The organism is Novilysobacter longmucuonensis, from assembly GCF_046600735.1.
In the GTDB taxonomy this organism is placed as follows: Bacteria; Pseudomonadota; Gammaproteobacteria; order Xanthomonadales; family Xanthomonadaceae; genus Novilysobacter_A; species Novilysobacter_A longmucuonensis.
Map to the genome: position 1 here is coordinate 1 of NZ_JBJMAW010000001.1, position 57,262 is coordinate 57,262.

General features: G+C 68.8%; 46 protein-coding genes, 1 tRNA gene and 1 pseudogene. 27 read left to right on the forward strand and 21 right to left on the reverse strand.

The features are described from left to right. Positions 1-200: 200 nt before the first annotated feature. Positions 201-425, reverse strand: a pseudogene (locus ACJQWM_RS00005) (hypothetical protein); the annotation flags it as partial. A 524-nt stretch (positions 426-949) separates the two neighbouring features. Between ACJQWM_RS00005 and ACJQWM_RS00010 the strand changes: the two are divergent. Continuing rightward, complete coding sequence (locus ACJQWM_RS00010) at positions 950-3,283, forward strand: primosomal protein N' (protein WP_502361719.1); 2,334 nt, start codon at positions 950-952, stop codon at positions 3,281-3,283. Between the two features lie 81 nt (positions 3,284-3,364). Here the strand turns inward: ACJQWM_RS00010 and ACJQWM_RS00020 are convergent, their stop codons facing one another. The 9 genes from ACJQWM_RS00020 to ACJQWM_RS00060 all read right to left on the reverse strand — a co-directional run bounded on the left by ACJQWM_RS00020 (position 3,365) and on the right by ACJQWM_RS00060 (position 13,765). Then, entirely contained in the window at positions 3,365-4,144 is a 780-nt protein-coding gene (locus ACJQWM_RS00020; protein ID WP_332707753.1) for an NYN domain-containing protein, read from the reverse strand. Positions 4,145-4,391: 247 nt separating this feature from the next. After that, positions 4,392-5,279: an RNA polymerase sigma factor RpoH gene (rpoH, locus tag ACJQWM_RS00025; protein WP_411306586.1), complete on the reverse strand. Its 888-nt coding sequence runs from the start codon at positions 5,277-5,279 to the stop codon at positions 4,392-4,394. Positions 5,280-5,444: 165 nt separating this feature from the next. After that, complete coding sequence (gene tsaC / locus ACJQWM_RS00030) at positions 5,445-6,008, reverse strand: L-threonylcarbamoyladenylate synthase type 1 TsaC (protein WP_332707770.1); 564 nt, start codon at positions 6,006-6,008, stop codon at positions 5,445-5,447. Between the two features lie 236 nt (positions 6,009-6,244). Then, positions 6,245-8,713, reverse strand: coding sequence for a DNA topoisomerase I (locus ACJQWM_RS00035; RefSeq protein ID WP_332707758.1), 2,469 nt, complete (start codon positions 8,711-8,713; stop codon positions 6,245-6,247). A 175-nt stretch (positions 8,714-8,888) separates the two neighbouring features. Beyond that, positions 8,889-9,809, reverse strand: a complete 921-nt coding sequence (locus ACJQWM_RS00040; protein ID WP_332707761.1) for an RDD family protein — start codon at positions 9,807-9,809, stop codon at positions 8,889-8,891. A gap of 26 nt (positions 9,810-9,835) precedes the next feature. Beyond that, positions 9,836-10,582 carry a GYF domain-containing protein gene (locus ACJQWM_RS00045; RefSeq protein WP_411306588.1) on the reverse strand — a complete coding sequence of 249 codons (747 nt, stop codon included), beginning with the start codon at positions 10,580-10,582 and terminating at the stop codon, positions 9,836-9,838. 159 nt (positions 10,583-10,741) lie between these two features. After that, positions 10,742-11,230: a DUF494 family protein gene (locus ACJQWM_RS00050; protein WP_332708054.1), complete on the reverse strand. Its 489-nt coding sequence runs from the start codon at positions 11,228-11,230 to the stop codon at positions 10,742-10,744. 74 nt (positions 11,231-11,304) lie between these two features. Beyond that, on the reverse strand, positions 11,305-12,495 hold the full coding sequence (gene dprA / locus ACJQWM_RS00055) for a DNA-processing protein DprA (protein ID WP_411306589.1): 1,191 nt from the start codon (positions 12,493-12,495) through the stop codon (positions 11,305-11,307). 124 nt (positions 12,496-12,619) lie between these two features. Next, the gene (locus ACJQWM_RS00060; protein WP_332705359.1) at positions 12,620-13,765 is read right to left on the reverse strand and encodes a LysM peptidoglycan-binding domain-containing protein; all 1,146 of its coding nucleotides are present in this window, start codon (positions 13,763-13,765) and stop codon (positions 12,620-12,622) included. Positions 13,766-14,007: 242 nt separating this feature from the next. Here ACJQWM_RS00060 and def point away from each other — a divergent pair, with 242 nt between their 5' ends. The 3 genes from def to rsmB all read left to right on the forward strand — a co-directional run bounded on the left by def (position 14,008) and on the right by rsmB (position 17,042). Next, on the forward strand, positions 14,008-14,520 hold the full coding sequence (gene def, locus ACJQWM_RS00065; RefSeq protein WP_332705356.1) for a peptide deformylase: 513 nt from the start codon (positions 14,008-14,010) through the stop codon (positions 14,518-14,520). Between the two features lie 100 nt (positions 14,521-14,620). Then, positions 14,621-15,544 (forward strand): methionyl-tRNA formyltransferase, encoded by a 924-nt coding sequence (gene fmt, locus ACJQWM_RS00070; RefSeq protein ID WP_332705353.1) that lies wholly within the window; start codon positions 14,621-14,623, stop codon positions 15,542-15,544. Between the two features lie 190 nt (positions 15,545-15,734). Then, positions 15,735-17,042: a 16S rRNA (cytosine(967)-C(5))-methyltransferase RsmB gene (gene rsmB / locus ACJQWM_RS00075; protein WP_332705350.1), complete on the forward strand. Its 1,308-nt coding sequence runs from the start codon at positions 15,735-15,737 to the stop codon at positions 17,040-17,042. Between the two features lie 99 nt (positions 17,043-17,141). Here the strand turns inward: rsmB and ACJQWM_RS00080 are convergent, their stop codons facing one another. Next, on the reverse strand, positions 17,142-17,939 hold the full coding sequence (locus ACJQWM_RS00080) for a glycosyltransferase family 2 protein (RefSeq protein WP_332705347.1): 798 nt from the start codon (positions 17,937-17,939) through the stop codon (positions 17,142-17,144). Between the two features lie 100 nt (positions 17,940-18,039). Between ACJQWM_RS00080 and ACJQWM_RS00085 the strand changes: the two genes are divergently transcribed. Then, entirely contained in the window at positions 18,040-18,876 is an 837-nt protein-coding gene (locus ACJQWM_RS00085; protein ID WP_332705344.1) for a glycosyltransferase family 2 protein, read from the forward strand. Positions 18,877-18,944: 68 nt separating this feature from the next. Here ACJQWM_RS00085 and ACJQWM_RS00090 read toward each other — a convergent pair whose 3' ends face one another. The 3 genes from ACJQWM_RS00090 to ACJQWM_RS00100 form a co-directional block, all read right to left on the reverse strand. Beyond that, a complete protein-coding gene (locus ACJQWM_RS00090; protein ID WP_332705368.1) occupies positions 18,945-20,396 on the reverse strand; it encodes a PH domain-containing protein in 1,452 nt (483 codons plus the stop codon). A 94-nt stretch (positions 20,397-20,490) separates the two neighbouring features. Then, a complete protein-coding gene (locus ACJQWM_RS00095) occupies positions 20,491-21,045 on the reverse strand; it encodes a PH domain-containing protein (protein ID WP_332705341.1) in 555 nt (184 codons plus the stop codon). 126 nt (positions 21,046-21,171) lie between these two features. Then, positions 21,172-22,158, reverse strand: coding sequence for a lauroyl acyltransferase (locus ACJQWM_RS00100; protein WP_411306591.1), 987 nt, complete (start codon positions 22,156-22,158; stop codon positions 21,172-21,174). Between the two features lie 77 nt (positions 22,159-22,235). Between ACJQWM_RS00100 and dtd the strand changes: the two genes are divergently transcribed. The 3 genes from dtd to ACJQWM_RS00115 all read left to right on the forward strand — a co-directional run bounded on the left by dtd (position 22,236) and on the right by ACJQWM_RS00115 (position 24,964). Beyond that, a complete protein-coding gene (gene dtd, locus ACJQWM_RS00105; RefSeq protein WP_332705336.1) occupies positions 22,236-22,676 on the forward strand; it encodes a D-aminoacyl-tRNA deacylase in 441 nt (146 codons plus the stop codon). A gap of 129 nt (positions 22,677-22,805) precedes the next feature. Further along, positions 22,806-24,683 carry an RNA polymerase sigma factor RpoD gene (gene rpoD, locus ACJQWM_RS00110; protein WP_332705333.1) on the forward strand — a complete coding sequence of 626 codons (1,878 nt, stop codon included), beginning with the start codon at positions 22,806-22,808 and terminating at the stop codon, positions 24,681-24,683. A 205-nt stretch (positions 24,684-24,888) separates the two neighbouring features. Then, positions 24,889-24,964: transfer RNA gene (locus ACJQWM_RS00115), tRNA-Ile, on the forward strand. 297 nt (positions 24,965-25,261) lie between these two features. On the opposite strand, the gene ACJQWM_RS00120 is transcribed toward ACJQWM_RS00115, so the two are convergent. Then, on the reverse strand, positions 25,262-25,456 hold the full coding sequence (locus ACJQWM_RS00120; RefSeq protein WP_332705330.1) for a hypothetical protein: 195 nt from the start codon (positions 25,454-25,456) through the stop codon (positions 25,262-25,264). Positions 25,457-25,517: 61 nt separating this feature from the next. Here ACJQWM_RS00120 and ACJQWM_RS00125 point away from each other — a divergent pair, with 61 nt between their 5' ends. From ACJQWM_RS00125 to ACJQWM_RS00150, 6 genes are all read left to right on the forward strand, one after another. After that, positions 25,518-26,765, forward strand: coding sequence for a hypothetical protein (locus ACJQWM_RS00125; RefSeq protein ID WP_332705327.1), 1,248 nt, complete (start codon positions 25,518-25,520; stop codon positions 26,763-26,765). Then, positions 26,765-27,172, forward strand: coding sequence for a hypothetical protein (locus ACJQWM_RS00130; protein WP_332705324.1), 408 nt, complete (start codon positions 26,765-26,767; stop codon positions 27,170-27,172). The genes ACJQWM_RS00125 and ACJQWM_RS00130 overlap by 1 nt, the downstream gene beginning before the upstream one ends. Further along, the gene (locus tag ACJQWM_RS00135; protein ID WP_332705321.1) at positions 27,173-27,688 is read left to right on the forward strand and encodes a hypothetical protein; all 516 of its coding nucleotides are present in this window, start codon (positions 27,173-27,175) and stop codon (positions 27,686-27,688) included. After that, the gene (locus ACJQWM_RS00140; RefSeq protein ID WP_332705318.1) at positions 27,685-28,608 is read left to right on the forward strand and encodes an HNH endonuclease; all 924 of its coding nucleotides are present in this window, start codon (positions 27,685-27,687) and stop codon (positions 28,606-28,608) included. Before ACJQWM_RS00135 ends, ACJQWM_RS00140 begins: the two co-directional genes overlap by 4 nt. A gap of 8 nt (positions 28,609-28,616) precedes the next feature. After that, positions 28,617-28,967 carry a nucleotide pyrophosphohydrolase gene (locus ACJQWM_RS00145; RefSeq protein ID WP_332705315.1) on the forward strand — a complete coding sequence of 117 codons (351 nt, stop codon included), beginning with the start codon at positions 28,617-28,619 and terminating at the stop codon, positions 28,965-28,967. A 277-nt stretch (positions 28,968-29,244) separates the two neighbouring features. Beyond that, entirely contained in the window at positions 29,245-29,886 is a 642-nt protein-coding gene (locus ACJQWM_RS00150) for a trimeric intracellular cation channel family protein (protein WP_332705313.1), read from the forward strand. Positions 29,887-29,995: 109 nt separating this feature from the next. On the opposite strand, the gene ACJQWM_RS00155 is transcribed toward ACJQWM_RS00150, so the two are convergent. Then, the gene (locus tag ACJQWM_RS00155; protein WP_411306592.1) at positions 29,996-31,045 is read right to left on the reverse strand and encodes a LysR family transcriptional regulator; all 1,050 of its coding nucleotides are present in this window, start codon (positions 31,043-31,045) and stop codon (positions 29,996-29,998) included. Between the two features lie 360 nt (positions 31,046-31,405). On the opposite strand from ACJQWM_RS00155, the gene ACJQWM_RS00160 reads away from it, so the two are divergent. From ACJQWM_RS00160 to hemC, 9 genes are all read left to right on the forward strand, one after another. Further along, positions 31,406-31,663, forward strand: coding sequence for a DUF2798 domain-containing protein (locus tag ACJQWM_RS00160; protein ID WP_332705310.1), 258 nt, complete (start codon positions 31,406-31,408; stop codon positions 31,661-31,663). Continuing rightward, positions 31,660-32,610 carry an SDR family NAD(P)-dependent oxidoreductase gene (locus tag ACJQWM_RS00165; RefSeq protein WP_411306593.1) on the forward strand — a complete coding sequence of 317 codons (951 nt, stop codon included), beginning with the start codon at positions 31,660-31,662 and terminating at the stop codon, positions 32,608-32,610. Before ACJQWM_RS00160 ends, ACJQWM_RS00165 begins: the two co-directional genes overlap by 4 nt. Continuing rightward, positions 32,607-33,806: an efflux RND transporter periplasmic adaptor subunit gene (locus ACJQWM_RS00170; protein ID WP_332705304.1), complete on the forward strand. Its 1,200-nt coding sequence runs from the start codon at positions 32,607-32,609 to the stop codon at positions 33,804-33,806. Before ACJQWM_RS00165 ends, ACJQWM_RS00170 begins: the two co-directional genes overlap by 4 nt. Before the next feature lie 227 nt (positions 33,807-34,033). After that, complete coding sequence (locus tag ACJQWM_RS00175; protein ID WP_332705301.1) at positions 34,034-37,204, forward strand: efflux RND transporter permease subunit; 3,171 nt, start codon at positions 34,034-34,036, stop codon at positions 37,202-37,204. Then, positions 37,197-38,771, forward strand: coding sequence for an efflux transporter outer membrane subunit (locus ACJQWM_RS00180; RefSeq protein WP_332705299.1), 1,575 nt, complete (start codon positions 37,197-37,199; stop codon positions 38,769-38,771). Before ACJQWM_RS00175 ends, ACJQWM_RS00180 begins: the two co-directional genes overlap by 8 nt. Before the next feature lie 96 nt (positions 38,772-38,867). After that, on the forward strand, positions 38,868-41,858 hold the full coding sequence (locus tag ACJQWM_RS00185; RefSeq protein WP_332705296.1) for a bifunctional diguanylate cyclase/phosphodiesterase: 2,991 nt from the start codon (positions 38,868-38,870) through the stop codon (positions 41,856-41,858). A 160-nt stretch (positions 41,859-42,018) separates the two neighbouring features. Continuing rightward, positions 42,019-42,735 (forward strand): alpha/beta hydrolase, encoded by a 717-nt coding sequence (locus ACJQWM_RS00190; RefSeq protein ID WP_332705293.1) that lies wholly within the window; start codon positions 42,019-42,021, stop codon positions 42,733-42,735. 173 nt (positions 42,736-42,908) lie between these two features. Beyond that, entirely contained in the window at positions 42,909-43,637 is a 729-nt protein-coding gene (locus tag ACJQWM_RS00195) for a LytR/AlgR family response regulator transcription factor (protein ID WP_411306632.1), read from the forward strand. Positions 43,638-43,709: 72 nt separating this feature from the next. Next, positions 43,710-44,627 (forward strand): hydroxymethylbilane synthase, encoded by a 918-nt coding sequence (gene hemC / locus ACJQWM_RS00200; protein WP_332705287.1) that lies wholly within the window; start codon positions 43,710-43,712, stop codon positions 44,625-44,627. 256 nt (positions 44,628-44,883) lie between these two features. On the opposite strand, the gene ACJQWM_RS00205 is transcribed toward hemC, so the two are convergent. From ACJQWM_RS00205 to ACJQWM_RS00225, 5 genes are all read right to left on the reverse strand, one after another. Further along, entirely contained in the window at positions 44,884-45,837 is a 954-nt protein-coding gene (locus tag ACJQWM_RS00205; protein ID WP_332705284.1) for a dimethyl sulfoxide reductase anchor subunit family protein, read from the reverse strand. A 50-nt stretch (positions 45,838-45,887) separates the two neighbouring features. Next, on the reverse strand, positions 45,888-46,739 hold the full coding sequence (locus ACJQWM_RS00210; protein ID WP_332705281.1) for a 4Fe-4S dicluster domain-containing protein: 852 nt from the start codon (positions 46,737-46,739) through the stop codon (positions 45,888-45,890). A gap of 33 nt (positions 46,740-46,772) precedes the next feature. Further along, positions 46,773-48,623: an SLC13 family permease gene (locus ACJQWM_RS00215; RefSeq protein WP_332705278.1), complete on the reverse strand. Its 1,851-nt coding sequence runs from the start codon at positions 48,621-48,623 to the stop codon at positions 46,773-46,775. Positions 48,624-48,684: 61 nt separating this feature from the next. After that, complete coding sequence (locus tag ACJQWM_RS00220) at positions 48,685-51,633, reverse strand: molybdopterin oxidoreductase family protein (RefSeq protein WP_332705275.1); 2,949 nt, start codon at positions 51,631-51,633, stop codon at positions 48,685-48,687. Between the two features lie 387 nt (positions 51,634-52,020). Beyond that, complete coding sequence (locus tag ACJQWM_RS00225) at positions 52,021-52,611, reverse strand: LolA family protein (protein WP_332705272.1); 591 nt, start codon at positions 52,609-52,611, stop codon at positions 52,021-52,023. 112 nt (positions 52,612-52,723) lie between these two features. Between ACJQWM_RS00225 and ACJQWM_RS00230 the strand changes: the two genes are divergently transcribed. The 4 genes from ACJQWM_RS00230 to ACJQWM_RS00245 all read left to right on the forward strand — a co-directional run bounded on the left by ACJQWM_RS00230 (position 52,724) and on the right by ACJQWM_RS00245 (position 56,925). Then, positions 52,724-53,692, forward strand: a complete 969-nt coding sequence (locus tag ACJQWM_RS00230) for a helix-turn-helix transcriptional regulator (RefSeq protein WP_332705269.1) — start codon at positions 52,724-52,726, stop codon at positions 53,690-53,692. A gap of 177 nt (positions 53,693-53,869) precedes the next feature. Further along, a complete protein-coding gene (locus ACJQWM_RS00235; protein WP_411306594.1) occupies positions 53,870-54,196 on the forward strand; it encodes a hypothetical protein in 327 nt (108 codons plus the stop codon). A gap of 169 nt (positions 54,197-54,365) precedes the next feature. Continuing rightward, positions 54,366-56,465, forward strand: a complete 2,100-nt coding sequence (locus ACJQWM_RS00240; protein WP_411306633.1) for a prolyl oligopeptidase family serine peptidase — start codon at positions 54,366-54,368, stop codon at positions 56,463-56,465. Positions 56,466-56,721: 256 nt separating this feature from the next. Next, positions 56,722-56,925, forward strand: a complete 204-nt coding sequence (locus ACJQWM_RS00245; protein ID WP_332703777.1) for a hypothetical protein — start codon at positions 56,722-56,724, stop codon at positions 56,923-56,925. Positions 56,926-57,262 lie beyond the last annotated feature (337 nt).

Genomic DNA, 57,262 nt, shown 5'->3' on the forward strand with positions numbered 1-57,262 from the left:
GCGGACGATTCCGCACCCGAACCCGACTCCGAGCGCGACCCGACGGTCGCGCCGGAACCGCAAACCCAGGATGACGACGCCGTATCGGCCTCGTCGGAGCAAGAGAAATGAGTGAAGAAACCCGCAACAAGCTGTCCCTGAAGCGCAGCGGAGACGCCAGCGCCGCCCCCCGACTCGAAGAGCGGCTGCACAAGGTGCTCGCGCAGGCCGGGCTCGGCGAGCAGCAGCGTCCAGAAGCGCCGCGGCCACTCGGCCATCGGCTGGCCGGCCGCCGCCGCGCGGAAATCGCGCATGGCCGCGGCCAGTGCGGCATCGCCGGTCTCGGCGTCACCGCACTGCAACTGGGCGAGCACCGCGCCGCGGCGCTCGACGCCGCGCAGGAAGGCCGCGAGCGCGGCCGGAGAAGCCAGGGGCGGCGGGCTCATCGCATGGGCATCGGCATGGCGCCCAATCATAGTCGGGCCGGCGCTAACTCCGCCGCCGTGGGCCACGCCGCACCTGCCGACGAACGGCGCGAATTTTGACTTGACATCTTCTTGACATGGGCCATCACAAAGCGTGACGCGGGTTTCGCCATGCATCGGTTGTGCACAGCAGTAAAGAAACCGTCGTATACGCGGCCTTCACTGCGCCGAGGCGCTGCGTTGCCGCAATGTTTCACGGCCAAGCCATTGAATTTACAAGATATAAGTGCCTTGGCGCTTTTTTCACCAACCTGGCTGAAGGGCCGACCGCAGCAGGATTGCGCTCTTTTGCCGCGGTCGCGTCCACAGAGATATCCACAGACGGTGTGGATAAGGAAGAATCTTCTTTGCAGCCGGTGACTTGCGCCGCATTCGTCAGAGCAGCGGCAGCAATGCGGCGCAACTGGCCACCGCGCCCGGTGCCCGGCCCCGACATCCTGCGCCGGTAGGCCGTGACCGGCGCGCCATCGCCTAGACTTGCACCGATGCATGCTGCTTTCGACGCCCCCGACCCCGTCCGGCCGATCTGGCGCGTCGCCCTGCCGCTGCCGCTGCCGCGGCTGTTCGACTACCACCCGCCGCACGACGACCCGGCGCCCGCCACGGCGGTCGGCTGCCGGGTGCGGGTGCCGCTGGGCGCCTCGCGCGAGCTGGTCGGAGTGGTGGTCGCGGTCGGCCCGGCCACCGGCGCGGCCGTCACGCTGAAGACCGCGCGGGCCCGGCTCGATCCGGCGCCGCTGCTGTGCGGCGAGCTGCTCGAGTCGCTGCACTGGCTGGCGCGCTACACCCACGCCCCGCTCGGCGAGGTGCTGGCGACCGCCTTGCCCGGGCCGCTGCGCCACGGTGAGCCGCTCCCGGAGACCCACGCCTGGGCCTGGCGCCTGACCGAGGCCGGCCAGACCGCACGCGAGCGCCTGCGCGCCGGCAAGCCGCGCCGGCTGGCCGAACTGCTGCTGGCCGGCGCGCGCGACGAGGACGCGCTCGACGACGCGCTGGAGGGGTGGCGGAGCGCCGCCCGGGCATTGGCCAAGCGCGAGCTGGCGATGCGCATCGCGGTGCCGGCCTCGCAACTGGCGCCGGCGCCGCAGCCCGGACCCCCGCTCAATCCCGAGCAGCACGCGGCGGTCGAGGCCACGCTCGGCGCCCGCGACGGGTTCAAAGCGCTGCTGCTCGATGGCGTCACCGGCAGCGGCAAGACCGAGGTCTACCTGGGCGCGATCGCCGACTGCCTCGCCCGCGGCCGGCAGGCGCTGGTGCTGGTGCCCGAGATCGGGCTGACCCCGCAGACCCTGGCGCGGTTCCGCGCGCGGCTGGGGGTGCCGGTGCACGCGCTGCATTCGGGGCTGGCCGACGGCGAGCGCGCCCGCACCTGGGCGGCCTGCCTGCGCGGCGAGGCGCGGGTGGTGGTCGGCACGCGTTCGGCGGTGTTCCTGCCGCTGCCGGAGGCCGGACTGATCGTCATCGACGAGGAGCACGACGGCAGCTTCAAGCAGCTCGACGGCATCCGTTACCACGCCCGTGATTTTGCGCTGGTGCGGGGCAGGGCGCTCGGCGTGCCGGTGCTGCTGGGCAGCGCGACCCCGTCGCTGGAGTCGCTGCGCAACGCCGCGGCCGGCCGCTACTTCCACTTGCGCCTGCGGGCCCGCGCCGGCATGGCGCTGCCGCCGCGGGTGCGCGTGAGCGATGTGCGCAAGCGCCCGCTGGAGGCGGGCTTGTCGCGGGAGCTGTTGGATGTGATCGGCCGCGCGCTCGACGCCGGTGGCCAGGTGCTGGTGTTCAAGAACCGCCGCGGCTACGCGCCGGTGCTGCTGTGCCACGACTGCGGCTGGAGCGCGCAGTGCCAACGCTGCGGCACATCAAGCCATGGCAGCGCGATGACCGTGCACGGCGGCGGGCGGCGCCTGCAGTGCCACCACTGTGGTGCGCGCCGGCCGGTGCCCAACGCCTGCCCCGACTGCGGCGGGCTGGCGTTGCAGTCCCAAGGCGCCGGCACCGAACGCATCGAGGAAGCACTGCGCGCGCGGTTTCCCGAGGTGCCGGTGCTGCGCATCGACCGCGGCACCACGCAGCGCCGCGGCGCGCTCGAACAGCACCTGGCGCAGTTCGGCACCCAGCGCGGCATCCTGGTCGGCACCCAGATGCTGGCCAAGGGCCACGACCTGCCGAACCTGACCCTGGTCGCGGTGGTCGGCATCGACGAGGGGCTGTTCAGCGCCGACTTCCGCGCCCCGGAGAAACTCGCCCAGCTGCTGATCCAGGTCGCCGGCCGCGCCGGCCGCGCCGACAAGCCCGGCGAGGTGCTGCTGCAGACCCACCACCCCGACCACCCGCTGCTGGCGACCCTGCTGTCGGGCGGTTATGGCGCGTTCGCCGAGGCCGAACTGGAGCAGCGCGAGGCCGCCGGCTTCCCGCCGTTTGCACACATGGCGATGCTGCGCGCGGAGGCGAAACAGGTGGAGGCCGCCAACGCGTTCCTGCAGGCCGCCAAGCAAGCCCTCGCGCCCTTCGCCGTAGCTGTTCCCCCCTTTGAAAAAGAGGGGCGAGGGGGATTTGCTGCTGCTCCTGCCACAGCAAAAGTGCAAATCCCTCGTGATTCCCCTTGTTCAAAGGGGGAAGCCAACACCCTGGACCTCAGCGGCCCGCTCCCCGCCCCGATGCCGCGCCGCGCCGGCTACCAGCGCGCGCAGCTGTTGCTGTCATCGCCGGAGCGCCGCCACCTGCACGCAGCGCTCGACGCCGCCCTGCCGGCGATCCACGCCCTGCCCGAAGCCCGCAAGGTGCGCTGGTCGCTGGATGTCGACCCGATCGACCTCTATTGACCGCGCTTTTGTAGGAGCGGCTTCAGCCGCGAACTGAAGCCGTCTGCCCGCGCCCATTTCCGATCGCGGCTGAAGCCGCTCCTACGAGGTCTGGATGGCGGGGCGCTTGCGCGGCGTGCGCTTGGCCTTCGCCGTGGCATGCGCCTTCGGCTTCTCGCGCACCCAGATGATCTGCTCGTCGCGGCGCACGTCGAACAGGGAGGTCGCCTCGATCAGGTCGCTGAGCTTGCGATAGCCGTGGTTGCGCGGATCGAACGAGGCCTGGTTGCTGATCTGCTGGCCGACTGCGCCCAGCGGCGACCAACCCTCCTCGTTGCTGGTCGAGTCGACCGCGCCACGCAGCATCTGCAACAGCCGTGCGTCGCTGCGCAGTTCGGAGGCGCTGCGTGGATGTGTGGCGGTGGTCGCGCCGGCATTCTCCGGCTGGCCGAGCGCCTCGACATAGGTGAACTTCGAGCACGCGTTGACGAACGGCTCCGGCGTCTTGTTCTCGCCGAAGCCGTACACCTTGACCCCGTCGGTCAGCAGTCGCATCACCAGCGGGGTGAAGTCGGCGTCGCTCGACACGATCGCGAAGCCGTCCAGGTTGCGTGCGTACAGCAGGTCCATCGCGTCGATCACCATCGCCATGTCGGACGCGTTCTTGCCGCGGCTGTAGGCGAACTGCTGCACCGGCCGGATCGCGTACGCGTGCAGCGTCGCCTCCCAGCCCTTGATGTGCGGGTTCTTCCAGTCGCCGTAGGCGCGGCGCACGTTGGCCACGCCGTAGCGCGCGACCTCGGTCAGGATCGCGTCGATCTTGCCGGCCGGCGCGTTGTCGGCATCGATCAGCAGGGCGATGCGTTTCTCGTCTTGGGCCATGGCGGGTCGCTCGCGGGGAGATCGGGCGAGCGTAACCGATGGAAAACCGGCACGCGTGCACACACGCACCCGTACCCGTAGGAGCGGCTTCAGCCGCGATGCTTTTGTAGGAGCGACGTAAGTCGCGACCGTGACTTCCCACCGGTTTTCGCGGTCGCGACTCACGTCGCTCCTACAGGGGAGGACGGCGTGGCGGAACCGGTTGTGGTTCGCGGCTGAAGCCGCTCCTACAACGCGATGGGGTTCGCTACGCCGCGAACAGCGCGCGCATCTTCTTGAGCGCGTTGGCCTCGACCTGGCGGATGCGCTCGGCGCTGACGCCGTATTCGTCGGCCAGTTCCTGCAACGTCACCTTGCTGTCGTCGTCGAGCCAGCGGCGCGAGACGATGTCGCGCGAGCGGTCGTCGAGTTCGGACATGCCCTCGCGCAGCAGCGCCAGCTTGCTGTCCTCCTCGTCCTCACGCTCGTACATCTGCGAGGGATCCTCGTCGTGCGTGCGCAGGTAGGCCGCCGGCGAGGGCGGCGCGTGGTCGTCGTCCTCGTCGGACGGCGCATCGAAGCCGACATCGCGACCGGACAGGCGCGACTCCATCTCCAGCACTTCGCGCTCGGAGACCTTGAGGTCGCGCGCGACGGTGCGCACTTCCTCGGCGTTCATCCAGCCCAGGCGCTTCTTGCTCTTGCGCAGGTTGAAGAACAGCTTGCGCTGCGCCTTGGTCGTGGCGACCTTGACGATGCGCCAGTTCTTGAGGATGAACTCGTGCATCTCGGCACGGATCCAGTGCACCGCGAAGCTCACCAAGCGCACGCCCTGGTCGGGGTCAAAGCGCTTGACCGCCTTCATCAGGCCGATGTTGCCTTCCTGGATCAAGTCGCCGAGCGGCAGGCCGTAACCGTTGTAGCCGCGCGCGACGTGGACCACGAAGCGCAGGTGCGAATGCACCAACTCGCGGGCGGCGTCAAGATCTTCGGCCTCGTGGAAGCGGCGCGCCAGCGCCTGCTCGTCCTCGACCGTCAGCACCGGAATGCGGTGCACCGCGCCGATGTAGGCGTCCAGCGACCCCAGCGGGCTGGGCACCGGCAGGTTGTTGGTGATCAGGGCGTTGGACGCGGCGATTTGGGCAATCTGGGTCATGGCGGGCATCTTAGCAGTCGCCACCTGTGACTGCTAAAGGAACAGGAAGTTCGCAGCGTTCCGTTAATGGAACGGCCAGGCAGGTCGCGGGTGGCTTTTATCGGAGGTTGTCAGCAATACCAGAAACGGCGTTGGCGCGCGGTCACGGCCGCGATGCGAAGCCGATCAGCCCCGCAGTACCCCGCCGCTGTGCGCATCGCGAATCGCGGTGGGGGCCGACAGGCCGCCGGTTTCACCAAAGCTGACCGCGTCCAGCAGCGGCAGCAGCGCCGGGTCGAGCGCCTCGCGCCGGAATGCCGGTGGGGCGCCGGCGAGGTTGGCGCTGGTGGAGACCAGCGGCCCGCCGAAGGCGTCGCACAACTGCGCCACCAGCGGATGGGCGCTGACCCGGACCGCGACGCCGGAGTGGGTGCCGGTGATCCAGTCCGGCACTCGCGCGGTGGCCGGCACCACCCAGGTATGCGGCCCCGGCCAGCTGTCCCACACCGCCTCGCGTCGCTGCGTGGGCAGCGCCTCCCAGTCCAACAGCTCGTCGAACTGCGCGCGCCGGGCTGCGATCAGGATCAGGCCCTTGTCGACCGGGCGTTGCTTGATCGCCAGCAGCCGCATGACCGCGTCCCGGCTGAACGGATCGCAGCCCAGCCCCCAGACCGCTTCGGTGGGGTAGGCGATGACACCGCCGCGCTCGAGTGCGGCGAGGGTGGCGGTCATGTCGGGATGCGAATGCATGCGGTGCGAAACGATCTGCTTCTGTAGGAGCGGCTTCAGCCGCGAGCTCTTGATGTTGTCGTTGTAGGAGCGAGCGACGTAAGTCGCGACTGCCATGTGTCACCGGGCTTCGCGGTCGCCACCACTCACGCCGCTCCTACGGCGGAGGTGCGGCGCGATTGCGGCGGCGGGCGGCGCCGGTTGTTGATCGCGGCTGAAGCCGCTCCTACAGGCGCCGCACCGCTTGGCCTCAGGCCTCAGGCCTCAGGCTGCTTGACGACCTTCTTCGTGGTTTTCTTGGCGGTCTTCTTGGCCGCCTTTTTCGCGGTTTTCTTCGAAGTCTTCTTGGCGGCTTTTTTGGCCGGCGCCTTCTTGGCGACGGTTTTCTTGGCCGCGACCTTTTTAGCCGCCTTCTTGCCGAAGCCCTTGCGCATCGGCTTGCCGGTCTCTTCCATGAAGCGGGTGACTTCCTCCAGCGTCAGCGACGCCGGCTCGCGGTCCTTCGGGATACGACCGTTGAGCTTGCCGTCGCTGATGTAGGGGCCGTAGCGGCCGTTGAGCACCTGGATGTCGCTGCCGTCGTATTCCTTGATGATCCGGTTGCGCGCGATCTCCTCCTTCTCCTCGATCAGCTCCACCGCGCGCGCCAGTTCGACCGTGTAGGGGTCGTCTTCCTTCTTCAGCGAGGCGTACACGCTGCCGCGCTTGGCAAAGGGGCCGAAGCGGCCGATGCCGACGCTGACTTCCTCGTCCTTGTCGATGCCGAGCTTGCGCGGCAGCTTGAACAGCTCCAGCGCGTCCTCCAGCGAGATCGTGTGCATGCTCTGGCCGGGCCGCAAGGATGCGAAGGTCGGCTTGTCCTCGGCGTCCTCGGCGGTGCTGCCGATCGCGGCGTACGGCCCGTAGCGGCCCAGCCGCACGCTGACCGGCTTGCCGCTCTTGGGGTCGGTGCCGAGCTCGCGCGCGCCGGTGGCCTGGCTGCGGTCGACCGACTCCATCTTGTCGTCGACCATTTCCTTGAACGGCCCCCAGAAGCGCTCCATCAGCGGCTTCCAGTCCTCCTCGCCGCGCGAGACCGCATCGAGCTCGTCCTCGAGCTTTGCGGTGAAGTCATAGTCGACGTACCGGGTGAAATGGCCGGACAGGAACTTGCTGACCGCGCGGCCGACGTCGCTCGGGCGGAAACGACGGCTGTCCAGCTCGACGTACTTGCGGAACAGCAGGGTCGCGATGATCGAGGCGTAGGTCGAGGGCCGGCCGATGCCGTACTCCTCCAGGGTCTTGACCAGGCTGGCCTCGGAAAAGCGCGGTGGCGGCTCGGTGAAGTGCTGGTCGGTGTGGATGCGCTCGATCGGAATGCGGTCGCCGGTCTTCATCGCCGGCAGCTTGCGGCCCTCGTCGTCCTCGTCGTCCTTCTTGGTGTCCTTGCCTTCCTCGTAGACCGCCAGGAAGCCCGGGTCGATCACGGTGGTGCCGGAGACGCGGAAGCTGTGCTCGCTGCCGGCGGCGAGGTCGACGCTGACGGTGTTGAGCGTGGCCGGGACCATCTGGCTGGCGACCGCGCGTTTCCAGATCAGCTCGTACAGCCGGCGCGCGTCGTCCTCCAGGAAGCGCGAGACCTGCGCGGGGGTGCGCAGCGCGGAGGTCGGGCGGACCGCCTCGTGGGCTTCCTGCGCGTTCTTGGACTTGGTCTTGTAGACGTTGGGTTGGTCGGGCACCGCGCGGGTGCCGTAGTCGCGCGCGATCACGTCGCGGATCTCGGCCAGGGCATCGGCCGACAGGCTGACCGAGTCGGTACGCATGTAGCTGATCAGGCCCACGGTGCCTTCATCGCCGATCGCCACGCCCTCGTAGAGCTTCTGCGCGACCTGCATGGTGCGCTTGGTGGTGAAGCCGAGCTTGCGCGAGGCCTCCTGCTGCAGGGTGGAGGTGGTGAAGGGCGCCGCCGGACGGCGCCTGCGCTCCTTGCTGGTGACGTCGGTGACGCGCAGCGCGCCTTGCGCGGCGTTGACGATGCGCTGGCGCGCGGCCTCGGCGGTGTCGCCGTCGGTGATGGTGAACTGCTCGAACTTGGCGCCGTCGAGCTTGGTTAGGCGCGCAGTGAAGGCCTGGCTGGGGTGCAGGCACTCGGCCTGGATCGACCAGTACTCGCGCGCAATGAAGGCCTCGATCTCCTCCTCGCGCTCGACGATCATGCGCAGCGCCGGCGACTGCACGCGGCCGGCGGAGAGTCCGCGCTGGACCTTGCGCCACAGCACCGGCGAGAGGTTGAAGCCGACCAGGTAGTCGAGCGCGCGCCGTGCCTGCTGCGCATCGACCAGGTCGCTGGCGATGTCGCGCGGGTGGGTCATCGCCTCGCGGATCGCGCGCGGGGTGATCTCGGTGAACACCACCCGCTGCAGCGTGCGGTCCTTCAGCAGGCCGCGCTCGCGCAGGATCTCGGCGATATGCCAGCTGATCGCCTCGCCCTCCCGGTCCGGATCGGTCGCCAGAAACAGGTGGTCGGCGGCCTTGGCCGCCTTGGCGATCGCGTCGACGTGCTTCTGGTTCTTCTCGATCAGGTCGTAGCGCATCGCGAAGCCCTGGTCGGGGTCGACCGCGCCCTCCTTCGGCACCAGGTCGCGGACGTGGCCGTAGGAGGCCAGGACGGTGAAGTCCTTGCCGAGGTATTTATTGATCGTCTTGGCCTTGGCGGGCGATTCGACGATCAGGAGGTTCTTGGCCATGGTGGGGGATGTGCTCCACAGCGCCGTGGGCGCTGCTGTAATAGCGTAAGAAGGCGACTTCCGCGGCAAGACCGCCGCGGACGTGGGGGGGATTTCCTTATTTAGTGGAATCACGCCGCGACCGTGGCTGTCAAGCACCGGGCGCGGCAGCGGTCGATTGCGGGCCGGCGCTGGCTCAGGCGGCGGCCGCCACCGAGATGGCCAGCACCATGATCGCCAGGTAGCCCAGCACCGCCAGCGCGCCGAGCGCCAGGATCACCTTGGTCGCGGTCCCGAGTTCGTGGCGCTGGCGCTCGGGATGGCCGGTGTAGGCCCACTGGTCGACCACCAGCGTGCTCGCGAGCAGGTCGTGCAGCGCGCGCTTGCGGTCGGTGAACGCGGCCATCAGGTAGCCGATACCCAGGATCATCGCGCTGAGGAAGGCCGCAAAGAACCGGCCGATCCCGCGCAGGAACGAAATCCGGCCGCCGGACTCGTCCACCACTTTGATCCCGATGGCCATCTTGCCCAGGGTGGCCTGTCGGGCCGAGGAGTGCAGCGCGGCGTAGTACACCGCCTGCAGCGCGACCGGCACCACGAACATGCCGACCAGCAGCCCGGCGACGCCGGCGCCGGCCAGCAGCGCCTGCGGGTCGCCGACCTCGGCCGCGCTGATGCCGAAGAACAGGCCCAGCACCACGATCTGCGCGACCCAGGCGACCAGGGACATCACCAGCGCATCGAGCAGGTAGGCCGCCACCCGCTTCCAGAAGCCGGCGTAGACCACCTCATGCTCGTCCTGGGCGCGCCAGCCGGTGTCCAGCGCCGCGCCCGGCGGGGCGTAGGGCGAGCGTTCGGCCGGTGCGTACGGGTTGGCGGATGCATCGGCGGGCGCGCCGGCAGTGGCGGTCGCGAAGCTGGCGCTGGCCATGGGCGGGTGGGCGGCGCCGAGGATTTCGCCGATCACCTCGCGCCACGGCCGCCAGTCCGCCAGGCCCTCGCGCCACACCAGCGTGCCGGGCTGCAACTGGCCGCCGGCGTGCAGCTCGGCGAGATCGTCGGCGCGCACCGGGCCGAGGCGGTTGCGTTGCTCATCGCTGTAGTACCAGGCGGTCATGTGCGGCAGTCCATTGAAGTAAAGGCTCAGCGGCAGGCGGGGGGCAGGAAGCGGCTGGCCAGGGTGCCGCCGTGGCAGGCCCAGGTCAGCGGCGAGTGGCGCGGGTCGGCCTGGAACACCAGCGTGCGGCCGTCGGCGGCGCTGTCGAGGTCGCGGAACCGCACCTCGATCGCGCAGGCGCCGCCGGGATATTCGCCGAACCGCACCGCCGCGACCAGCGCGGTGGCGTAGTCGTTGGCCGGGCCGAACCCGGCGGTGGCGTTGCCGGGGCAGCGGCGGTGCCGGGTGATGTACTCGCCGGCGTGCTGGGTCAGCGCCTCGGCGTCGGCGGCGACCTGCGCGGCGCGGGCGCGGACGGCATAGTCCTGATAGGCCGGCAGCGCGATTGCGGCGAGCAGCGCCACGCCCAGCACCGCCAGCACGACCGCGATGATCAGCGCGATCACGCAGCCCGACGGGCCGCGGCGCTGCTGGCGGGCTGCCGGCCGCGTGCGCGCCGAGGCTGCCGGGCGAGGCCGCACGGTCGCGGCGGCCATGTCCGCGGCGGGGCGTGCAGCCGGCGGCAGGGGCGGCGGCCGCGAGTGGTCGGGCCGGACCTCGTCCAGGCCGAGTGCCTCGCTCAGCTGCTCCAGCGATTGCCAGTCGCGCAGGTCCTGGTGCCACGCCAGGGTGTCGCGCTGGATCCGGCGCTCGCGGTAGCGCGTGCGCATCTGTTCGGCCGTCAGCGGCCCGACGCGGCCCTCGGCCGGATCGTGGTAGTACCAGTCGGTCATCGTGTCCCCCGGGTACAGCCAGTCGCTCGCTGCACGAGCTGCAAGTCGGCGGCTTAGCCGCCTGCACACAATGAGCAGAACCGGCCCCGCGTCTGTCTTCCTTGCGTGTCGCGTAGCGGCCGCCCATCCCCTTGCAGCGGCAGCCGCGACTCGCCGCTGCTAGTGGACCAGCTCGGGCTCGTCCTCGAACATCTGGGTTTCCATCCACGCGTAGGCCGCTTCCGAGCCGGGCTGGTTGAACAGCACCATCAGCACGACCCACTTGAGATCGTCCAGGTCGAGGTCGTCCTGGTCCAGCGCCATCGCGCGGTCGAGTACTAGCTCGCGCTGGCCCGAATCGAGCACGCCGTGCTGCTCCAGGAACAGCAGAAAACCGCGGCAGTCGACGTCGAGTTTTTCCAGCTCGGGGCCGGCGTAGACCCGGACCGGGCCGTCGGCGCGGCGCGGGGTCGCGCTGGGCCGCTGCTGGGCCAGCGCATCGAGCCACTCGAACGCCTTGTTGATCTCCGCCGGGCTGAAGCCGGCCTGGCCGAGTTCCTCGAACAGCGGACCGCTCTGCAGCGAGTCGCGATCGCGGACCAGGTCCGCATCGTCGGTGAAATAGTGCTCGAACAAGTACAACAGGACGTCCAGGATGTTCTCTTTCATTTCCCTCGGCCTGCGCCGTCGCGGCGCGGTGAGTTCAGGAGTGGCTACGGGCCGCCGGGTGCGTATCGGTCACCTCAGCGGCTGCGGGTGTAGCGGCCGTGGTGCGCCGCTACGCGACCTTCGAGCTCCATGAGAAGCAGCATGGAGGACACCTGCGCGGTCGTCAATCGGCTGCGCTGGACCAGTTCATCCATACCGGTGGGGTCGAAACCCAGCGCGTTCCACAAGCGCTGGTAGTCGGCGTCGTCTCGTGTTGCTCCGAGACGCTGCGCTTGCGCGGCCCGCTCCGGGGCTACGCGGGCGGGCGCGCCATGCTCGCCGTCCCCAGCAATGGGGGCGGCCAGGCGGCGACGCAAGGCGCCGGCCAGCGCCTCGGCGACCGGCGCCAGGGCCTCGGTCACCTGCTGCGCGTTCTCGACCAGCGCGGCGCCGTCGCGGATCAGCCGATGGCAGCCGCGCGCGAGTGGGTTGTGGATCGAACCGGGCAGCGCGAAGACTTCGCGTCCGGACTCGGCCGCCAGCCGCGCGGTGATCAGCGCGCCGGAACGCTCGGCCGCCTCGATCACCAGCGTGCCCAGCGCAATCCCGGCGAGGATGCGGTTGCGGCTGGGGAAGTGCTCCTTGCGCGGGCCGGTGCCGGGCAGGTGCTCGCTGACCAGCGCACCGGCGGTGGCGATGCGCGCGTGCAGTTCGCGGTTGCCGCGCGGATAGGCGATGTCGGGGCCGGTGCCGAGCACCGCCACGGTATGCCCGCCGGCCGCTAGCGTCGCTGCGTGGGCGGCGGTGTCGATCCCGGCGGCCAGCCCGCTGGCCACCGCCAGCCCCGAGCCCACCAGTGCCCGGGCGAAAGCGGCGGCGTTGTCGCGCCCGCCCGGGGTCGGCGCACGGCTGCCGACCACCGCGACCGCCGGATGCCACAACAGCGCCGGATCGCCGGCGACGAACAGCGCCAGCGGCGGGGCCGGGCTGCGCCGCAGCAGCGGCGGATAATCCGGGTCGTGCCAGCCGATCAGGTGGTGGCGCGGTGCCTGCAACCAGTCACGCGCGTGCCGCAGCGTATCGGGCGCGGGGCCGCGCAGAGCGCCGAGCTGCGCGCTGCTCAGGCCGCAGTCGCGGCAAGCGGCGGCATCGGCGATGGCCGCCCGTGGGTCCGGGATGTGTTCGAGCAGGCGTCGGCGCGGCGCGGCCGGTCCGCCGCAGGCCACCAGCCGCAGCAGTGCGAGCCGGGCCTCGGCCGGGTCGGCGTCGGGAGTGTGATCGGGCATCGCTGCAGCGTGCCGCGCAAACGACAACGGCGCCCTCGGGCGCCGTTGTGTGCAGGGGTAGGAGAAATCCGGTTTCGGGGTAGCCCGTTTCCGATTCCCTATTTTCCATTCCCCATTCGTCGATTCAGTACGGCGCGTCCGGATGCTTGAGCTCGTGGCCGACCCTGACCGGACGGATGCCTTCCATGACCAGCGCGTAGCTGACCTTGTCGAAGGTGCGGAACACCATCAGGTGGCCAGCGAACTCGTCGGGCAGGCGCACGCGCGATGCGTCACTGACGGTGTATCCGCTGCGCTCGGTGCCGACCTCGACCCGGTCGACCACGTTGCTGCCCACGCGCCAGCTGGAAAACACCGTGCCGTTGTCGACACCATCGCGCGCGCCGACCGACAGCGCGACCACATCGCGCGGGCCGCCGTAGCTCATGCCATCGGTCACCGCCAGCACCTGGGCGCGGCCGTATTCGAAGGTCTGCTTCGGCGGATGCGGGAAGAACCGCAGGTCGTAGGGCTGCGCCTCCACCGGCACCAGCCGGTCGCCGACCCGGACCTCGCGGCCGGCATCGTCGATCACCAGCGTGCTGGCCTCGACCCCGCCGACTTCGCCGCGGCTGATGGTGCCGGTGGTCAGCTGGTGCAGCTCGTAGCCGAGCAGTTCGCGGCCGTTGTCGGGCACCGCCACATCGCTCCACATGGAGTCGAAGTCGAGCGAGCGGCGACCACGGAAGTCCAGGTCGCTGGCGCGCATGACATCGCAGCACTCGGTGACGTCCAGCCGGGTATAGCGCTGGGTCGGACGCACCACGGCATAGCGTTGGCCGGGCTGGGCGTCGGCCAGGCCCTCGATGTAGGCGACCTGGCCACTGGAGCCGCGCAGGCGGTTCTCTTCCAGGGCGACCACATAGGGCAGGTGTTCGAACCCGTCGACCACGCGCAGGTGCTTCAGGAAGCCTTCGATCTCCGACAGCGGCACGCCGGTGACCGGCGCTTCCTCGCGCGGGCCCGGTTCCACCGCCACGCGGTTGAGGTAGGCCAGCGAGATCACGTCGCCCGGGTAGATCAGGTGCGGGTTGGCGATCTGCGGGTTGGCCTGCCAGACCTCCGGCCACAGCCACGGCCGCTCCAGGAAGCGTGCGGCGATATCCCACAGGGTGTCGCCGCGCTGGACCACGTAGGTGTCGGGATGATCACCGCGCATCTGTGCGGCAACGGCGAAGGTCGCGATGGTCAGCAACGCGGCGGTCAAAACCGCACGGACCGGTTTAAACATGGCAGCCATCTGATTGATTCCCCTTGCAGCGCCCCGGCGAAATGCGCCCCGGCGACGGTCACAGCGGGGGCATCGGCACTATAGCCCAGAAGAAGCACGCGGTTGCAAGCCAGCCGGGCCGGCATCGGCGTTACAATAGGCCGGCCGCGTGCGGTTGTGACCGCCGCCCCATTTGCGGCACGTACGGGCACGCTGCAGCGGCCCCGACCGCACCCCTGGAACGCCCGACCCACCCGACCGCCATGGCCCTGTTACCGATCCTCGAGTTTCCCGACCCGCGCCTGCGCACCCAGGCGGTTGCGGTCGACCCTGCCGCGGTCACCGCGCCGGCGTTCCAGCAGCTGCTCGATGACATGTTGGAGACCATGTACGAGGCCCCCGGCATCGGCCTGGCCGCGAGCCAGGTCGACGTGCACCAGCGCTTCATGGTGATCGACGTGACCGAGGAGAAGACCCGTCCGCTGGTGTTCATCAACCCGCAGATCACCGCGCGCGAGGGCGAGCAGGTCTACCAGGAAGGCTGCCTGTCAGTGCCGGGCGTGTTCGCCGACGTCACCCGCGCCAGCCGGATCACGGTCCAGGCGATCGGCCGCGACGGCCAGCCGTTCGAACTCGATGCCGACGGCCTGCTGGCGGTGTGCATCCAGCACGAGATGGACCACCTGATCGGCAAGCTGTTCGTCGATTACCTCTCGCCGCTCAAGCGCGAGATGGTGCGCAAGAAGCTGGTGAAGGCGAAGCGCAACGCGGCGTGAGTCGGCGGCTGCTAAAGGGTTAACGGCGAACAGCGAACGGCCCCCGCCGTTGACGCTGCTTGTACCCTGTTCACCATTTCCTGTTTACCGTTCACCGCCTATGAAACTCGTGTTCGCCGGTACGCCGGACTTCGCCGTGCCGAGCCTGCGCGCGGCTGCGCAGCGCAACGAGGTCGTGGCGGTCTATACCCAGCCCGACCGCCCGGCGGGCCGCGGTCGTGGACTGACGCCATCGCCGGTCAAGCGCGCCGCGCTGGAGCTGGGCCTGCCGGTGCTGCAGCCGGACAACTTCAAGGGCGCCGAGGCGCGCGAGGCGCTGCAAGCGCTGCAGCCGGACCTGATGGTGGTGGTCGCCTATGGGCTGATCCTGCCGCAGGCGGTGCTCGATATCCCCACCCATGGCTGCTGGAACGTGCACGCCTCGCTGCTGCCGCGCTGGCGTGGCGCCGCGCCGGTCCAGCGTGCGATCCATGCCGGCGACCGCGAGACCGGGGTGTGCCTGATGCAGATGGAAAAGGGTCTGGACACCGGCCCGGTGCTGTTGTCGCAGGCGCTGGCGATCGGCGCCGAGGAGACCGGCGGCCAGTTGCACGACCGCCTCGCCGCGCTCGGCGCACAGACCCTGGCCGACGGCCTCGGGCTGCTGCGCGCCGGCTTGCGGCCGGTGGCGCAGCCACAGCCGACTACTGGAGTCACATACGCGCACAAGCTCGACAAGGCCGAGGCGCGGCTGGACTGGAACCGCCCGGCGGCCGAGCTGGCAAACACCGTGCGCGCGTTCAATCCGTGGCCGATGGCCGAAGCGCTGCTCGCCGGCGAGCGCGTTCGCCTGCACGACGCGGTCGCCCTGCCGCTGACGCAGCCAGCCACGCCCGGCACCGTGTTGGCGGCCGGACGCGACGGGATCGACATCGCCTGCGGCGAGGGCGCACTGCGCATCCGCGTGTTGCAGCGCGACGGCGGTCGGGCGATCACCGCCGCGGACTATTTCAATGGCCGCCGCGACCTGCAGGTGGGCGTTTAGAACCCTGTAGGAGCGCCCCATGGGCGCGAGCTCTTCGGCCCCGCAGATGCGGCAACCCTGCTTCTCGATCGCGCCCATGGGGCGCTTTTACATATTCGTCGGCGCCCGTAGGAGCGGCTTCAGCCGCGATCCCGAACCGGTGTGTGCACAGCCATCCGATCGCGGCTGAAGCCGCTCCTACACAGGCACAATGTCGCGCATGACTCCAGCTCCCGGCGCCCAAACGCGCGCAAGCGCCGCGCGCGTGCTCGATGCGGTACTGCACCAGGGCCGCTCGCTGAAGGCCGAGCTCGCCACCGCGTTGCCACAGGTCCCCGACCCGCGCGACCGCGCGCTGGTCGAGGCGATCTGCTTTGCGGTGCTGCGCCAGCCGGCGCGCTTCGAGGCCGCGCTCGCGGCCTGGATGCCGCGGCCGTTGCCGAAGAAGGACCGCGATCTCCGCGCGTTGCTGTTGGCCGGGTTCGCGCAGCTCGATCCGCTCGGGCTGCCGGCGCATGCCGCGGTCGCGGCGACGGTCGAGGCGGCGCGCGTGCTCGGCCACGTCCACCACGCCGGACTGGTCAACGCCCTGCTGCGCCGCGCCCAGCGTGAGGGCCTGCCGGCGGGCACCGCCCACGCCCACTGGCCCAAATGGCTGCGCCAGCAACTGCGGCGCGACTGGCCCGATGAAGAGGCCACGATCCTGGACGCCAGCGAGATCGCACCGCCGCTGTGGCTGCGGGTCAATCGCCGGCGCTCCACGCGCGAGCAGTACCGCGACCGGCTGCAGGCTGCGCATTTCGAGCCGGCGATCGACGAGGCCCTGCCCGATGCGCTGCGGCTGGAACACGGCGCGCCGGTGGCGAGCCTGCCCGGCTTCGCGGTCGGCGCAGTGTCGGTGCAGGACGGCGCCGCGCAGTTGGTCGCCGACGCGCTGGCCCCCGCGCCGGGCGCGCGCGTGCTCGATGCCTGCGTTGCACCGGGCGGCAAGGCCGCGCACCTGCTCGAACGCGATGCCACCCTGCAGCTGACCGCGATCGACGTCGATCCCAGGCGCCTGGCCAGCGTGCGCGCCGGCTTCACCCGTTTGGGCATCGGCCAGCACACCCGGTTCTTCGCGATGGACGCCGCCGACGTGCCGCGCTGGTGGGACGGCGTGCCGTTCGATGCGGTTTTGCTGGACGCGCCGTGTACCGCCACCGGCATCGTGCGCCGGCAGCCGGACGTGCTGCTGCGCCGGCGCGACTCCGACCTGATCGCGCTGGTCGCGGTGCAGGCAAGGCTGCTCGATGCGCTGTGGACGACGCTCGCGAGTGGCGGCGTGCTGTTGTACGCGACGTGCTCGATCCTCAAGGCCGAGAACCAAACCCAGATCGAGGCGTTCCTGGCGCGCACCCCCGATGCGGTCGCCGAACCGCTGGACGAACGCTTTGGCCGGATCAGCGGCCAGGGCCGGCAACGACTGCCCGGCGAGGACGGCATGGACGGGTTCTTCTACGCGCGGCTGCGCAAGACCTGAGCGCGACTGGCATGGCCTTGTAGGAGCGGGCCATGCCCGCGACCGACATGCGCAGGAAGGCAATCGCGGGCATGGCCCGCTCCTACCAATCGGCGCGCGCTATTCGCGGTGGTCTGCGTCTTGCCGCGCCTGCTGCTGCAGCAGCCATAGACGGATCGTCTTCTGCCGCGCGGTGTATGCGGTGACATACGCGTAGATCAGCCCCGGCCAGCCGTCGCGGAACCCGCCACGCAGCAGGTAGCCGCGCCAGAACCGCCACGCCGGTGCCAGCACCAGCTTGCCCAGCGTCGCGCGCTTCCCGCGCGCATGGGCGTGCTCGGCCATCATCTGCGAGTACTGCCGGCCCTTGGCGAGCTGGTGCTCGAACGAGCGGAACGGCAGGTGCAGCAGGTCACCGTGCAGAGTCGCGACCGCCCCATCGACGCTCGCGCTCTCGTGGATCTCGCGCTCGCCGCGCCAGCCGCCGCGGCGTCGGTCGAACAGCCGCAGCTTGCGGTCGGGATAGGCGTTGCCGTGGCGCAGGAAGCGGCCGAAGTACTGCGACAGCCGCGCGCAGCGGTAGCCGGCATGACCATCGAAGCCGCCGGCCCGCATCGACTCTATCGATGCGCGCAACTCCGGACTGACGCGCTCGTCGGCGTCCAGGCTCAGGATCCAGTCGTGCGAGGCCTGCTCGACCGCGAACTGCTTCTGGCTGCGGAAGCCGTCGAACGGCCGCACCACCACGCGCGCGCCGGCGGCTTCGGCGCGCGCGCGGGTGTCGTCGGTGGAGCCCGAATCCACCACCAGGATCTCATCGCAGAACGCCAGCGACGCCAGGCAGTCGTCGATCCGGTCGGCCTCGTTGTAGGTGATCACCGTGGCCGAGATCGGTGGACGGGCAGGGGCGTGGCTCATGCGGGCTCGGGCGGTGGCGGGCGGTCGCCGGTACACGGTTCAGCCGCGGGTGGCGTGGACACAGGGTAACCTTGCGACTGCCTCCACCGCAGCACCGCCCATGCCCCAGCCGCCTGTCGCCAGTGTCGTGTTCACCACCTACAACCAACCCGACTGGCTGGAGAAGGTGCTGATCGGATTTGGCGCGCAGGACCAGCACGATTTCGAGGTGCTGGTGGCCGACGATGGCAGCGGCGAGGACACCCGCGCGCGTGTGGAGGCCTTGCGGGCGCAACTGCCGGTGCCGGTGCGGCACCTGTGGCAGGCCGACGACGGCTTCCGCAAGTGCGAGGCGATGAACATGGCGATCGGCGCCAGCGCCTCGGACTACCTGATCTTCACCGATGGCGACTGCATCCCGCGCGCCGATTTCGTCTCCACCCACCTGCGCCTGCGCCAGCCCGGCCGGTTCCTGTCAGGCGGCTATCACAAGCTGCCGATGGACACGAGCCGCGCGATCACCGCCGAGGACATCCGCGCGCAACGCTGCTTCGACGCGCGCTGGCTGCGCGCACAAGGCCTGCGCAAGTCGCACCGCGACCTCAAGCTCACCGCGGGGCCGTTGACCAGCCGCGTGCTGGACCTGCTGAGCCCGGCGCGCGCGAGCTGGAACGGCCACAACGCCTCGGGCTGGAAACACGACATGCTCGCGATCAACGGTTTCGACGAGCGCATGCGCTACGGCGGCCAGGACCGCGAGTTCGGCGAGCGGCTGGAGAACGCCGGCATCCGCGGCAAGCGCATCCGCTACCGCGCGGTCGTGGTGCACCTGGACCACAAGCGCGGCTACGCGACGGCCGAGAGCATCGCGTTCAACCGCGCGCTGCGCGCCGACACGCGCAGCAGCGGCCGCAGCTGGACCGAGTTCGGGATCGAGAAAGCCGCCACGCCGCTGTAGAGCCGAGCTTGCTCGGCGGGCCGTTGCACCAGGACGAGCGCAGCCGAGCAAGCCCGGCTCTACGGTCATCACCAGCGCAGCGGTCGCCGCGCCAGTTCGCCTGACAAGCGCTCGTAGATCGCACGCGCCTGCTCATGCGGCACCAGGCGGATCCGCAGCGGCGGCGACATTGCGCCGGCGCCGGCCGTGTCGAGCCACAGCGTTGCGGTACCGCAGCGGCGGTCCAGCGGCGAGCGGGTGAGGTTCAGCGCCTGCAGCTTGTCGATCTCGGCAAAACGCCAGTGCCTGCGCCACCAGCCCTCGCGCACCGCGACCAGTTCCTCGCCCAGCGCATAGCCCGCGCGCCGCGCATGCTGGCGCGCTTTGTAGGCCGACCAGGGCAGCCACAGCAGAAGCAGCAGGCCCCAGGCGCCGAAGCGCCAACTCAGCGCCAGCGTGAACACCCCCAGCCACAGTGCGCCGGGTACGAACAGCCGCCAGAACGCCGCGCGCGGCAGCGGCTGCCATTCCAGCCGCGCCCAGCCGGCGTGCGGCAGCAGGTACCCGATCAACGCCTCGCATGCCGCCGGCGTGCCGATCGGCGCCAGCTCGCGCAGTGCGCGCTGCTGGTTCTGGTTTTCCGATACCGCGGTGTCGACCTCCAGGCTGCGCCGCTTGAACAGCCGGTGGATCACGCCCTCGCTCAGCGTCCAGGACTGGATCCGCCGGCGCGAGGCACTGGTGCGCCAGCGCGCGAGCAGCCCGCGTTCGACCGTCAGCCGCCGGCCGTGCTCGCTGAGCCTGAAGCCGTAATACTGCAGCAGCGCCAGCAGCACCGAGAACAGCCGCAGCGCGACCACGAACAGCGCGACCAGGCTGGTCGCGGCGATCGCGTACTCGGCCAGCTCGAACTCGCGCTGGTCGGCCCAGCCGAACATCGCGCCGCCCCATTGCTGGAACAGGTTCGGAATCAGGCGCGGGCTGAATTGCGACAGGCCGGCGAACACCGCGCCGACCACGATCAGGCCGCGGTTGGAGATCAGCCCGAGCTTCAACACCTCCAGCGGCGGCAATTCGAGCAGCGGCGCACTGTCGTCGGCGGCCGTGCTGTCGCCCATCGCCGCGGCATGCCCGCGCTGGCGCACCAGAGTTTCCAGCGCGAGCGCATCGGCCAGTTTCAGCACGCGCATCTCGGCCTCGGGCTTCTGCCCGCCGGCCGATTCCAGCCGCACCTCGGCGACGTTGAATACCCGGTGCAGCATCGACTGCTGCAGCGCGACGTTGTGGATGCGCGCGAACGGGATCACCCGCAGGCTGCGCTCCAGCAGGCCCTGCCGCACCACCAGCGCGTCGCCGACCACGCCGTAGCGGTAGGTGAAGTACTGCCACAGCGACAGCAGCACCAGCACGCCGATGCCGATCAGCGGCCACAGCTCGCTCCAGCCGTTGCCGTCGGAGCTGCCGCGGCCGAACACGAACAGCGCGACCAGCGGCACCACGAACTGCTTGAGCTGGGCGAGCAGTACGAACAGCCACGACATCGGATGCAGCCGGTGTTCGGCGTCGGCGGCGCTGACCTCCGGGGCCGCGCCCGCGCCGGTTGCGGCCGCGTCAGTCGTCGCCCCGGGGGTGGGCTCAGAACTCATCGTGGTCGATCTGGCGCGCGAGGCGGTCGCGCAGGTGCTCGGCGTCGTCGACATCCAGGTGCGGCACCGTCACCGCGCTGTGGCGAGTGCCGGCGGTGTGCACGATCAGGGTCGACAGCCGGCGCCGGCGTTGCCATGGCCCGCGCTTGATGTCGAGGTGCTGCACGCGCGTCGCCGGCACCCGGGTTTCCTGCCGCCACAGCTTGCCGCTGCGTACCGCCAGGCCGTCGCCGTCATGCGTCCACAGGGTGTAGTGGTAGCGCTTGGCGCCCCACCACAGGCCGAACGCCGCACCCAGCAGCAGCCCGAGCCCCGCGCCCAGCAGCATGCCCGAGCCGCCGATCGCAGCGTCCAGCGGCAGCGCGGGCGCCAGCAGCGGGAACACCACGCCGCCGCCGACCGCAAGCACGATGATCATCGGCGCGGCGGTACCGACCACGAACAGCGCGCGGGCACGCGCCGGCAAGGCTTGCCATTGCCGCGTTTCGGGCGCCGGTGCGTGCGGCAGCGGCTGTGGCAGTTCGGGTGGCAGGGCTTCAGTCATGGTCCGGGCCGTCCTTGTGGGAAATGGTCACGCGCTGCTGGCTGCATTGAAGCCTGGCTCCATTTGCAGCCTGGCGCCATCGAAGCGGGCCGCACACCGCGACATGCGGCGCGGGTGCGCGGCGGGTCAAGCGCGACGCCCGCGCGGATAGGGGTTGGGCTCCCCGGTCCCCGGTGGCCGCAGGGTAAAGCGTTTGTAGGTCCACTGGTATTGCGCCGGGTCGCGCCGGGCGATGCGTTCGACCGCGACGTTGAGCGCGGCCACGCGCAGCTGCGGGTCGGCCTCGGCGATCGCCGCCGGCGCCGGTTCGATATGCAGCGCGAAGCGCGGCGCCCCGCCGGCATCGTGGTGGATGCGCTCGCACCAGGCCAGCAGCACCGGTGCGCCGGTGCGCTCGGCGAGGCGGCCGAGCAGGGTCATGGTCAGCGCCTGCACGCCGAAAAATGGCGCGAACTCGCCGTCACCGGTTTTGGGCTGCTGGTCGGGCAGGATGCCGACCACGCCGCCGCCGCCGAGCTGCTTGAACAACTGGCGCACCGCCGGTCCCTCGGCACGGATCTGGGTGACGCGCGGGGCCGGCTCGGTCGCGTCGGCATCGGCGCGGACCCGCTTGAGGAACGCCTCGCCGATTGCCGACTCCGGCGGCCGATACAGGATCGCCAGCGGCGTGCGCGCGGCCAGCCACTGGTTCAGCAGCTCCCAGTTGCCGTAATGCGGCGCGGCGATGATGACGCCGCGACCGGCGCCGATCGCGGCATCCAGGTGCGCGGTGCCGTATTGCTCGACGATCAGTTGCAGGTTTTGCGCATGCGGCCGGGTCCACAGCCGCAGCGTTTCCAGCGCCTGGCGCGCGGTGGTGCGCAGGACCGCGCGATGCCACTGCTCGCGCTGGGCCGGCAGCAGCTCCGGATAGGCCAGCTCCAGGTTGCGCCGCGCGACCCGGCTCTCGCGCGCATCCACTCGCCGCCACAGCATCGCGAGGCCGTCGCCGAGCCGCATCAGCCAGCGCCACGGCAGGCGCGCCAGCAGCGCGGCAAGGACGTACAGCAGGTGGGCGGTCAGTCGGGCCATTGGCCGCAGTGTAGCGAGGCAGGTTCTGCTGCTACCGATCATCCAAGGGGCAGGCGTCGGGATGACACGGGCCGGGATTGCCCGGATGATCCTGGAGTCCCGAATCCCGAGTCGCCCAGATGCTCACTCTCATCCAGCGCGTCACCCAGGCCCAGGTCCGCGTCGATGGCGAAACCGTCGGCGCTATCGGCCCCGGCCTGCTCGGGCTGGTCGCGGTCGAGCCCAATGATGGCGAGACGCAGATCGCCCGCATGGCGCAACGCCTGCTGCGCTATCGGGTCTTCGCCGATGGTGCCGACCGCATGAACCTGGGGCTGGCCGATACCGGCGGCGGCCTGCTGCTGGTTAGCCAGTTCACCCTCGCCGCCGACACCTCCAGCGGCATGCGCCCGTCGTTCAGCACCGCGGCGCCGCCGGAGCTGGCTGAACCGGTTTTCAACCGGCTGGTGGAAAGTTGCCGGCAACAGCACGCCCCGGGGGTGGAAACCGGCCGTTTCGGTGCCCATATGGTGATCAGCCTGGTCAACGACGGCCCGGTGACGTTCCTGTTGCGGGCCTGAGGCGCCGCTCCCCCGTCGCCCGGCAATCCGAAAAAACCCTGCGATCGCAGGCGTTTCGGGCGCAGCCGGTGCAGGCTGGTATAATAAGCGGTTCCCTTATCGCCCATAACCAATTGGTGGCATAGCCCTATGGCCAACGAACGCCAGGCCCCTCAGTCCGACATCAAGCAGCTGATCAGCAAGGGCCTGGAGCAGGGCTACCTGACCTATGCCGAGGTCAACGATCACCTGCCCGATGACATCGTCGATCCCGAACAGATCGAAGACATCATCGGCATGATCAATGGCATGGGCATCGAAGTGCACGAAGTTGCGCCCGATGCCGAGACCCTGCTGCTGGCCGATGGCAGCACCGGCAATCGCGAGGTCGACGACACCGCGGCCGAGGAAGCCGCCGCCGCGCTCACCGGGCTGGACGCCGAAGGCGGCCGCACCACCGACCCGGTGCGCATGTACATGCGCGAGATGGGCACGGTCGAGCTGCTGACCCGCGAGGGCGAGATCGCCATCGCCAAGCGCATCGAGGAGGGCCTGAACCAGGTCCAGGCCTCGCTGGCGCTGTTCCCGGGCACGATCCAGCGCGTGCTGGCGGACTACGAGCTGCACAAGGCCGGCAAGAAGCGCCTGGCCGAATTGCTGGTCGGCTTCCTCGACCAGCTCGACGAGCCCGCCCCCGCGCCGGCCCCGGTGGCCGCCGCCGGCAACGGCAACGCTGCCGACGACAAGAACGGCGACGACAGCGACGACGACAGCGACGACGACAGCACCGACACCGCCGACGAAGGCCCCACCGGCCCCGATCCGGTCGAGGTCGCGGCGCGCTTCGACGCACTCGGCGCGTTCTACGCCAAGTTCGAGAAGGCCTACGCCAAGCACGGCCCCGACCACAAGTCGGTGGTCAAGCTGCGCGAGGACATGGCCGCGATCTTCGTCGACCTCAAGCTGCCGTTGCCGCTGACCGACGTGCTGGTGCGCAACCTGCGCGAAGTGGTCGCCTCGCTGAAGCGCCACGAGCGCCGCATCCTGGAGCTGTCCACGCGTGTGGCTAAGATGCCGCGCAAGGACTTCATCCGCTCCTGGGACGGCAACCAGACCAACCTGGAGTGGGTCGACGAGCTGCTCAAGCGCAAGCAGAAGTGGTCCTCCGGCCTGCGCGACGTCAAGGACAAGATCATCTCCGAGCAGGAGTCGACCATCGCCGAGGAATCGGCGATGCGCATCACCCTGGCCGATCTCAAGGAGATCAGCCGCACCATGGCCTACGGCGAGACCAAGGCGCGCAAGGCCAAGCGCGAGATGGTCGAGGCCAACCTGCGCCTGGTGATCTCCATCGCCAAGAAGTACACCAACCGCGGCCTGCAGTTCCTCGACCTGATCCAGGAGGGCAACATCGGCCTGATGAAGGCGGTCGACAAGTTTGAATACCGCCGCGGCTACAAGTTCTCGACCTACGCCACCTGGTGGATCCGCCAGGCGATCACGCGCTCGATCGCCGACCAGGCCCGCACCATCCGCATCCCGGTGCACATGATCGAGACGATCAACAAGCTCAACCGCATCAGCCGCCAGATGCTGCAGCAATACGGCCGCGAGGCGACGCCGGAAGAGTTGGCCAAAGAGATGGACATGCCCGAGGACAAGATCCGCAAGGTCATGAAAATCGCCAAGGAGCCGATCTCGATGGAAACCCCGATCGGCGACGACGAAGACTCGCACCTGGGCGACTTCATCGAGGACACCAACGTCGAATCGCCGGTCGAGGCCACCACCAACGTCAACCTGACCGAAACCGTGCGCGACGTGCTCGCCGGCCTGACCCCGCGCGAAGCCAAGGTGCTGCGCATGCGCTTTGGCATCGACATGAACACCGACCACACCCTGGAGGAGGTCGGCAAGCAGTTCGACGTGACCCGCGAGCGTATAAGGCAGATAGAGGCCAAGGCGCTGCGAAAGCTGCGTCATCCGAGCCGTTCCGAACAGCTGCGGAGCTTCCTCGAGATCGAGTAAGCCACCGCGTGATACACGCAACACTCGAAGCCCCGCCTCGCGCGGGGCTTCGTCGTATCGGTGGGCGCGTAGAGCCGAGCTTGCTCGGCTGCCTTTCTCCGCATCATCTCGCGGCGGTGCCCTTGCGTCGGTGCCCTTTCGCTTCGCTCACCACATCTGCGAACGCGCGTGGCGTGTGACGCGGCTACAATCGCACCGCTGCGACGGGCCTATAGCTCAATGGTTAGAGCGAAGGACTCATAATCCTCAGGTTCCAGGTTCGAGTCCTGGTGGGCCCACCAATGCAACGCAATCGTGCAGACGAATAGCACGAGATGATCGGCCGTAGAGGCCACAGAACTGACAACCCCTCGAAGTAGCTGCACGGTCAGTTCATCAATCCTGGCGCGCTCTATCGAAGCTTCCAAGGGTTTGCGCCCGTCCAATTTGACCCAAAGCGGTCTCTCGCTCGTGTGACCTGGACGTCAGCTGCGGGTTGTGCTGGACGGAGGCTCTGGGCTGGCATAGGTCCAAGAGCTGCGCACCTTATTGCCCACGCTGGCGGCCCAGCCTCGCATTGTCCGGGACCAGTTCGAGGCCTACTGCAAGGCAAGCCCTTTGATTCTGGCGTACATGGCGACGCCAACCACCAGCACCATGCCAATCTGGATGGCTTTGGCAATCCAGCGATTGCGCTCCCGGCGCGTCATCCGTCCGCAGGCGTCGCACTCGGTATCGCGTTTCAGTTGGGAGTAGCCGCAGTGGTCGCAGGCAACGGTTCGGCGGCTTGGCATGGCTACGGCTTTGATGAGCGAGGAACCAGTGTTGCTGCCGTTGTCTCACGGAACGAGACACATGAACTGCAATCTGCTATATCAAGCCAGCTTAAGATGGGCTGGGGGAGGCCTCAATATGACGGACGTTCCGAACCAGCAACCACGGGCAGAGATCGAGGACAACGGCGATTTCGTGCGCGTGCGCTTTGCGGGCGGGCGCTTCGATTCTCACACCATTCCCTTCGATGTGCTCCCCGACCTTGCCGCCTACCGCGATCTAGTGGTGGAAGTTGCGAAGCACCTGTTCCGAGAACGGAATAGCGATCGTCAGAGAGTACCCAAGGGCTTTGAAGAATCATTCCAACTCGGCTTGTCTCAGGTCATCCAAGGCAACAGCGCGACTGCTCTAGCGCGGAGACTGGAAACGTTAGAAGACCAGCCAACGGAAGCTGGACAAGTCGGATTCGACTTTCCTCGGCACAGCGAGTTTGATGATGCGCGTGATCTGCTTGATCGCGTGATCGCGGCTGCCAATGATGGTCAGGCGCTTCCCCAAGAGTTCCCACGTGAGTTGGTGGGGAAATTCAATCGCTTTGGACAAAGCCTTCGAGCCGGCGAGCATGCGGAACTCTCGCACGGACGCACGGCCCCTGTTCGATATGACAGCGAGACGCGCAAGCGTATCGTCCTGTCTGCGAACGCCACCTATGAGAACGCGCTAGATCAGCGCTTCACCCTCACGGGCGGCGAGATTCGCGCCTTCATCGTGCATCTTGCGGACGAGGATGGAACTCGCTTTGATCTTAGAGTCGATACGGATGAGGAGTGCGAGAAGGCTATCGCTCGGCGACGGCATCGAATTAGAGTTGTTGGCGCGGGCCTGTTCGATCGGCAGGATCGTCTTACAAAGATCGCGAAGTACAAGGAGCTCATCTATACGGATGATGAGCCCCAACAACCGTTGGATGAACGCCTAGACGAGATTGCTCGCACGCCGGCAGGATGGTACTCAACCCAGAATCCCGCGCCGGATGTGTCAGCTATCGCCAGAATGAGGGAGCTGGTGACGCTCATCACCGCTGAGGCTGGGGTGCCAACTCCCTACGTGTACCCGCTTCCGGACGGAAGCATTACGGGCGAGTGGACTCGCGGGGACTGGGAAATCAGCGCGACCGTCACACTGCCGGATCTTGCGATTGAGCTTCACGCGCTGAACGTCGAAACAGATGACGAGCTCGAAGCTGAGATCGCTGAGTTCGATGAGCGTACGTTGTCAGCATTCAGTCGTTTCTGGAGTGGAATGGATTCTGATACAGGGGGGCAGTAATGCCAGTCGGAGAAGAACATAAGCTTGGCGATCACGACGAACTTCTGCTTCGGCAGGTGATCGAGATTTGGATACAGGAAGGCCGGCCTGCGTCGCGCGCTTTCCAGCCGAACTCGAACGATGAGGGCCAGCTTTCCTCGGACCGAAACAGCATGGTCACTCCGCGCCAAGCCTTCGAGACTTACCTTGCATCGGGGCGCAACTCGGGCGGTGTGTGGGCAGTCTCAGTTGGCGAGTACGTGGCAGCATCCGTCGATGCCTACGCTGATCCGTTGCCCGAAAACTCCGCACATGCTCTCGTTGACTACTCGCCGCATACCGAAAAAGACTGGCGGAAGCTAAGCAAACAGTTCCGCGCCCATGCGGAACGGCGCGGCCGTCTGTATCCAGCTGAGGCAGCTGCTTGAGTGGCAATCACCTCAGGCGTCCACGTCGAACCCGTGCTGCAGTTCGACACGAACCGCGCGCAGATCGAGGGCCTGATCGACAACGCGCTCGCCAGCGGCGACGAGGCCGCCATGCGCGATGCGCTGCAGTCGCTCAAGCGCATGGCCGCGCCGTATCTTGACTGGGCTGGCAAGACTGAACGCACCAGCTTCGAGATCGACACCTTCTCGCTGCTTGTGCATGAGCGCATCGATCCGGCGACGATCCTGGCCGCGGTGCAGAAGCGCATGAAGCAGGGCAGTGGCGAAGGCGGCTCGCAGTCCGACATGTTCCGCGCCTGGTTCGAGGAGCCGCTGGCGTGCTGCGAGGCGATCGAGTTCTACCGGCACGATCGCGGCTGGGCCAACCGCTTGGTCGCCGGCGAATCGTTGCTGGTGATGAACTCCCTGCTGCAGAAGGAGGGCATGGCCGGGCAGGTGCAGATGATCTACATCGATCCGCCCTTTTCCTCACAAGTCCTCGGCGGCGAACGATGAAATTCTGGCTGGGGGTCACCGACAACGGGTGGTATGACTTTCTTGCCGGGCGTGGATTGGATGAAGTCAATTTCTGGCAACCCAGTGCCTCACCCCCGTTTACAAAGGCTCCCACAGGGATGCCGTTTCTATTCAAGCTTAAACGGCCTAACAACCACATTGCGGGCGGTGGCTTCTTTGTCACCTACTCCACGCTGCCAATTGCCCTTGCGTGGGAAGTATTCGGTGAAAAGAATGGAGCTGCAACGCTCGAAGATCTGAGGCGCCTCCTTGGGCCGTTAACAGGAAATCGACGTGACGGCGAGATCGGCTGCACAGTGCTCGCAAACCCCTTTTTTCTGGACAAAGCATCTTGGATTAAGGACCCGGCTGGTTGGGCCTCTAATATTGTCCGTGGAAAGATGTATGAGTCGGGCTCACGAGACGGCGAAGGAATCTGGCACGCGATCGCCAGCCGCTTCCGTCCAGATCAGTACTCTGAGCAGGTTCCGGCGGCGGCAGTTGCTGAGGCGCAAGCCAAATACGGTTTGCCAGTGCTCGTCAAACCGCGACTGGGGCAGTCATCGTTCCGGGTTTTGGTCACCGACGCTTACAAGCGAAGGTGTGCGATCACCGGTGAAAACACGCTGCTGGCGCTCGAGGCTGCGCACATAGTTCCCTACGCAAATGAAGGAAGCCACGACGTGCGCAACGGCCTGCTTCTGCGGGCCGACTTCCATCGACTCTTTGACGTCGGATTGGTGGGCGTTACGCCGGACCTTCGAATCAGGATCAGTCCCCGAATCCGCGAAGCGTATTTCAACGGAAAAGCCTATTATCGAATGAACGATCAGCAACTGTCCGTGGTGCCGGACCTGGCATATCTCAGGCCTGATCCCGATCGGTTGAACTGGCACCTGCAAAACCGATTCCAAGCATGAGGACTGCCATGACACCTGTTGGCAATGAGCTCCTGCAGGAACTTCTTAAGTTCCGCCGAGACAGAGACTGGCAGCAATTTCATACGCCACGGAACTTGTCAGCCGCGCTGGTAACAGAGGCGGCGGAATTGCTCGAGTGTTTTCAGTGGGCCAGGGATGCTGAACTTGTCGATCTCGTCGCTCGGGAGCGGCAAGCTATCGAGGACGAGATCGCAGACGTAGCGATTCTGTTGTCCTATCTGTGCAACGATTTGGACGTGGATCTTGATTCTGCGGTAAGGAAAAAGTTGCGGAAGAACGAAGCCAAGTACCCAGTGCACCTCGCCCACGGCACCGCCAAGAAATATGACAAGTTCTGACCGGCTCGACGCAGCGTGCACGATGCGCGAGGCCGGCGACCTGTTCCCGCACCCGAAGATGGCCCGGAACGGGGTCAGGTCCACTTAGTTGAATGGCCGCTATTGGCCGCGAGCAGACACTGCTCGAACAAAGGCCTACCACGGTCCGTATCTGTGTTGAGAGTACTTTCTAAATCGACTACTCATGGCTCAGGCAACAGCGCAGTAGGTGACGCACTGGCGATCGTCCTTGATGGCGTTTGCCACCGCGCTCCAAGCCCCCATACTCGTCCCCGCCATGGATGACTTCCTCTTCGCACTCGACCTGACCGGGACCTTCGTGTTCGCGATCAGTGGCGCGACCATGGGTACGCGGCACCGGCTCGATCTGTTCGGGGTGCTGGTGCTGTCGTTCGCGGCGTCCAGCGCCGGCGGGATCCTGCGCGATGTGCTGATCGGGGCGACGCCGCCGGCGGTGCTGGAGGACTGGCGTTACCTGGCGGCGGCCTGCCTGGCGGGGCTGATCACGTTCTACCGCGATGCCGACATCGAGCGGCTGCGCAATCCGGTGCAGTGGTTCGATGCGGCCGGGCTGGCGCTGTTCGCGGTGGTGGGCGCCAACAAGGCGCTGGAGTTCGGCCTGGGGCCGGTGTCGGCGGTGTTGCTGGGCATGCTGAGCGGCATCGGCGGCGGGGTGGCCCGCGATGTGCTGGTGGCGCAGGTGCCGGTGATCCTGCGCGCCGAGTTCTACGCGGTCGCGGCGCTGTTCGGCGCGGCGGCGGTGGTGGCCGGAAGCCTGCTGGGTTTTCCGCCGGCTGCGTCGATGGTGGCGGGCGCGCTGCTGTGCTTTGGCCTGCGCTTCTTCGCGATCCGCCGCGGCTGGCGCTTGCCGGTGGCGCGGCAGCGGGGCGCCTCGCCGGGGCCCGGTCCCCACCGGTAAGCAGCCTCGGCGCGGGCCATATCCGCGATCGCGCGCCGCGCGCGGGAAAGCAAGCGCACCCATGGGGCGTGCCGGGCGCATCTTTGCGCGACCGCAACCACCGTCTGCGTTACACCGGATCGGTTTCGAGCAGCGCCTCTCGGTCCCCGACCAGTCGCGCCAGCTCGTGTGCCGCGCGACCCGGTGCGGCTGCCTTGTCCGCTTTGGCGGCGCCCTCGGAACACATGCCGCGGCTGTTGGGACACAGCAGCTGCATGTAGTCGGCGTCGAAGTTCAGCCGCTCCACCAGGAAATCGACAAACGCGCGCACCTTGGGCGACTGCACCTGGCCACGCGGGAACACCGCATTGAAGTCCAGCGTCGGACCGGTCCAGCCGGCCAGCACGCGCTGCACGTCGCCGTGCTCGGCATGCGCCTTGACGGTCACGTCGCTGGCGAGCATCAAGCCTTCGCCGCACAGCAGCGCGCCCCGGAGCGGGCCCGGGTCGTTGGCGACCAGCACCGGGTCGATGCGGAAGTCCTGATCGCGTTCGCCGTCGTGCAGCGTCCACACGTAGCCGCCGTTGCGGCGCGCCTTCTGCATCGCCAGCGTGCGGTGGTGCTGCAGGTCGTCGGGATGCAGCGGCTCGCCGTGGCGTTCCAGGTAATGCGGGCTGGCGTAGATCTGGGTGCGAAACACCGCGAGCCGGCGCGCGATGAGGTTGGAGTCGGGCAGGCTGCCGATGCGCAGCGCGACGTCGATTTCCTTGGCGATCAGGTCGAGCGGCTCGTTGGTCAGCACCATCTCCACGCGCAGTTCGGGATGGCGCGCGTGGAACTCGCCGAGCAGCGGCGCGATCCAGGTGATGCCAACCGAGTACGGCGCGGTAAAGCGCAGCCAGCCGCGTGGACCGCCCTGCAGCTGGCCGACCGCGCTTTCGGCTTCGTCGAGCTCGCGCGCGATGCGTGCGCAATGTTCGAAGTAGATATTGCCCGCCTCGGTGAGGCCGAGCTTGCGCGTCGTGCGGTGCAGCAGCTGCGCGCCCAGCCGCATCTCCAGGTCCTGCACCTTGCGGCTGACCGTCGTCTTGGGAAGGCGCAGCGCGCGCGCCGCGGAGATAAAGCTGCCGTGTTCGACCACCTTGACGAAGATCAGGGTGTCGTTGAGATCGCGGGCCATCGGAACGCTCCTTGTGGGCTCGAAAAAAGCTGAAAAACATCTCCCCGCGCGGACGGGGGCGGTGACGCAAGCATCGAAAACCAAGATCGTCGGCCCCGCCTGCGCAAAGGGCCCCCGCGAAACGCCTCGAAACTTTCCTGCTTCCGTCCCAGCGAAAGCCGGGATCCTTTGTGATCTTGCGCGCACCTCGCACAGCCGCGCGGAAGCGAGGAACGACGAGAAAAAACGGAGCCTTCGCAGGTTCGATGTGTGCAGGGAGGGTATTGGACCGCGTTCGGGACAATTATTCCCTCGATTGCCGGCTAATCAAGTGCCGGTGGTGGCCCTAGATTGTGCGCCGAGCCCTTACCGGTCGCCGCCATGCTGACCTCCTCGACAACCCGGACCGCCTATCTGCTGCTGATGCTAGCGGCGATGTCGGTGCTGGTCGGTATTGCCACCCTGTTGTTCCGCCAGGGCCTGGTTGCGGGCGCTGGCGAGGCGCTCATGCTCGCGTGGGTTCTCTTGTTCGTGGTCGCATTGCCGCTGGGTCTGCTGCTGCTGCCGCTGCTCACGCTGCTGAGCGGGCGGCGCTCGCGATCGGCTGTCATCCCATTTACGGGAGAGAAAGTCCCATGAGCGGGACAGTGCAGGCGCCGGTCGTGGTGCTCGGCGGCACCGGCGTGGTCGGTCGTGGCATCGTCGCGGCGGCGGTCGCCCGCGGCCGGCCGGTGATCGCGGTCGCGCGCAATGCGTCCGCGCTCGATGCGCTGCAGCGCGAATACGCACAAGCCTGCGTGAGCACGCTGGTCGGTTCGGTCGCGAGCGATGCCGAAGGCGCACGGCTCGCGGCGGCGTTGCGCACGCTGCGGCGACCGTTCGCGGGCGTGATCGTCGCGGTCTGCGGCGCCGCCGAGCGAGGCCGGCTGCTCGACCAGCCGGCTGCGTTCCTGCAGCGCAAGCTTGACCTCGACCTGTTGCCGCATCTCGCCGCGGCGCGCTATCTGCTGCCGTTGCTGGCCGAGTCCGACCGCGGCGGCAGCTACGTGCTGATCGGCGGCCCCGGCAGCGAGCACCCGTGGGCGGGCTACGGACACCGATCGATCGGCGCGGCGGCGCTGCGTATGCTCGCGCGGGTGCTGCACGACGAAGCGCGAGCGCTGGCGGTGCGCGTGCAACTGCTCACCGTCGACACGCCGGTGTGCCGCGCGCAGGCCTGCGCGCGTAGCAGCCCGCAATGGCCGAGCGCGCTCGCTGTGGGTCAGCGCGCGCTGGCGCTGGTCGATCGCGACGCAGACGCCGCGCCTGCACAGGAGGTGGTGCGGTACGCCGGCACATCGAACGCTGCTCGCGCCTTGCCCCTCTCTCTTCCCCGCCAAAGCGGTGAAGAGGGCCGTTTGCGGGCCCCTGGCTCGAAGACGCCCGTCTCCGCCCTCTCGCAGGGACGGGCTCCAACAACGCCGCCGCCGAGCGACACCGGGACTTTGCCGCTGCCCGTGCGCTGCCTGCACGACGCGCGCGCGCTGCTCGACGCGCTGGCCTCCCCGGCACTCCCTCCGAACCCTCACCAGGAACCATCGTCATGACCCATATCGCGTTTCCGCCCCGGTCCATCGGCCACCCGCTGCTCGCGCTCGCCGCGGGCGTATCGATCGCGCTGGCCATCGCCGGCTGCGGCAGCCAGGCTGCGACCAACGAGGCGATGCCGCCGCCGCAGGTAAGCGTCGCGCCGGTGCTGAGCAAGCAGGTGCGGCAGTGGGACGACTTCACCGGCCGCGTCGCCGCGGTCGAAACCGTCGAGCTGCGCCCGCGCGTCAGCGGCTACGTCGAACGCGTGGCCTATACCGAGGGCCAGTTGGTCGGCAAGGGCGACCTGCTGTTCGTGATCGACCAGCGCCGCTACCAGGCCGAGCTCGACCGCGCGCTCGCCGAGCTAGAACGCGCGCGCAGCGAGGCTAGGCTTGCCGAAACGCAGCACGCGCGGGCGCAGGCGCTGATCGAGGCGAAGGCGATCTCGCGCGAGGAGTTCGAAACGCGCCGCGCGGCGACCGCGCAAGGCCACGCGATGGTGCGCGCGGCCGAAGCCGCGGTCGCGAGCGCGCGGCTGGACCTGCAGTTCACCCAGGTGCGCTCGCCGATCAGCGGCCGTGCCGGGCGTGCGCTGGTCACCGCCGGCAACCTCGCCCAGGCCGACGCGACGTTGCTGACCACGGTGGTCTCGCTGGATCCGGTGCACGTGTACTTCGAAACCGACGAGCAGACCTACCTGCGCTACAACGCGCTCGCGCGCGGCGGCGAGCGTGCGCGTTCGGAAAACGCGGTGCGGGTCGGGCTGGCCAACGAGGACGGCCACCCGCACGCGGGCACCATCGACTTCATCGACAACCAGGCCGACGCCGGCACCGGCACCGTGCGCGCGCGCGCGGTGCTGCCCAACCCCGATGGCGTGCTGACGCCGGGGCTGTTCGCGCGCGTGCAGCTCGAAGGCCGCCACGCCGCCGAAGCCCTGCTGGTCGACGACAAGGCGGTGCTGACCGACCAGGACCGCAAGTACGTCTACGTGCTCGGGCCCGACGACACCGCAGTGCGCAAGGACGTAGATCTGGGACGCAGCGTCGAGGGCCTGCGCGTGGTACGCGCGGGACTGAACGAGCACGATCGGGTCGTCGTGCATGGCGTGCAGAAGGTGTTTTTTCCGGGCATGCCGGTAGCGCCGACGACGATCGCGATGGGCGATCCGGCGCCGGCCCTGCAGGTGGCAAGCGCGGCGGGGGTGCAGTGATGGCCTCGCCAAGCTGATTGCCGCCGCGTCGAGGCGGCCGACCCTCCCCGGGACTTCTGCTCCCGCGTCCCCTCCCCCGCGGCGGGGAGGGTCGGCCTGGCGCCCGTTCCACCACCGGTCGTCATGCCCGCCGTCGCGGGACTGACGAGCAGATGCAAGAGCGGGAGCTCGGGACTTCCGTGCCCCTCGCAGGACCCACGCGGCGCAGAGCCGCACAAGGACATTCCATGGACTTCTCGAAATTTTTCATAGACCGACCGATCTTCGCCGCGGTGCTGTCGATCGTGATCTTCGCCGCCGGGCTGATTGCGCTGCCCGCACTGCCGGTCAGCGAGTACCCCGACGTGGTGCCGCCGAGCGTGCAGGTGCGCGCGGTGTATCCGGGCGCCAATCCCAAGGTGATCGCCGAAACGGTGGCGACGCCACTGGAGGAGGCGATCAACGGCGTGGAGGACATGATGTACGTCAAGTCGGTTGCCGGCTCCGACGGCGTGCTGATCACCACCGTGACCTTCCGCCCCGGCACCGATCCCGACCGCGCCCAGGTGCAGGTGCAGAACCGCGTCAGCCAGGCGCTCGCGCGGCTGCCCGAGGACGTGCGCCGGCAGGGCGTGACCACGCAGAAGCAGTCGCCGACGCTGACCCTGGTCGTGCACCTGGTCTCGACCGACGGCCGCTACGACTCGCTGTACATGCGCAACTACGCGACCTTGCGGATCAAGGACGAGCTCGCGCGGCTCGAGGGCGTCGGCAGCGCGCAGATGTGGGGCGCGGGCGACTACGCGATGCGGCTCTGGCTCGATCCGAACCAGGTCGCGTCGCGCGGCCTCACCGCGGGCGACGTCGTGCGCGCGGTGCGCGAGCAGAACGTGCAGGTCTCGGCCGGCCAGCTCGGCGCCGAACCAACGCCGGACGTCGGCGATTTCCTGCTGTCGATCAACGCGCAGGGCCGGCTGCGCAGCGAGGCCGAGTTCGCCGACATCGTGATCAAGAGCGGTAGCGATGGCGAAGTCGTGCGCCTGGGCGACGTCGCGCGCATCGAGCTCGGCGCCGGCGACTACACGCTGCGTTCGCAGCTCGACAACGACGACGCGGTGGCGATCGGCATCTTCGAGGCGCCGGGCGCGAACTCGATCGCGGTCTCGGACGCGGTGCGCGCGAAGATGGACGAGCTCGCTACGCGCTTTCCGGAAGGGCTCGGCTACGAGGTGGTCTACGACCCGACCGTGTTCGTGCGCGACTCGATCAAGGCGGTCGTGACCACGCTGCTAGAGGCGGTGCTGCTGGTGGTGCTGGTGGTCGTGCTGTTCCTGCAGACCTGGCGCGCATCGATCATTCCGTTGCTCGCGGTGCCGGTGTCGGTGATCGGCACGTTCGCGGTGCTGCACCTGCTTGGCTTCTCGATCAACACGCTGACCTTGTTCGGGCTCGTGCTCGCGATCGGGATAGTGGTGGACGACGCGATCGTCGTGGTCGAGAACGTCGAGCGCAACATCGAGGAAGGGCTGACGCCGCTCGCGGCCGCGCACCAGGCGATGCGCGAGGTGTCTGGTCCGATCATCGCGATCTCGCTGGTGCTGTGCGCGGTGTTCGTGCCGATGGCGTTCCTCGATGGCGTGACCGGCCAGTTCTACAAGCAGTTCGCAGTCACGATCGCGATCTCGACGGTGATCTCGGCGGTCAACTCGCTGACGCTGTCGCCGGCGCTCGCGGCCAAGCTGCTACGTGCGCACGGCGCGCCGAAGGACACACCGACGCGCGTGATCGACCGCCTGTTCGGCTGGCTGTTCCGCCGCTTCAACCGCTTCTTCGGGCGCAGCGCCGAGCGCTACCAGGCCGCGGTGTCGAGCACGTTGCGCAAGCGCGGTGCGGTGTTCGCGGTGTATGCGGCGCTGCTGGTGGCGGCCGGGCTGATGTTCCAGGCGGTGCCGGGCGGCTTCATCCCGACCCAGGACAAGCTGTACCTGATCGGCGGCGTCAAGCTGCCCGAAGGCGCCTCGCTCGCGCGCACCGACGCGGTGATCCGCAAGATGAGCCGGATCGCGCTGGAGACCGAGGGCGTCGCCAGCGCGGTCGCATTCCCGGGCCTCAACGCGCTGCAGTTCACCAACACGCCCAACACCGGCACGGTGTTCTTCGGCCTGAAGCCGTTCGGCGAGCGCGAGCGCAGCGCCGCCGAGATCAATGCCGAGCTCAACCAGAAGATCGCGGACATCCAGGAAGGATTCGCGTTCTCGATCCTGCCGCCGCCGATCCTCGGTCTCGGCACCGGCTCGGGTTATTCGCTGTTCGTGCAGGACCGCGCCGGGCTCGGTTACGGCGCGCTGCAGGATGCGGTGAACGGTTTTTCCGGCGCGATCGCGCAGACCCCGGGCATGGCCTTTCCCATCAGCACCTACCAGGCCAACGTGCCGCAGCTCGACCTGCAGGTCGATAGGGTCAAGGCCAAGGCGCAGGGCGTGCCGCTGACCGAACTGTTCGACACCTTGCAGACCTACCTCGGCTCGGCCTACGTCAACGACTTCAACCAGTTCGGCCGCACCTGGCAGGTCATCGCCCAGGCCGACGCGCCGTTCCGCGACGGCGTCGAGGACATCGCCAACCTGCGCACGCGCAATGCCTTTGGCGAGATGGTGCCGGTCGGCAGCATGGTCGCGGTCGGTCAGACCTTCGGCCCTGACCCGGTGATCCGCTACAACGGCTATCCGGCCGCCGACCTGATCGGCGAGGCCGACCCGCGCGTGCTGTCCTCGGCGCAGGCGATGGCGAAGCTTGAAGAACTCGCGCCGCAGGTGCTGCCGGCCGGCATGAACATCGAGTGGACCGACCTGAGCTTCCAGCAGGCCTCGCAGGGCAACGCGGCCCTGATCGTGTTCCCGCTCGCGGTGCTGCTCGCGTTTCTGGTGCTGGCTGCGCTGTACGAGAGCTGGACCCTGCCGCTGGCGGTAATCCTGATCGTGCCGATGACCCTGCTGTCGGCGATGGTCGGGGTGTGGCTCAGCGGCGGCGACAACAACGTGTTCGTGCAGGTCGGCCTGGTGGTGCTGATGGGGCTGGCGTGCAAGAACGCGATCCTGATCGTCGAGTTCGCGCGCGAGCTCGAGCTGCAGGGCAAGGGGATCATGGAGGCCGCGCTCGAAGCGTGCCGGCTGCGCCTGCGCCCGATCGTGATGACCTCGATCGCGTTCTGCGCCGGCGTGGTGCCGCTGATGCTCGCGACCGGTGCCGGCAGCGAGGTGCGTGCGGTCACCGGCATCACCGTGTTCGCCGGCATGCTCGGCGTGACCCTGTTCGGGCTGTTCCTGACCCCGGTGTTCTACGTCGCGCTGCGCACGCTGGTGACGCGGCGCCGCGCGGCCGTGGTGCGGGCGGAAATTATGGAGATCACGCATGCGTAACGACAAGCTCAGCGCCGCTTCCGGCACTGTCTCCCGCCTCGCGGCACAGGGTTGTGGCGAGGGCAAACGCGCTGCGACGCCGCCATCGGCGGCGGGCCCGATCCCGCGCGCGCGGATGCTCGTTTCAGTGCTCGCGCTGTCGCTCGCCGCCTGTACCGCCGGTCCCGAGTTCGTGCGGCCGACGCCTGCGGTACCCGCGCAGTTCGCACAGGCCGCGACGCTCGAAGACAGCGCGCCGGGGTTAGGCGCAGCGGCCGACGCTGTCAGCGCGCCCGACACCGAGTTCTGGCGCGGCTTCGACGATCCGCTGCTGACCCGGCTGGTCGAAGAAGCGCTGCTGTCCAACCACGACCTGCGCATGGCGCTGACCCGTATCGACCGCGCCAATGCACTGCTGCGCGGCGCGCGCCTGGAGCGGCTGCCGAGCGTCACCGCTACCGCCGGTGCGGGCGAGACCCGCGCCAGCGCCGATCAGCTGCCGGGTTTCGCGCGCGAGGCTCGCGACGGCGATAGCTTCGAGGCCGCGGTCGTCGCCGGCTGGGAACTCGACCTGTTCGGCCGGCTCCGCCGCCAGGTCGAAGCGCAGGGCGCCGACGCGCGCGCCAGCGCTGCCGACCTACACGCGCTGCAGGTCGCGATCGTCGGCGAGGTCACGCGCGGGTACGCCGAGCTGCGCGGCCTGCAGGAGCGCCTGCGTGTCGCGCGAGAGAACGCCGAGAACCAGCGCGAGACGCTGCGCCTGGTGGAGGCGCGGCTCGATGCCGGCCGCGGCGCCGAGTTCGACCGATCACGCGCCCGTGCACAACTCGAGACGACCCTGTCGCGCGTGCCGGGGCTGCAGGCGCAGGTCGCAACGACCATGCACCGCCTGGCGGTGCTGAGCGGCCGCATGCCCGGTGAGCTGGTGGCCCAGCTCGAAGCGCCGCGCCCGCTGCCGGCGCTGCCGGCGCTGTTGGATCCTGGCGCGCCAGGCGCGCTGCTGCGTCGCCGTCCGGACGTGCTCGCGGCCGAGCACCGACTGCACGCAGCCAATGCGCGGATCGGCATCGCCAGCGCCGACCTGTTCCCGCGTTTCACCCTGGGCGGGCTGATCGGCAGCCACGCGGTCGACCGCGGAGCGCTGTTCGGGCGCGACAGCGAGACCCGGCTGCTTGCGCTCGGCGTCGATTGGTCGTTCCTCGACATCGGCCGCGTGCGGGCGCGCATCGCGGCGGCAGACGCTGACGCCGAAGGCGCGCTGGCGCGCTACCAGCAGACCGTGTTGTTCGCGCTGGAGGACACCGAGAATGCGCTCGTGCGCTACGCGCGTGCGCGTGCCGAGGATGCCCACCTGCAGCGCGCCGCGAGCGACAGCGCGCGCGCCGCACAGCTGGCCCGGATCCGCTTCGAGGCCGGCGCGGCCGATCTGTTCGAAGTGCTCGAGGCCGAGCGCACCCGTCTGCAGGCGCAGGACGCGCTGGCCGCTGGTCGCACCCGCAGCCTCACCGGCGCCGTTGCGGTGTACCAGGCGCTTGCCGGCGGCTGGCCGGGAAGCGTGCCGTTGCGGGAGAGCCTCGGTGCGCGCTGACCACGCCCGGCTGGCGGGCCTGTGGGCGCGCAGTGAAAGGTTCCGCGCCGGCTGCCGTTATAGAGTGCAGACACGCGCAATAAGAGGAGGCGGCCGTTGCACGAGCCGCAAACAGACAAACAGCCGGCGCCGCCGCCCGCGGGCGAGGACGCGCGGGCACCTGCGTCCACCGCCGTCGCTCCGGCGCAGGCTGCGCTGGCGCGCGAGCTGCTGCAGGCCGTCTCAGTGGAGCAGGCCGTCCACATCCTGCTCGCCGCGCTGCACGCCCATGACGGCCGCAGCTATGCCCTGGCCTGCACCTCGGACTGGCCGCACGATGTCCGCTGCTACCCGGCCGCGTGCGACATCCAGGCGTGCCAGGCGCTGGCCGCCCAGGTAATCGAGGCCGGCCGCGCCGCCGCCGGCGCGCCGCCGCCCATGGCGCGGGTGCTGTGCGACGACCGTGACGGCATGGCGGTGGTGCTGATGCCCGCCGATCCCGGCGATGCCAGCCTGGGCCAGCCAGGCTCGGCCGACCCGCCCGCCGATCTGCTGGAACTCGGCTCGCGCCGCCTGTCGGAATTGCTCGCCACCCGGCGCATGCGCACCTCGGTCGAGCAACTGGGCCGGGCCGAGCGCCTGCAGCATGCGCTGTTCGCGATCGCCGACATGGCCGGCTCCAACCTCGACATGCCGACGATGTTGCAGGGGCTGCACGATATCGTCGCCGGGTTGATGTACGCCGAAAATTTCTACATCACGCTGTATGACGCCGAACACGACAGCGTGCGCTTCCTGTACTTCATCGACACCGTCGACACCGAGGGCCCCCGGCTCAACGAAGACATCCCCATGGCGCGGCTGATGTATGGCGGCACCTGGCACCTGGTCAAGGGCGGCAAGCCGCTGATGGGTCCGCCGGAGCGACTGCGCGAGCAGGTGCAGGGGCCGCTGCGGCTGCACGGCGCGGCCGACCTCGACTGGCTCGGCGTGCCGATGATCCGCGATGGCCAGGTCATCGGCACGGTCGTGGTGCAGAGCTATTTGCACGCGGACTGCTTTAGCGACATGGACCGCGCCCTGCTGATCTTCGTCGGTGAGCACATCCTCACCGCGCTGGAGCGCAAGCAGGGGCAGGAACAGCTGGAACGGCACGTGGCCGAGCGCACCCGGCAACTGGCCGAAGCCAACGCGATCCTGCACACCGAGGTGCGCGAGCGCGAGCGCTCCGAGAAGATCCAGTCGATCCTGTACCGGATCGCCGGACTGGCCAACCTCGACGACGACAGCGGACACTTCTACGAGCAGACCCACATGGCGGTCGGCGAGCTGATCAATGCCGAAAACTTCTACATCGCGCTGCTGTCGGAGGACCGCCGCGAGCTGCACTTCCCGTATTCGGTCGACGCGGTCGACAAGGCCCGGCCGACCCGTGAACTCGGTCGCGGGGTCAGCGAATACGTGATCCGCAGCGGCCGGCCGCTATTGGCCGACCGCGTCACCACGCAGCGCCTGATCGACCAGGGCGAACTCGACCCCGCGTTGGATCGCGGACCGCTGGCGCGACACTGGCTGGGCGTGCCGTTGCTGCTGGGCGAGCAGGTCATGGGCATGGTCGCGGTGCAGAGCCACGATGAGAGCGTGTCCTACGACGAGCGCGACGCCGAGTTGCTGACGTTCGTGTCCCACCAGATCGCCAACAGCCTGCAGCGGCGCAATGCGGCCGCGGCGCTGCTGCAGTTGAACAACGAACTGGAGCAGCGCGTGCAGGCGCGCACCCGCGAACTGCGCGAGCAGATTTCGGTGCGCGAGCAGGTCGAGGCGCAGCTCAAGCACCAGGTCATGCACGACCCGCTGACCGGGCTGCCCAACCGGCTGTACCTGCGTGACCGGCTGGAGCGCGCGATCGCCGGACTGCGGCGCAACCCGCAGCGGCGCTACGCCTTGCTGTACCTGGACATCGACCGGTTCAAGCTGTTCAACGACAGCCTCGGGCACCTCGCCGGCGATGACGTGCTGCGCGAGGTCTCGCGCCGGCTGAGCCACTGCATCCGCGAGCCGGACGTGGTTGCGAGGCTGTCCGGCGACGAGTTCGCGATCCTGCTGGAGGATGCGCCGATACCGCAGACGGCTTGCAAGGTCGCCCAGCGCGTGCAGGAGGCGCTGGAGCAACCCATGCTGGTGGCCGGCCGCGAGCTGCAGACCTCCGCCAGCATCGGCATCGCGATCGGCGATATGCGCTATCACACCACCGACGAGCTGCTGCACGACGCCGACGTCGCCCTGTACCGCGCCAAGAGTGGCGGGCGCAGCCGTTTCGTGCTGTTTGACGAGACCCTGCAACTGGCCGCGCTGGACGTGCTGGAGGTCGAGCGCGAGCTGCGCACCGCGATCGCCCACGGCGGATTCGAGCCGTACTTCCAGCCGCTGGTGCGCCTGTCGGACGGACACCCGATCGGCTACGAGGCGCTGATCCGCTGGCACCATCCCGAGCGCGGCCTGCTCGGCCCGGACCAGTTCCTGCCGGTGGCCGAGGAAAGCGGCCTGATCGAGGCGGTGGACTGGGCGATGTATCGCGCCGCCTGCGCCGCCGCGGTGCCGCTGGTGCGCGACGGCGGCTTTATCACGGTCAACCTGTCGCCGCGCCACTTCCAGAACGCCGAATTCGACCGCCAGCTGCTGCAGCTCACCACCGAGACCGGATTTGATCCCGCGCGGCTGCGCGTGGAGGTCACCGAGGGCACCCTGCTCGGCGACCCCGACGCGGTGGTGCGCATTTTGGAGCGGCTGCGTGCCGGCGGCGTCGAGGCGGCGCTGGACGACTTCGGCACCGGCTATTCCTCGCTGGGCTACGTGCACCGGTTCCCGCTGAAAATGATCAAGATCGACCGCTCGTTCGTCGAGCCGCTCGGATCCGACAGCTCGCATCGCAGCTCCGCGGTGGTCGCCGCGGTGCTGGCGCTGGCGCACTCGCTCGGGCTGGAAGTCGTGGCCGAGGGAATAGAAACCACCGCGCAGCGCGACGCGCTGATCGCGATGGGTTGCGTCTACGGACAGGGCTATCTGTTCGGGCGGCCGCAGCCGGCCGGGCACTGGACCACCCCATAGCAAAGCCTTTGGCAGGAGCGACGTGAGTCGCGACCGCGCGACTCCTGGCCTTATCGGCGACTCCTGGCCTTGTCGCGACTCACGTCGCTCCTACCAAGCGTAGCGGCGGCAATCCTGGTGAACAGGTGACGCTGGCACGCGCTGCGGCGACAATGCGGCGATGAGCCAACCTGTCGATCCCGCGCTGCTAGACACCGTCGAAACCGAAACCGCGCCGTCGCCGGAATGGACCGTGCTGTGGCTGCACGGCCTGGGCGCCGACGGCAACGACTTCGCCCCGATCGTGCCGCAGCTGGTGCGCCGCGACTGGCCGGCACTGCGCTTCGTGTTTCCGCACGCGCCGGTGCGGCCGGTCACGATCAACAACGGCGTGCCCATGCGCGCCTGGTACGACATCCGCAGCTTCGATTTCAACGCGGCCGACTTCGCCGATCGCGCCGACGACGCCGGCGTCACGCAATCGGTCGCCGAGGTCGAGGCGCTGATCGCGCGTGAGGCCGGGCGCGGCGTGCCGGCCTCGCGCGTGCTGCTGGCGGGCTTCTCGCAGGGCGGCGCGATCGCGCTGGCGGCCGGGTTGCGCCGGACCACGCCGCTGGCCGGCCTGGTTGCGCTGTCGACCTACCTGCCGCTCACCCAGGCCGCGGCCGAAGCGGCGGTGCGCGAACGCGGCGCGGCGGTGACCGCACAACCGTTGTTCATGGCACACGGCCAGTTCGACCAGGTGGTGCCGTACGCGGCCGGTGCGGCCAGCCAGGCGCGGCTGCGCGCGCTGGGCTTGAGCATCGACTGGCACCAGTACCCGATGGCGCACCAGGTCTGCGCCGAGCAGATCCGCGACCTGGGCGATTGGCTGTCGCGGCGTTTCGAGCAGGCCTGAGCGCGCGCCCGCGCGCGCCCGCGCATCGCTGCGATTGTGACCCTGGGCACATCGTCCCGGGGCGCCGTGTTGAAACCCCGGGGCGCAAGCCGGCTACTATCGGCGCAGGCGTCCATGGCGACGGTCTGGGGGGTACGGACCCGATGGCAACCGAGTCGATGAGCATTGCGCCGATGACGGTGGTCATCGCCGACGACGAACCGCTTGCGCGCGATCGCCTGCGCAGCCTGCTGCGCGAGCAGCCCGGGGTGGAGGTGGTTGCCGAGGCTGGCGATGGCCAGCACGCGCTGCACGCCTGTGCCGAGCACGAGCCGGACCTGGTGCTGCTCGACATCGCGATGCCCGGCATCGACGGGCTGGAGGCGGCGCGGCACCTGGCCGCGTTCGAGCCGCGCCCGGCGGTGGTGTTCTGCACCGCCTATGACGCCCACGCGCTGTCGGCATTCGAGGCCGAGGCGATCGACTACCTGGTCAAGCCGGTGCGCCCTGAGCGGCTGGCCGCGGCGCTGGAGCGCGTGCGCACCTTCGCCGCCGGACGCGGGCGCAACGGCCACGCGCCTGCCGGGCAACGCCGCAGCCACCTATGCGCGCGGCTGCGCGGCAGCCTGCGGCTGATCCCGATCGAGGACGTGCACTACCTGCAGGCCGAGGAAAAGTACGTGGTGGTGCACCACGCCCGCGGCGAGGACCTGATCGAGGAGTCGCTCAAGTCGCTGGAGGACGAATTCTCCGAGCGCTTCATCCGCATCCACCGCAACTGCCTGGTCGCGCGGCACGAGATCGTCGAGCTGAAGCGTTGCCCCGACGGCCACGTGCACGCGGTGCTGCGCCACGGCAAGCAGCCGCTGGAAGTCAGCCGTCGCTGCGTGGCGGGGTTGCGGGAGATGTTGAAGCACCTCTGAGCCCCGAGCCCCGAGCCCCAAGTCCCGCCACGCGCCACAGCGCCACGTTCGCCGAGCGGCGATAATGGCCCCATGACCACGCTGCGCATCGCCACCCGCAAGAGCCCGCTCGCCCTGTGGCAGAGCGAACACGTCGCTGCCGGCCTGCGCCGGGCGCATCCGGGGCTGGAGGTGGTGCTGGTGCCGATGAGCACGCGCGGCGACGAGGTGCTGGACCGCTCGCTGGCCGCGATCGGCGGCAAGGGGCTGTTCCTGAAGGAGCTCGAACTGGCGATGCAGCGCGGTGAAGCCGACTGCGCGGTGCATTCGCTCAAGGACGTGCCGATGGAGCTGGAGCCGGGGTTTGCCTTGCCGGCGATCCTGGAGCGCGCCGATGCGGCCGACGCGTTCGTCAGCCACCGCTTCGACGACATCGCCGCGTTGCCGCATGGCGCCTGCGTTGGCACCTCGTCGTTGCGTCGCCAGGCGCAGCTGCGCGCGCTGCGGCCGGACCTGCAACTGCGCGACCTGCGCGGCAACGTCAACACCCGCCTGGCCAAACTCGATACCGGCGATTACGACGCCATCGTGCTGGCCTGCGCCGGCCTGCAGCGACTCGGCTTCCAGGCCCGCATCCGCAGCCGCCTGCAGCCGCCGGACTGGTTGCCGGCGCCGGCGCAGGGCGCGATCGCGGTCGAGTGCCGTGATGATGACCCCGGCGTCCACGCCCTGTTTGCCGCGCTCGACCACATGCCCACGCGCGTCTGCGCCGAGGCCGAGCGGGCGATGAACCGCGCACTGGACGGCAGTTGCCACGTGCCGATTGCGGCGTACGCGCAGCTGGAGGGCGAGCACCTGCACCTGCAAGGCCTGGTCGGTTCGGCGATCGACGGCCGCATCGTGCGCGCGCAGGCCGACGGCCGTGCCGATGCACGCGAGGCGCTGGCCTGGGGCGTCGCGCAGTCGCTGCTCGCACAGGGCGCGGGCGAGCTCATCGGCGCTGCCAGATAAAGGCCGGTGTAGAGCCGAGCTTGCTCGGCTGCGCACCCACGATGGCTCGCGTATCCACCGCGCTGCAGCGGGGCAAGCTCCGCTCGACCATCGAACCGCCGCACTCCGGCCGCGGCCTCTCTGTAGGAGCGCCCCATGGGCGCGAACGCAAATCGGGCAGGCGCGATGGTTCGGTTTCCATCGCGGCCATGGGCCGCTCCTAAAAAAGCGCCGGTGATCCCGTGGAGCCGAGCAACTCGGCTCTACCGTTTGACGGTCAGTAGTACAGCGAGACCAGGTGCCGCGCCTCGGCGAAAAACAGCCAGCGTTCGACCGCCGCGCCGCACAGCGTACTCACCGCCGCGGCGGCGAACCACGGTGCCGCGTCCATGTGCACCAGCAACCATACCGGCAGCATCAGCAGCGCCGGCAGCACCGCAAACAGCAGCACGGCGATGGTGCGCAGCTTGCGCGAGTGCTTGCGTGCGAGCACGAACACCATCTCGCGGGTGAGGAAGTTGCCTTCGGTGTGCGGGCGCTCGAACACCTGGACCTCGCGCTCCGGCAGCCCGACCGCATCGCCGCGCGTCGCCGGCAGCGGGGTGTGGTCGATGTCGCGCCAGTAGCGGCGCTTGAGCCACCACAGCGCGGCCATCAACGTGATCGCCAGCAGCGCCGGCAGGCGGCCGAGCCGGCCATCGACCCCCTCGATCGCGGCCAGCAGCAGCCCGCCGCTCAGCAGTGCGAACACGAGATAGCCGGGCAGTACCAGCCGGTGACGCCAGGCCGGGATCGGCTTGAGCGAGGCATAGATCATCGCCGTGCAGGCCACCGTGACCAGCGCACACGCGGCCAGCAGCAGGCACAGCGCCACCGTTGCGGCATTGAGCGGAATGGAGAACACCGCATCGTGCCGGTCGATCATCTGCGCGTAGGCCAGCAGGCCGAATGCCAGCGCCGGCGGGTAGGTCAATACCGCGGCCACGCCTTCGCGCGACAGCCACGACGTGCGCCATTGCGAGAACGCGCGCCAGGCACGCATCGGCTTGCCCAGGTGCCACAGCGAGCTGACCAGGCCCACCGTGGCCAGCACCAGTGCGAGCGCGGTCGCGACCGCGAGCAGCCACGGATCGACGCGGCCGGTCAGCGCGGCGAGCGCGCTCCAGAACAGCAGCCCGTAGCCGGCGCCCGACAGTGTGCTGAAGATGATGACCGAGAACGCCGGGTGCATATGTCAGGCCGGACCAGCCGGCACGCGACGGGGCAAACGCGGTGGTGCGCTCATCGCGACAGCGCCCGGTCGAGCCAGCGCAGCACCGACGGCAATGCGGCGGCGTCCAGCGACTCGCCCGGCGCGGTGGCTGCAACCGTGCTTGCGTCGCCGCCGGCGCGGCGCGGGCGTGGCGGCAGGTACTGGTTGACCGGCTTGTAGCCGAGCTCCGGCATCAGGTCGACGCCGCCGCGCGCGGCGACCAGCTTGGACACTTTCGAGTCGGGGTCGCCAAGGTCGCCGAAGTGGCGCGCCCGGGTCGGGCAGGCCTGCACGCAGGCCGGCTGGCGTTCCTCCTCGGCCAAGTTGTCGTTGTAGATGCGGTCGATGCACAGGGTGCATTTCTTCATCACCCCCTCGACCTCGCTGTATTCGCGCGCGCCGTAGGGGCAGGCCCACGAGCACAGCTTGCAGCCGATGCACTTGTCCTCGTCGACCAGCACGATGCCGTCCTCGGCGCGCTTGTAGCTGGCGCCGGTCGGGCACACCGTGACGCAGGCCGGCTGCTCGCAGTGCAGGCACGAGCGCGGGAAATGCAGGGTCATGGCCGGCTGCGGCGCCTGCGCACCGGATCCCGAACCGCACATCGGGTCCTCATCCTGTCCGCGGCCACCCGCCGGCTCGCCCTGAGAGGGTCCGGGTTGAGCAAGGGCTTGCTCTGCAGCGATCTCGTAACTGTGCACCCGGTTGAACCACACCCCGGTGGGGTCCTTGCCGTAGGGCTGCTCGTCGGTCAGCGGCGCGGCGAAGCCGCCGGCGTTCCACTCCTTGCAGCTGACCGCGCAGGCGTGGCAGCCGACGCAGGTGTCAAGGTCGATCACCAGGCCCATCTTCTTCTTCGACGGTGGCGGCAGGTCGGTCATCGGGTCGGTCGGGTGTGGGTCACGGCACGCGCCTCAGAACGGGAAGAACCGCGGAATCAGCAGGGTCGCCATCATCCAGAAGATCAGGTTGAGCGGCAGGCCAATCTTGATGAAGTCGGCAAAGCGATAGCCGCCGGCAGCGTAGACCATGGTGTTGGTCTGGTAGCCGACTGGCGTGGCGAATGCGGTCGAGGCCGCGAACGCCACCGCGACCAGGAAAGGCTTGGCATCGACCCCGAGCGATTCGGCCGCGGCGATCGCCACCGGCACCACCAGCACCGCCGCGGCATTGTTGCTCATGATCTCGGTCAGCACCGAGGTCAGCAGGTAGATCACCGACAGCGTCACCACCGGGCCGAACTGGCTGAACAGGCCGATTGCGTTCTGCGCGACCCAGTCGGCGCCGCCGCTGCGCTCCAGCGCGATGCCCAGCGGCAGCACGCCGGCCAGCAGGATGACCACGCGCCAGTCGATCGCGGTATAGGCCTCGTCGGGCTCCAGGCAGCGCAGCACCACCAGCGCGACGCAGCCGAGGATCGCCGCGGCGACGATCGGCAGCCAGCCGGCCGCGGCCATGCCGACCACCGACAGCAGCACGCCGGTCGAGAGCAGCGCGCGGCGGCGGTCGACGCGTTGCTGGGTGCGCTCACCCAGCACCACCAGCCCCGGGTTGTCGCGCAAGGCCTCCAGCGAGCTTTCCGAGGCATCCACCAGCAGGATGTCGCCGAGCGCCAGTGGCACCTGATTGACCGGCCGGCGCAACACCACGCGGCGGCGCTGCAGCCCGTGCACGCGCACCCGATAGGTGTGGCCGAAGCGCATCTCCGAGATGGTGTGGCCGATCAGCGGCGAGCCCGGCGCGACCATCACCTCGGCATGCAGGCGCTCGGCGCCGCGGTCGCTGTCCAGGTGCGGCGCCACCCGGTCGTGGTCGAGCTTGTGGCGCCGGCGCAGCGCCTCGACCTGCTCCCACTCGCCGTGCAGCAGCAGGCGGTCGCCGGCGCGCAGGTTGGTCTGCGCGGCAGACGCGCTGGTGCCGCCCTCGCGCAGCACGTTGATCAGTTCGACCTCCAGGCTTTCGGGCCGCGGCGCGTAGTTCTCGTCCTCGTCCTTGTCCTTATCCTCATCCCCATCGTCTGCATCGTCTGCATCGTCGGGCGGGGCGACCGGCTTGGACAGGTCGCCGGCGGGGAGGTCGATCGCGGGCGACTTGGCCGGCACCACCAGCTCGATCAGGTAGCGCCCGCCGTGGCCGTCGCTGTCGGGTTCGGCGATGCCCAGGTTGGGCAGCAGGAAGCGCCGCGCCAGCATCAGGTAGACCAGACCGACCGCGACGAAGATCACCCCCAGCGGCGCGAACTCGAACAGGCCGAAGCCCTCGCGGCCGGTCTGCACTGCCAGCGAATTGACCAGCAGGTTGGTCGAACTGCCGATCAGCGTGCACACGCCGCCGAACTGCGCCGCATACGACAGCGGGATCAGGAACTTGGAGGCCGGCAGCTTGTTGGCCGCGGTCGCCGCCAGCACCAGCGGCAGGAACACCGCCAGCGCCGCGGTGTTGTTGACGAAGCCGGAGATCAGCGCTATCAGCGACATCATCACCAGCGCAAACAGCCAGCCCGACTTGATCCGCGCCAGCATCTCGCCCAGGCCCTGCAGCGCGCCGCTGCGCTGCAACCCCGCGCTGAGCACGAACATCGCCGCGACGGTGATCGTCGCCTGGCTGGAAAAACCCGACAGCGCCTCGGTCGGCGATACCAGCCCGAGCACCAGCAGGCTGGCCAGCACCAGCACCGCGACCACGTCGACCCGCAGCTTCTCGGTGACAAACAGGTAGACCGCGCCGGCGAGCACCGCCAGGGTCAGCCACAGCTCGGTCGCCATCAGCCCTGCACCTGCGCAGCGACGCGCCGTGGCGGCCCGGCGAAGCTCGCCCGTGCGTGCATCAGCCGTGCTCCTTGCGGCGCATCGCGGCGCCGTAGCGCAGCGGCAAGTTGTCGGCCTGGCCCAGTTCCAGCGGCGCGAACTGTGGCGTGCTGTGGCTGGCCGCGGCGACCTTGTCGATCCGCACGCGCAGGTCGAACCACGCCGCCTGCCCGGTGACCGGGTCGGCGTTGGCGTAGTCGCCGCGCGGGGTAATGTCGGAGATCAGGTGGTTGAGCAGAAATCCCTGGCGCGCCTCGGGCGCATCCTTGCCCAGTCGCCACGCGCCCTTGCGCTTGCCGATCGCGTTCCAGGTCCAGATCGTGTCGGGCTGGGTGTTGCTGGCGAACTTCGCCTGCGCGGTGATCGTGCCGTGGTGCGAGGTGACGCTGATCCAGTCCTCGTCGGCGATGTCGTAACGCGCAGCGGTATCGGGATGCAGGTAGATCCAGTTGCGCGTGGCGATCTGCCGCAGCCAGGCGTTCTGCGAACCCCACGAGTGGTACATGAACATCGGCCGCTGGGTGACGGCGCTGAGCGGGAATTCGACAGGCTCGTCATTCCCGCGAACGCGGGAACCCAGTGACGTTGCGCTTGAACGAGCAGCATCCTGCGCATTGGCCTGCGCACCCTCGAAAGGCTCGTACCAGATCGGCAGCGGATCGAAGTAGGTGACCACGCGCTCGCGGTGCTGCTCCGGCGGCTGTTGTGCGCCGTGCCCCTGCGCGGCCAGGCGGAACTTCTGCAGCGTCTCCGAATACAGCTGCAGCACGATGGGCTTGGCATCGCCGATAAAGCCCATCTTCTGCGCCCACTCGAGATAGCCGCGGTTGGCCATCTTGAAATAGCGCGCGTGAGCGGGGATCTCGCTGCGCCAGAAGCCGTCGTGCTCGATGTAGCGTTCGAGCTGCGCGGGATTGGGCGGCCCCTTGGCCTCCAGTTCGCCGTGCTCGCCACGCCAGCCGGCGAGCAGCCCGACCCCGGGCGCGCGCTCGTGGCGCACGATGTAGTCGGCGTAGTCGCGGTAGCTCGGCGAGCCGTCGGCCTCGGCCATGCCGGGCAGGCCGAGCCGCGCGCCGAGCTCCAGCAGCACCGACTGGAAGCCGCGCACGTCGCGACCGGGCGATTGCGTCTCGGCCTCCAGCACCGGATGGCGGATCGCGTCGGCCGCGCCATCGGCATCGGAGATCGGCCGGTCGAGCATCGAGATCGCGTCGAAGCGCTCCAGGTAGGTGGTGTCCGGCAGCACCAGGTCGGCATAGGCGACCATTTCCGAGGCGTACGCGTCGGCGTAGATGATGTGCGGGATCCGGTACTCGCCGCTGTCGTCCTTGTCGGTCAGCCACTCGATGGTCTGGGCGGTGTTCATCGACGAGTTCCAGCTCATGTTGGCCATGAACATCATCAGCGTGTCGATCTTGTACGGATCGCCGGCCCAGGCGTTGCGGATCACGCTGTGCATCATGCCGTGCGCCGACAGCGGATAGCTCCAGGAGAACGCATGGTCGATGCGGCGCGGATTGCCGGCCGCGTCGACCAGCAGGTCCTCGGGCGCGTGTACGAAGCCCAGCGGCGGCGCATCGAGCGCGCCATTGGCCTGGCGCGCCTTGCCGGGCCGGTTCGGCGGCGCGATCGGTTTGGGGAACGGCGGCTGGTAGCGGAACGAGCCGGGCGTATCGACCGCGCCCAGCAGCAACTGCAGCAGGTGGATCGCGCGACAGGTGTGGAAGCCGTTGCTGTGCGCGCTGATCCCGCGCATCGCATGCATCGCGACCGGCCGGCCGACCATCTCGGCGTGCTCGCGGCCGTGCGCGTCGGTCCAGGCGACCGGCAGGGTGAACGCGTGGTCGAACGCGGCCTCGGCCAGCTCGCGTGCGATCCGGCAGATGGTCTCGGCCGGAATGCCGCAGCGCTCGCTGACCGCATCGGGGGAGAACGAAGGATCGAGGTAGCGCTCGGCGATCAGGTGGAAGGCCGGCACCACGTTGCGGCCATCGGCGAGGGTGTACTGGCCGACCACGGCGGGCGACACATCGATCGAGTCGGCCAGCGCTTGCGCCCCCTCGCTTGCGCCAAGCGGGGCGGGTTGGCCGTTGCCGCGATCCCAGCACAACGCCTGCCCCGCCGCGTCGCGCGCAAACAACCCGTCATCGGCGCCACCGGGGTTGCGGATCACCAGCCAGTGCGCATTGGTGTAGCGCACCAGGTAGTCCAGGTCGATCCGGTCGGCCTTCAGCAGCTCATGGATCAGCGCGAACGCGAACAGCCCGTCGGTGCCGGGCCGGATCCCGATCCACTCGTCGGCGATCGCGCCGTAGCCCGAGCGCACCGGGTTGACCGCGACGACCTTGGCGCCGTGTTCCTTCAGCTTGCCCAGGCCGAGCTTGATCGGGTTGGAGTCGTGGTCCTCGGCCACGCCCCACAGCATCAGGTACCGGGCGTGTTCCCAGTCGGGCTCGCCGAACTCCCAGAACGAGCCGCCCAGCGTGTAGAGCCCGCCGGCGGCCATGTTCACCGAGCAGAAGCCGCCATGCGCGGCGTAGTTGATGGTGCCGAACTGCTGCGCCCACCAACCGGTCAGCGCCTGGCTCTGGTCGCGGCCGGTGAAGAACGCCAGCTCGTCGGGATTTCGTTGGCGGATCGGCGCCAGCCAGCCGGTGGCGATGCGCAGCGCCTCGTCCCACTCGATCTGCCTGAACTCGCCCTTGCCACGCTCGCCGACGCGCAGCAGCGGCTTATCCAGCCGCGCCGGTGAATAGTGCTGCATGATCCCGGCCGAGCCCTTCGCGCACAGCACGCCCTGGTTGACCGGGTGCACCGGATTGCCCTGAATGTAGCGGATCTTGCCGTCGGTCAGCCACACCTTGATGCCGCAGCGGCAGGCGCACATGAAGCAGGTCGTGGTCTTGACCTCGTCGCCCGGCGACGGCGAATAGTTGATGACGGGCTCGGCAGGAGCGGAGTTGCGCATCCGCGCATTGTGCATGGGCGTGCCCATTCCCGCGATACGAGCCCTGTCGGCATCCCGCACCGGCCAAGGCCCCGGTCTGCGCGATAGGCCGGTTTCCATCGCGGCCATGGGCCGCTCCTACAGAAGCGCCCGATGATCCCGTAGAGCCGAGCTTGCTCGGCTGCGAATCGACGATGTCCCCGCGCACCCACCGAACCGAGCGGAGCAAGCTCCGCTCTACCCCCGCACCGCCGCACTCCGGCCGAAGCTCCTGTAGGAGCGCCCCATGGGCGCGAACGCGAACCGGACAGGCGCGATAGGCCGGTTTCCATCGCGGCCATGGGCCGCTCCTACAAAATGCGCCGGTGATTCGGTAGAGCCGAGCTGGCTCGATGACGCCGCTGCCGCTCAGTTCGGTGCTTCGATACGGATATCCGGATCGTTGAAGCGCGAGTAGCGGATCGTGGTGGTGACCGTCTCACCGCCCTGGCCCTCGCCGCTGGCGAGGATCTGCCGCGGGTAGCCGTCGGCGCCGATCCACAGCGTCATCGTGCTGGGGCGGGGCTGGGTGTGCTCGACCCGGTATTTTTTTGCCGCCTCGCCATCCAGCGCTTCGCTGCCCAGCGCGGTCACGGCCATGCTGCTGGCGTTCTCGGCCAGCCGGGCCGGGTCGCGCCACTGCGACAGCGTGCCTTTGGGCAGCGGCACCTGCATGGTCTGGCCTTGCATGTTCAGGTACATGGTGTCGCCGATGATGGTCTGCTCGCCCATGCCGGACATGCCGGACATGCTCATGCGGTAGCGGTCCGGCGCGACGAAGTCGAGCTGGCCGGTCACCGGCGTGGTGCCGGCGATCTCCATGTCGGCGTGGTAACTGCGCGCAGCGGCGAATTTTTCGATCGACTCGTTCACCTCCTCGCGCGGCCCGGCCCAGCACACTGGCGCGGCCAGCGCGGCGAGGGTGAAGCCCAGCAGTGCGCGACGTGCGGCGGTTTTCATCACAATCCCCTGCGACAGTGGCGGCCTTGCAGCGGCCGGTGCCATGCTTAACGCAGAACCCGGCCGCCACCAGACAGCCGCTCGACCTCGCCCCAGTGGGAAACCTCCAGCCATGGAACGCATCGAACGCATTCACGCCCTGCACCGCATCCTCACCGCCGCGCGCTATCCGGTGACGGTGCAGCGCCTGCAGGGGGAGCTGGAGTGCTCGCGCGCGACCGTGTACCGCGACCTGGCCTACCTGCGCGACTACCTGATGGCGCCGGTGATCGGCAACGGCGAGGCCGGCTTCCGCTACGACCCCGACGAGGCCAACCGGTTCGAACTGCCCGGGCTGTGGCTGAGCTCGCAGGAGCTGCACTCGCTGCTGGCCGCGCAGCAGTTGCTGATGCGCAGCGGCGGCGGGGTGCTGTCCAATGCGCTGGCACCGTTGCAGCACCGCATCGAGAAGCTGCTCGACGAGCACGCCGGCGGCCGCCGCGTGCCGGTCGAACGCGTGCGGGTGATCCCCCACCGCACCCGACGGCTCGACGAGATCTCGTTCCGCAATGTCGCCACCGCGGTGCTCGACCGCAGGCAGCTCGCGTTCGAATACCGCGCGCGCTCCACCGACCAGCCGACCCGGCGCTCGGTCTCGCCGCAGCGGCTGACCCACTACCGCGAGAACTGGTACCTGGACGCATGGGACCATGAGCGCGACGGCCTGCGCAGTTTCTCGGTCGACCGCATCGTCGCCGCGCGGTTGCTCGACGATGCTGCGCGCGACGTGCCCGACGAGGAGCTCGACCGCCAGCTCGCGTCCAGCTACGGGATCTTCTCCGGCACGCCCAAGGGCTGGGCCCTGATCGTATTCAGCGCCAAGGCCGCGCGCTGGGTCGCCGACGAACACTGGCATTCGCAGCAGCAGGGGCGGTTCCTGCCCGACGGGCGCTACGAGCTCAAGGTGCCCTTCAGTTCAGGCCGCGAGCTGTTGATGGACGTGCTGCATTACGGCAGCGACGCGGAGATCGTCGAGCCGCCCTCGCTGCGCGAACAGGCGCGCTCGCTGCTGTCGCTGGCGCTGAGCCAATACGACCGCTGAGCGGTCTCGGCAGCCGGGTAGGAGCGGCTTCAGCCGCGAACCACAACCGTCGCCCGACGCCGTCACCGATCGCGGCTGAAGCCGCTCCTACAGGGGGCGCCGGATGGGGTGCGGCGCGGTCGCAGCCGGTGAGATGGAGCCGGGCGATGGTGGCGCCGTCGACCCGAGGAGCCACCGATGATGACCATCGCCGCCAGATCCCGCCACGAGCCACGCACGCCGATCGATCCGCGTCTCGACGCGACCCTGCGCTACGCCATCGCGATCGGCGCGGTACTGCTGCTGTTGCTGCCGGCCGCACGCGGCCACCACGCGCAGCTCGGCTGGCTGCCGCTGTGGTTGCTGGCGATGCCGCTGAGCGCGTGGTGGACGCTGCACTGGTTCCCGCTGCCGGGGAGCGCCTTGCGGCCCGCGGCCGTCGCAGGCGCGCGTCGCCGGGCGATCCCGCAGGCGCGCCGGAGCCTGCGCCCGCGCCGTAGCGAGCCGCTGCCGCGCGCCGCCTGAACCCGATCCAGCCGCGGCGCGGGTGTCGACTGATCGTGACCAGCGGCACGGCGGCTGGCGCGCGGGCCTGTGCTAGCGTTGCCGACCGCTTGTCCGATCCATTGGTCCGATATATTTGCCCACCGGAGCACCCATGCCCATGCTGTCGAAGGCTTGCCAGACCCTGTTGATGTCCGCCGGCCTCGCGGCCGTGGCGGTGGGCGCCGTCAACGCCCAGGAGCCCGCCGTGCCCACACCGTCCGATCCCTACCTGTGGCTGGAAGAGGTCACCGGTGACAAGCCGCTGGCGTGGGTCAGGGCCGAGAACGCCAAGACCGAGGCCGAGTTGGCCGCGACCCCAGAGTTCAAGGCGCTGGAAGCTGAAATCCTGTCGATCCTCGATTCGGACGCCAAGATTCCCGGCGTGCAGAAGATCGGCGATTACTACTACAACTTCTGGAAGGACCAGAACCACGAGCGCGGCCTGTGGCGCCGCACCACGCTGGCCGAGTACCGCAAGGACCAGCCGCAGTGGGAGACGGTGATCGACCTGGACGCGCTCAACGAGGCCGAAGGCGAGAACTGGGTCTGGCACGGCGCCGACTGCCTCAAGCCAGCGTACGAGCGCTGCCTGGTCGCGCTGTCGCGCGGCGGCGCCGATGCCGACGTCACCCGCGAGTTCGACCTGACCACCATGGACTGGGTCCAGGACGGCTTCTTCCGCGAGGAAGCCAAAGGCGGCCTGGGCTGGATCGACCGCGACAACGTCTACGTCTATACCGACTTCGGCCCCGATGCCGAGGGCGTGGCCACCCTGACCGAGTCGGGCTACCCGCGCATCGTCAAGCAGTGGACGCGCGGCACGCCGATGAGCGAAGCGACCGTCGTCTACGAAGGCACTCCGGAGGACATGTACATCGCCGCCGGCCACGACCACACGCCGGGCTTCGAGCGCGATTTCGTGATGCGCACGATTGCGTTCTACAACGACGAGCTGTACCTGAAGGGAGAAGACGGCCAGCTGGCCAAGGTCGATGCGCCGAACTCGGCCAACAAGTCGGTGCACAAGGACTGGCTGGTGCTGGAGCTGCGCGAGCCCTACGAGGCAGGCGGCACCACCCATCCCGCCGGCAGCCTGATCGCGACCGACTTCGACGCGTTCATGGCCGGCGGCCGCGACTTCACGGTGCTGTTCGCCCCCTCGATGAGCACCTCGTTGGCCGGCTACACCTGGACCGCGAACCACCTCGTGCTCAACGTGCTCGATGACGTCAAGAACAAGCTCAGCGTGCTGACCCCCGATGCGCAGGGCCAGTGGACGCGCAGCGAGTTCACCGGCGCGCCCGGCTTCGGAACGCTCGGCGTCAGCGCGGTCGACTCCGACCAGAGCGACGCGGTGTGGCTGACCGCCACCGACTACCTGACTCCCACGACCCTGTCGCTGGCGCAGATCGGCGAGCAGCCCGAAGTACTGAAGACGATGCCGACGTTCTTCGACGCGGCCACCCATGAGATCGCCCAGCACTTCGCCACCAGCGAGGACGGCACCAAGGTCCCGTACTTCGTGGTCATGCCCAAGGGGCTGGTACTCGATGGCAGCACCCCGACGCTGCTGTACGGTTACGGTGGTTTCGAGATTTCGTTGACCCCGGGTTATTCCGGCAGTGTCGGCAAAGGCTGGCTCGAGAATGATGGCGTATACGTGGTCGCCAACATCCGCGGCGGCGGCGAGTACGGCCCGCGCTGGCACCAGGCCGCGCTCAAGGCCAACCGGCACAAGGCCTACGAGGACTTCGCCGCGGTCGCACGCGACCTGATCGCACGTAACATCACCTCGCCCGAGCACCTGGGCATCCAGGGCGGCAGCAACGGCGGCCTGCTGACCGGCAACATGCTGACCCAGTACCCGGAGCTGTTCGGCGCCGTCGTGGTGCAGGTGCCGCTGCTCGACATGCAGCGTTACCACAAGCTGCTGGCCGGCGCGTCGTGGATGGCCGAGTACGGCGATCCCGACACCGCCGACTGGGACTTCATCCAGACCTTCTCGCCGTACCACCTGTTCGATGCGGACGAGGACTACCCGCCGACCATCTTCATGACCTCCACCCGCGACGACCGCGTGCATCCCGGCCACGCCCGCAAGATGGCCGCGAAGATGCTCGAAGCGGACAAGGACGTGCGCTACTACGAGAACATCGAAGGCGGCCACGGCGGTTCGGCCAACAATGCGCAGGCCGCGCACATGAGCGCGCTGGCCTTCGCGTTCCTGTGGAACGAGCTGAGCGAGTAGCCGTCAGCACTCATGCCGCACAAGAAACGGGCGCCCAGGCGCCCGTTTCGCTTTGTGGTGGCATCGATTGCCGTTGCCGTTGCCGTTGCCGTGGCCGTGCCGTGGCCGTGGCCGTGGCTTGCTGTTGCTGTTGCCGTAGCAACGCAAATCAAACCACCTCGTCACTCCACAGACCCCAAAGGGGCGGCGGCCATGGATGGCCGCCGTTTTCCGACCGAGCCATGGATGGCGAGTCGGAAAATCCCCGCGCTACTCCATGCCCGCACGGGAGGTGTGTCGAGGAGAGCCCTTTCTTTGGTTACTTTCTTTGGGCTTAGCAAAGAAAGTGACCCGCCTTCAGGCGGAAGCTCTTGATCTTGAAGTTGATCTTGATCTTGATCTTGATCTTGATCTTGAGCGCGCCGCAACCTTAGAAACATCCGCAGGCGGTAGACAGGCAAGATCAAATGCTTTCGCCTGAAGGCGAGTCACTTTCTTTGAAGGGTCAAAGAAAGTAACCAAAGAAAGGCCCTTCCTCGACACTTCAAACACCTCGCCGTGCGGGCGACGCGGGGATTTTCCGACTCGGCTTTGTCGGCTTCGCCGCCAAAGTCCGGCCCGCGCTTGCGGCGCGGGCGTTCGTATGGTGCGCGAGCCAGTGGCTCGCAAGCGCGCACCTTCTCACCCTGCCTCGGTCGGAAAACGGCGCACATCCATGTGCGCCGCCCCTTCGGGGTCTGTGGCGAGGCGTGAAGACGTTGTAATGTCGCGGAAGAGCCAACGACAACAGCAACAACAGCAACAACCGCGAGATGGTC

Coding starts and splice junctions, on each gene's coding strand:
- ACJQWM_RS00010 (WP_502361719.1), top strand. CDS start 950: ATGCATGCTGCTTTCGACGCCCCCGACCCCGTCCGGCCGATCTGGCGC.
- ACJQWM_RS00155 (WP_411306592.1), bottom strand. CDS start 31,045: ATGGCCCGCGATCTCAACGACACCCTGATCTTCGTCAAGGTGGTCGAA.
- ACJQWM_RS00095 (WP_332705341.1), bottom strand. CDS start 21,045: ATGACTGAAGCCCTGCCACCCGAACTGCCACAGCCGCTGCCGCACGCA.
- ACJQWM_RS00205 (WP_332705284.1), bottom strand. CDS start 45,837: ATGCACCCGGCGTTCTCGGTCATCATCTTCAGCACACTGTCGGGCGCC.
- ACJQWM_RS00195 (WP_411306632.1), top strand. CDS start 42,909: ATGACGGTGGTCATCGCCGACGACGAACCGCTTGCGCGCGATCGCCTG.
- ACJQWM_RS00170 (WP_332705304.1), top strand. CDS start 32,607: ATGACCCATATCGCGTTTCCGCCCCGGTCCATCGGCCACCCGCTGCTC.
- ACJQWM_RS00035 (WP_332707758.1), bottom strand. CDS start 8,713: ATGGCCAAGAACCTCCTGATCGTCGAATCGCCCGCCAAGGCCAAGACG.
- dprA (WP_411306589.1), bottom strand. CDS start 12,495: ATGCCCGATCACACTCCCGACGCCGACCCGGCCGAGGCCCGGCTCGCA.
- def (WP_332705356.1), top strand. CDS start 14,008: ATGGCCCTGTTACCGATCCTCGAGTTTCCCGACCCGCGCCTGCGCACC.
- ACJQWM_RS00040 (WP_332707761.1), bottom strand. CDS start 9,809: ATGACCGCCTGGTACTACAGCGATGAGCAACGCAACCGCCTCGGCCCG.
- ACJQWM_RS00225 (WP_332705272.1), bottom strand. CDS start 52,611: ATGAAAACCGCCGCACGTCGCGCACTGCTGGGCTTCACCCTCGCCGCG.
- ACJQWM_RS00160 (WP_332705310.1), top strand. CDS start 31,406: ATGCTGACCTCCTCGACAACCCGGACCGCCTATCTGCTGCTGATGCTA.
- ACJQWM_RS00230 (WP_332705269.1), top strand. CDS start 52,724: ATGGAACGCATCGAACGCATTCACGCCCTGCACCGCATCCTCACCGCC.
- ACJQWM_RS00180 (WP_332705299.1), top strand. CDS start 37,197: ATGCGTAACGACAAGCTCAGCGCCGCTTCCGGCACTGTCTCCCGCCTC.
- ACJQWM_RS00100 (WP_411306591.1), bottom strand. CDS start 22,158: ATGATCGGTAGCAGCAGAACCTGCCTCGCTACACTGCGGCCAATGGCC.
- ACJQWM_RS00165 (WP_411306593.1), top strand. CDS start 31,660: ATGAGCGGGACAGTGCAGGCGCCGGTCGTGGTGCTCGGCGGCACCGGC.
- ACJQWM_RS00240 (WP_411306633.1), top strand. CDS start 54,366: ATGTCCGCCGGCCTCGCGGCCGTGGCGGTGGGCGCCGTCAACGCCCAG.
- ACJQWM_RS00020 (WP_332707753.1), bottom strand. CDS start 4,144: ATGGCCCAAGACGAGAAACGCATCGCCCTGCTGATCGATGCCGACAAC.
- ACJQWM_RS00210 (WP_332705281.1), bottom strand. CDS start 46,739: ATGACCGACCTGCCGCCACCGTCGAAGAAGAAGATGGGCCTGGTGATC.
- ACJQWM_RS00190 (WP_332705293.1), top strand. CDS start 42,019: ATGAGCCAACCTGTCGATCCCGCGCTGCTAGACACCGTCGAAACCGAA.
- ACJQWM_RS00175 (WP_332705301.1), top strand. CDS start 34,034: ATGGACTTCTCGAAATTTTTCATAGACCGACCGATCTTCGCCGCGGTG.
- ACJQWM_RS00060 (WP_332705359.1), bottom strand. CDS start 13,765: ATGTTTAAACCGGTCCGTGCGGTTTTGACCGCCGCGTTGCTGACCATC.
- ACJQWM_RS00120 (WP_332705330.1), bottom strand. CDS start 25,456: ATGCCAAGCCGCCGAACCGTTGCCTGCGACCACTGCGGCTACTCCCAA.
- ACJQWM_RS00050 (WP_332708054.1), bottom strand. CDS start 11,230: ATGAAAGAGAACATCCTGGACGTCCTGTTGTACTTGTTCGAGCACTAT.
- hemC (WP_332705287.1), top strand. CDS start 43,710: ATGACCACGCTGCGCATCGCCACCCGCAAGAGCCCGCTCGCCCTGTGG.
- ACJQWM_RS00145 (WP_332705315.1), top strand. CDS start 28,617: ATGACACCTGTTGGCAATGAGCTCCTGCAGGAACTTCTTAAGTTCCGC.
- rsmB (WP_332705350.1), top strand. CDS start 15,735: ATGTCGCGCATGACTCCAGCTCCCGGCGCCCAAACGCGCGCAAGCGCC.
- ACJQWM_RS00080 (WP_332705347.1), bottom strand. CDS start 17,939: ATGAGCCACGCCCCTGCCCGTCCACCGATCTCGGCCACGGTGATCACC.
- dtd (WP_332705336.1), top strand. CDS start 22,236: ATGCTCACTCTCATCCAGCGCGTCACCCAGGCCCAGGTCCGCGTCGAT.
- rpoD (WP_332705333.1), top strand. CDS start 22,806: ATGGCCAACGAACGCCAGGCCCCTCAGTCCGACATCAAGCAGCTGATC.
- ACJQWM_RS00215 (WP_332705278.1), bottom strand. CDS start 48,623: ATGGCGACCGAGCTGTGGCTGACCCTGGCGGTGCTCGCCGGCGCGGTC.
- ACJQWM_RS00245 (WP_332703777.1), top strand. CDS start 56,722: ATGCCCGCACGGGAGGTGTGTCGAGGAGAGCCCTTTCTTTGGTTACTT.
- ACJQWM_RS00125 (WP_332705327.1), top strand. CDS start 25,518: ATGAACTGCAATCTGCTATATCAAGCCAGCTTAAGATGGGCTGGGGGA.
- ACJQWM_RS00150 (WP_332705313.1), top strand. CDS start 29,245: ATGGATGACTTCCTCTTCGCACTCGACCTGACCGGGACCTTCGTGTTC.
- tsaC (WP_332707770.1), bottom strand. CDS start 6,008: ATGCATTCGCATCCCGACATGACCGCCACCCTCGCCGCACTCGAGCGC.
- ACJQWM_RS00045 (WP_411306588.1), bottom strand. CDS start 10,582: ATGACCGACTGGTACTACCACGATCCGGCCGAGGGCCGCGTCGGGCCG.
- ACJQWM_RS00235 (WP_411306594.1), top strand. CDS start 53,870: ATGATGACCATCGCCGCCAGATCCCGCCACGAGCCACGCACGCCGATC.
- ACJQWM_RS00130 (WP_332705324.1), top strand. CDS start 26,765: ATGCCAGTCGGAGAAGAACATAAGCTTGGCGATCACGACGAACTTCTG.
- ACJQWM_RS00090 (WP_332705368.1), bottom strand. CDS start 20,396: ATGTCGTGGCTGTTCGTACTGCTCGCCCAGCTCAAGCAGTTCGTGGTG.
- ACJQWM_RS00220 (WP_332705275.1), bottom strand. CDS start 51,633: ATGCGCAACTCCGCTCCTGCCGAGCCCGTCATCAACTATTCGCCGTCG.
- fmt (WP_332705353.1), top strand. CDS start 14,621: ATGAAACTCGTGTTCGCCGGTACGCCGGACTTCGCCGTGCCGAGCCTG.
- ACJQWM_RS00140 (WP_332705318.1), top strand. CDS start 27,685: ATGAAATTCTGGCTGGGGGTCACCGACAACGGGTGGTATGACTTTCTT.
- ACJQWM_RS00085 (WP_332705344.1), top strand. CDS start 18,040: ATGCCCCAGCCGCCTGTCGCCAGTGTCGTGTTCACCACCTACAACCAA.
- rpoH (WP_411306586.1), bottom strand. CDS start 5,279: ATGACCCAGATTGCCCAAATCGCCGCGTCCAACGCCCTGATCACCAAC.